The organism is Arenibacter sp. 6A1, assembly GCF_012272855.1.
Classification (GTDB): Bacteria; Bacteroidota; Bacteroidia; order Flavobacteriales; family Flavobacteriaceae; genus Arenibacter.
The window spans coordinates 115,344-173,014 of sequence record NZ_JAAXCQ010000001.1 but is presented as its reverse complement, the minus strand read 5'-3'; the positions used below and the strand labels follow the sequence as shown (position 1 = coordinate 173,014).

Annotated in this window: 51 protein-coding genes (2 of these 51 cut by a window edge); 23 read left to right on the top strand and 28 right to left on the bottom strand. The window is 38.3% G+C overall.

The genetic code is table 11. The annotated features are described in order from the left end of the window. From HCG49_RS00750 to HCG49_RS00740, 3 genes are all read left to right on the top strand, one after another. Positions 1–1,720, top strand: partial view of a S9 family peptidase gene (locus tag HCG49_RS00750; protein WP_168467659.1) — the 3' portion only. The gene continues 341 nt to the left of window position 1, outside the view; only the last 1,720 of its 2,061 coding nucleotides appear in the window; its start codon lies beyond the left edge, outside the window; the stop codon is at positions 1,718–1,720. Between the two features lie 82 nt (positions 1,721–1,802). Further along, entirely contained in the window at positions 1,803–2,843 is a 1,041-nt protein-coding gene (locus HCG49_RS00745; RefSeq protein WP_168467658.1) for a PLP-dependent cysteine synthase family protein, read from the top strand. Between the two features lie 126 nt (positions 2,844–2,969). After that, positions 2,970–4,229, top strand: a complete 1,260-nt coding sequence (locus HCG49_RS00740; RefSeq protein ID WP_168467657.1) for an aminotransferase class I/II-fold pyridoxal phosphate-dependent enzyme — start codon at positions 2,970–2,972, stop codon at positions 4,227–4,229. An 85-nt stretch (positions 4,230–4,314) separates the two neighbouring features. Here HCG49_RS00740 and HCG49_RS00735 read toward each other — a convergent pair whose 3' ends face one another. Further along, positions 4,315–5,433 (bottom strand): GTP cyclohydrolase, encoded by a 1,119-nt coding sequence (locus HCG49_RS00735; RefSeq protein ID WP_168467656.1) that lies wholly within the window; start codon positions 5,431–5,433, stop codon positions 4,315–4,317. A gap of 97 nt (positions 5,434–5,530) precedes the next feature. Then, positions 5,531–6,541, bottom strand: a complete 1,011-nt coding sequence (locus HCG49_RS00730) for a transporter (protein WP_168467655.1) — start codon at positions 6,539–6,541, stop codon at positions 5,531–5,533. Positions 6,542–6,627: 86 nt separating this feature from the next. Here HCG49_RS00730 and HCG49_RS00725 point away from each other — a divergent pair, with 86 nt between their 5' ends. The 4 genes from HCG49_RS00725 to HCG49_RS00710 are packed head-to-tail and all read left to right on the top strand — an operon-like array spanning position 6,628 to position 12,085. Then, positions 6,628–6,891, top strand: a complete 264-nt coding sequence (locus HCG49_RS00725) for a DUF4834 family protein (protein ID WP_168467654.1) — start codon at positions 6,628–6,630, stop codon at positions 6,889–6,891. Positions 6,892–6,912: 21 nt separating this feature from the next. After that, the gene (locus HCG49_RS00720; protein ID WP_168467653.1) at positions 6,913–9,345 is read left to right on the top strand and encodes a YfhO family protein; all 2,433 of its coding nucleotides are present in this window, start codon (positions 6,913–6,915) and stop codon (positions 9,343–9,345) included. Next, positions 9,345–10,625, top strand: coding sequence for a glycosyltransferase family 4 protein (locus tag HCG49_RS00715; protein WP_168467652.1), 1,281 nt, complete (start codon positions 9,345–9,347; stop codon positions 10,623–10,625). The genes HCG49_RS00720 and HCG49_RS00715 overlap by 1 nt, the downstream gene beginning before the upstream one ends. Next, the gene (locus HCG49_RS00710) at positions 10,616–12,085 is read left to right on the top strand and encodes a polysaccharide biosynthesis C-terminal domain-containing protein (RefSeq protein WP_168467651.1); all 1,470 of its coding nucleotides are present in this window, start codon (positions 10,616–10,618) and stop codon (positions 12,083–12,085) included. The genes HCG49_RS00715 and HCG49_RS00710 overlap by 10 nt, the downstream gene beginning before the upstream one ends. Positions 12,086–12,251: 166 nt before the next feature. Here the strand turns inward: HCG49_RS00710 and HCG49_RS00705 are convergent, their stop codons facing one another. Further along, positions 12,252–13,511, bottom strand: coding sequence for a hypothetical protein (locus HCG49_RS00705; RefSeq protein ID WP_168467650.1), 1,260 nt, complete (start codon positions 13,509–13,511; stop codon positions 12,252–12,254). Positions 13,512–13,874: 363 nt separating this feature from the next. Beyond that, positions 13,875–16,658 (bottom strand): excinuclease ABC subunit UvrA, encoded by a 2,784-nt coding sequence (gene uvrA, locus HCG49_RS00700; RefSeq protein WP_168467649.1) that lies wholly within the window; start codon positions 16,656–16,658, stop codon positions 13,875–13,877. A 251-nt stretch (positions 16,659–16,909) separates the two neighbouring features. Here uvrA and HCG49_RS00695 point away from each other — a divergent pair, with 251 nt between their 5' ends. Both HCG49_RS00695 and HCG49_RS00690 read left to right on the top strand, forming a co-directional pair. Further along, positions 16,910–17,491 (top strand): RNA polymerase sigma factor, encoded by a 582-nt coding sequence (locus tag HCG49_RS00695; protein WP_168467648.1) that lies wholly within the window; start codon positions 16,910–16,912, stop codon positions 17,489–17,491. 752 nt (positions 17,492–18,243) lie between these two features. Beyond that, positions 18,244–18,825 carry an RNA polymerase sigma factor gene (locus HCG49_RS00690; protein ID WP_168467647.1) on the top strand — a complete coding sequence of 194 codons (582 nt, stop codon included), beginning with the start codon at positions 18,244–18,246 and terminating at the stop codon, positions 18,823–18,825. 236 nt (positions 18,826–19,061) lie between these two features. Here HCG49_RS00690 and HCG49_RS00685 read toward each other — a convergent pair whose 3' ends face one another. Further along, positions 19,062–19,724, bottom strand: coding sequence for an endonuclease III domain-containing protein (locus HCG49_RS00685; RefSeq protein ID WP_168467646.1), 663 nt, complete (start codon positions 19,722–19,724; stop codon positions 19,062–19,064). Positions 19,725–19,778: 54 nt separating this feature from the next. Here HCG49_RS00685 and bcp point away from each other — a divergent pair, with 54 nt between their 5' ends. Next, complete coding sequence (gene bcp / locus HCG49_RS00680) at positions 19,779–20,237, top strand: thioredoxin-dependent thiol peroxidase (RefSeq protein WP_168467645.1); 459 nt, start codon at positions 19,779–19,781, stop codon at positions 20,235–20,237. 44 nt (positions 20,238–20,281) lie between these two features. Here the strand turns inward: bcp and HCG49_RS00675 are convergent, their stop codons facing one another. Continuing rightward, positions 20,282–21,739 carry a nicotinate-nucleotide adenylyltransferase gene (locus HCG49_RS00675; protein ID WP_072763479.1) on the bottom strand — a complete coding sequence of 486 codons (1,458 nt, stop codon included), beginning with the start codon at positions 21,737–21,739 and terminating at the stop codon, positions 20,282–20,284. Between the two features lie 91 nt (positions 21,740–21,830). Between HCG49_RS00675 and HCG49_RS00670 the strand changes: the two genes are divergently transcribed. Further along, positions 21,831–22,595, top strand: a complete 765-nt coding sequence (locus tag HCG49_RS00670; protein ID WP_168467644.1) for an MBL fold metallo-hydrolase — start codon at positions 21,831–21,833, stop codon at positions 22,593–22,595. A 12-nt stretch (positions 22,596–22,607) separates the two neighbouring features. Continuing rightward, positions 22,608–23,102, top strand: a complete 495-nt coding sequence (locus HCG49_RS00665; RefSeq protein ID WP_168467643.1) for a hydrolase — start codon at positions 22,608–22,610, stop codon at positions 23,100–23,102. On the opposite strand, the gene HCG49_RS00660 is transcribed toward HCG49_RS00665, so the two are convergent. The 12 genes from HCG49_RS00660 to HCG49_RS00605 all read right to left on the bottom strand — a co-directional run bounded on the left by HCG49_RS00660 (position 23,099) and on the right by HCG49_RS00605 (position 33,915). Beyond that, the gene (locus HCG49_RS00660) at positions 23,099–23,758 is read right to left on the bottom strand and encodes an alpha/beta hydrolase (RefSeq protein ID WP_168467642.1); all 660 of its coding nucleotides are present in this window, start codon (positions 23,756–23,758) and stop codon (positions 23,099–23,101) included. The two genes, HCG49_RS00665 and HCG49_RS00660, sit on opposite strands and share 4 nt — an antisense overlap. A 1-nt stretch (position 23,759) precedes the next feature. Further along, positions 23,760–24,083: a hypothetical protein gene (locus tag HCG49_RS00655; protein ID WP_072763475.1), complete on the bottom strand. Its 324-nt coding sequence runs from the start codon at positions 24,081–24,083 to the stop codon at positions 23,760–23,762. 84 nt (positions 24,084–24,167) lie between these two features. Then, positions 24,168–24,485, bottom strand: coding sequence for a DUF4870 domain-containing protein (locus tag HCG49_RS00650; protein WP_168467641.1), 318 nt, complete (start codon positions 24,483–24,485; stop codon positions 24,168–24,170). Between the two features lie 23 nt (positions 24,486–24,508). Further along, positions 24,509–25,762, bottom strand: coding sequence for a dihydroorotase (locus tag HCG49_RS00645; RefSeq protein ID WP_168467640.1), 1,254 nt, complete (start codon positions 25,760–25,762; stop codon positions 24,509–24,511). Next, positions 25,759–27,681: a BatA domain-containing protein gene (locus HCG49_RS00640; RefSeq protein ID WP_168467803.1), complete on the bottom strand. Its 1,923-nt coding sequence runs from the start codon at positions 27,679–27,681 to the stop codon at positions 25,759–25,761. The genes HCG49_RS00645 and HCG49_RS00640 overlap by 4 nt, the downstream gene beginning before the upstream one ends. A gap of 139 nt (positions 27,682–27,820) precedes the next feature. Next, positions 27,821–28,828, bottom strand: a complete 1,008-nt coding sequence (locus HCG49_RS00635) for a glycosyltransferase family 2 protein (protein WP_168467639.1) — start codon at positions 28,826–28,828, stop codon at positions 27,821–27,823. A 214-nt stretch (positions 28,829–29,042) separates the two neighbouring features. Then, positions 29,043–29,681 carry an SGNH/GDSL hydrolase family protein gene (locus HCG49_RS00630; protein ID WP_240938599.1) on the bottom strand — a complete coding sequence of 213 codons (639 nt, stop codon included), beginning with the start codon at positions 29,679–29,681 and terminating at the stop codon, positions 29,043–29,045. 103 nt (positions 29,682–29,784) lie between these two features. Next, positions 29,785–30,234, bottom strand: a complete 450-nt coding sequence (locus tag HCG49_RS00625; protein ID WP_168467637.1) for a hypothetical protein — start codon at positions 30,232–30,234, stop codon at positions 29,785–29,787. A 50-nt stretch (positions 30,235–30,284) separates the two neighbouring features. Beyond that, positions 30,285–31,778, bottom strand: coding sequence for a S10 family peptidase (locus HCG49_RS00620; protein WP_168467636.1), 1,494 nt, complete (start codon positions 31,776–31,778; stop codon positions 30,285–30,287). Between the two features lie 153 nt (positions 31,779–31,931). After that, positions 31,932–32,696 carry a TIGR02757 family protein gene (locus HCG49_RS00615; RefSeq protein ID WP_168467635.1) on the bottom strand — a complete coding sequence of 255 codons (765 nt, stop codon included), beginning with the start codon at positions 32,694–32,696 and terminating at the stop codon, positions 31,932–31,934. Next, entirely contained in the window at positions 32,693–33,256 is a 564-nt protein-coding gene (locus tag HCG49_RS00610; protein ID WP_168467634.1) for a CPBP family intramembrane glutamic endopeptidase, read from the bottom strand. The genes HCG49_RS00615 and HCG49_RS00610 overlap by 4 nt, the downstream gene beginning before the upstream one ends. Next, positions 33,256–33,915 (bottom strand): ABC transporter ATP-binding protein, encoded by a 660-nt coding sequence (locus HCG49_RS00605; RefSeq protein ID WP_168467633.1) that lies wholly within the window; start codon positions 33,913–33,915, stop codon positions 33,256–33,258. Before HCG49_RS00605 ends, HCG49_RS00610 begins: the two co-directional genes overlap by 1 nt. A 268-nt stretch (positions 33,916–34,183) precedes the next feature. On the opposite strand from HCG49_RS00605, the gene folE reads away from it, so the two are divergent. From folE to HCG49_RS00580, 5 genes are all read left to right on the top strand, one after another. Continuing rightward, the gene (folE, locus tag HCG49_RS00600; RefSeq protein WP_168467632.1) at positions 34,184–34,783 is read left to right on the top strand and encodes a GTP cyclohydrolase I FolE; all 600 of its coding nucleotides are present in this window, start codon (positions 34,184–34,186) and stop codon (positions 34,781–34,783) included. Between the two features lie 172 nt (positions 34,784–34,955). Next, on the top strand, positions 34,956–35,255 hold the full coding sequence (locus HCG49_RS00595) for a hypothetical protein (RefSeq protein ID WP_168467631.1): 300 nt from the start codon (positions 34,956–34,958) through the stop codon (positions 35,253–35,255). Between the two features lie 109 nt (positions 35,256–35,364). Beyond that, positions 35,365–36,585: a sulfite oxidase gene (locus HCG49_RS00590; RefSeq protein WP_168467630.1), complete on the top strand. Its 1,221-nt coding sequence runs from the start codon at positions 35,365–35,367 to the stop codon at positions 36,583–36,585. After that, positions 36,586–37,068, top strand: coding sequence for a monoheme cytochrome C (locus tag HCG49_RS00585; protein WP_168467629.1), 483 nt, complete (start codon positions 36,586–36,588; stop codon positions 37,066–37,068). It abuts the gene before it with no gap. A 22-nt stretch (positions 37,069–37,090) separates the two neighbouring features. Next, entirely contained in the window at positions 37,091–37,966 is an 876-nt protein-coding gene (locus tag HCG49_RS00580; protein WP_168467628.1) for a sterol desaturase family protein, read from the top strand. A 24-nt stretch (positions 37,967–37,990) separates the two neighbouring features. Here the strand turns inward: HCG49_RS00580 and HCG49_RS00575 are convergent, their stop codons facing one another. The 8 genes from HCG49_RS00575 to HCG49_RS00540 form a co-directional block, all read right to left on the bottom strand. After that, positions 37,991–40,303 carry a TonB-dependent receptor gene (locus HCG49_RS00575; RefSeq protein ID WP_168467627.1) on the bottom strand — a complete coding sequence of 771 codons (2,313 nt, stop codon included), beginning with the start codon at positions 40,301–40,303 and terminating at the stop codon, positions 37,991–37,993. Positions 40,304–40,347: 44 nt separating this feature from the next. Beyond that, on the bottom strand, positions 40,348–40,680 hold the full coding sequence (locus HCG49_RS00570) for a hypothetical protein (RefSeq protein ID WP_168467626.1): 333 nt from the start codon (positions 40,678–40,680) through the stop codon (positions 40,348–40,350). A 48-nt stretch (positions 40,681–40,728) separates the two neighbouring features. After that, complete coding sequence (locus tag HCG49_RS00565) at positions 40,729–41,049, bottom strand: DUF6787 family protein (RefSeq protein WP_168467625.1); 321 nt, start codon at positions 41,047–41,049, stop codon at positions 40,729–40,731. 32 nt (positions 41,050–41,081) lie between these two features. After that, positions 41,082–41,540 (bottom strand): DUF6146 family protein, encoded by a 459-nt coding sequence (locus HCG49_RS00560; protein ID WP_168467624.1) that lies wholly within the window; start codon positions 41,538–41,540, stop codon positions 41,082–41,084. Between the two features lie 70 nt (positions 41,541–41,610). Then, positions 41,611–42,243: a DUF937 domain-containing protein gene (locus tag HCG49_RS00555; RefSeq protein WP_168467623.1), complete on the bottom strand. Its 633-nt coding sequence runs from the start codon at positions 42,241–42,243 to the stop codon at positions 41,611–41,613. A gap of 55 nt (positions 42,244–42,298) precedes the next feature. Further along, on the bottom strand, positions 42,299–43,249 hold the full coding sequence (locus HCG49_RS00550) for a D-2-hydroxyacid dehydrogenase (protein WP_168467622.1): 951 nt from the start codon (positions 43,247–43,249) through the stop codon (positions 42,299–42,301). 108 nt (positions 43,250–43,357) lie between these two features. Next, on the bottom strand, positions 43,358–44,422 hold the full coding sequence (gene serC, locus HCG49_RS00545; protein WP_168467621.1) for a 3-phosphoserine/phosphohydroxythreonine transaminase: 1,065 nt from the start codon (positions 44,420–44,422) through the stop codon (positions 43,358–43,360). Positions 44,423–44,693: 271 nt separating this feature from the next. Beyond that, positions 44,694–45,755 carry an acyl-CoA reductase gene (locus tag HCG49_RS00540; RefSeq protein ID WP_168467620.1) on the bottom strand — a complete coding sequence of 354 codons (1,062 nt, stop codon included), beginning with the start codon at positions 45,753–45,755 and terminating at the stop codon, positions 44,694–44,696. A gap of 66 nt (positions 45,756–45,821) precedes the next feature. Between HCG49_RS00540 and HCG49_RS00535 the strand changes: the two genes are divergently transcribed. Continuing rightward, a complete protein-coding gene (locus HCG49_RS00535) occupies positions 45,822–46,172 on the top strand; it encodes a 4Fe-4S dicluster domain-containing protein (RefSeq protein ID WP_168467619.1) in 351 nt (116 codons plus the stop codon). 82 nt (positions 46,173–46,254) lie between these two features. On the opposite strand, the gene HCG49_RS00530 is transcribed toward HCG49_RS00535, so the two are convergent. Beyond that, positions 46,255–48,963 (bottom strand): TonB-dependent receptor, encoded by a 2,709-nt coding sequence (locus tag HCG49_RS00530; RefSeq protein WP_168467618.1) that lies wholly within the window; start codon positions 48,961–48,963, stop codon positions 46,255–46,257. A gap of 171 nt (positions 48,964–49,134) precedes the next feature. On the opposite strand from HCG49_RS00530, the gene ychF reads away from it, so the two are divergent. The 5 genes from ychF (at position 49,135) to HCG49_RS00505 (ending at position 56,720) form a co-directional block, all read left to right on the top strand. Next, the gene (gene ychF, locus HCG49_RS00525; protein WP_168467617.1) at positions 49,135–50,229 is read left to right on the top strand and encodes a redox-regulated ATPase YchF; all 1,095 of its coding nucleotides are present in this window, start codon (positions 49,135–49,137) and stop codon (positions 50,227–50,229) included. A gap of 340 nt (positions 50,230–50,569) precedes the next feature. Then, positions 50,570–52,426, top strand: a complete 1,857-nt coding sequence (locus tag HCG49_RS00520; protein WP_168467616.1) for a DNA topoisomerase IV subunit B — start codon at positions 50,570–50,572, stop codon at positions 52,424–52,426. A gap of 31 nt (positions 52,427–52,457) precedes the next feature. Then, positions 52,458–55,148, top strand: coding sequence for a DNA gyrase/topoisomerase IV subunit A (locus HCG49_RS00515; RefSeq protein ID WP_168467615.1), 2,691 nt, complete (start codon positions 52,458–52,460; stop codon positions 55,146–55,148). A 100-nt stretch (positions 55,149–55,248) separates the two neighbouring features. Beyond that, on the top strand, positions 55,249–55,680 hold the full coding sequence (mscL, locus tag HCG49_RS00510) for a large-conductance mechanosensitive channel protein MscL (protein WP_168467614.1): 432 nt from the start codon (positions 55,249–55,251) through the stop codon (positions 55,678–55,680). 83 nt (positions 55,681–55,763) lie between these two features. Next, entirely contained in the window at positions 55,764–56,720 is a 957-nt protein-coding gene (locus tag HCG49_RS00505; RefSeq protein WP_168467613.1) for a sterol desaturase family protein, read from the top strand. Between the two features lie 663 nt (positions 56,721–57,383). On the opposite strand, the gene HCG49_RS00500 is transcribed toward HCG49_RS00505, so the two are convergent. After that, positions 57,384–57,671 carry the 3' portion of a DNA topoisomerase IV gene (locus tag HCG49_RS00500; protein ID WP_168467612.1) on the bottom strand. The gene runs 93 nt beyond the window's last position, so the window shows 288 of its 381 coding nt (coding positions 94–381); its start codon lies off the right edge, out of view — the gene reads right to left on this strand; its stop codon occupies positions 57,384–57,386.

Below are 57,671 nucleotides of genomic sequence, written 5' to 3'. Positions count from 1 at the left end.
AATCTTCAACTGTAATGAAATGGCAAAAGGTTTTGATTATTTCAAATTAGGGGGACTGTCTATTAGTCCTAATAATCAACTAGCAGCCTTTGGAGTAGATACCGTTTCTAGACGACAATATGTCCTACAGTTCAAAAACCTTCTGACGGGAGAAGTGTTTGGCGATAAAATAGAAAATACCACTGGGAGCGCTGTATGGGCCGATGATAATAAAACAGTGTTTTACTGTAAAAAGGACCCTGTAACATTGCGTTCCGATAAAATTTACAAACATATTCTAGGAACCTCTAGCGAGGAAGATGTATTGGTGTTTTGTGAAAAAGACGATACGTACTCGACTTTTGTCTATAAAACAAAGTCTAAAAAATATATCGTTATCGGTTCTTCAAGTACCCTGACATCCGAGTATCAAATTTTAAGATCGGACAAGCCTGAAGGGGCCTTTCAAATGTTTTCTAAAAGAGAACGAGGGGTAGAGTATTCCTTGGCCCATTACGAAGATAAGTTCTATATCCTGACCAATAAAGACGGAGCTACCAACTTTAAGGTCATGCGGGTAAATGAGCAACAGACGAGTTCGGAGCACTGGGAAGAATTTATTGCCCATAGGGAAGAAGTTCTCTTGGAAGATATTGAGATCTTTTCTGAACATTATGTGTTGTCCGAACGCGAAAATGGTCTTAATCAAATAAAAATTGTGCGTTGGGACGGGAAAGAGAGTTACTACCTGCCTTTCGACAACGAAACATATACCACCTATGTAGGGACTAATCCCGATTTTGAGACCAATATTCTTCGCTATGTGTATAACTCCTTGACAACCCCCAGCTCGGTGATCGATTTTAATATGGATACCAAAGCCAAGGAGGTTAAAAAGGAACAAGAAGTGCTAGGCGGAAAATTCGACAAGGAAAACTATACCTCTGAAAGGGTTTGGGCAACGGCCCAAGATGGAGTTAAAGTGCCTATATCGCTAGTGTACCACAAAGACACCCCTTTAGATGGCAGTAGTCCGTTGTTGCAGTACGCCTACGGGTCTTATGGGTATACTATTGACCCTTATTTTTCTACTGTGCGTTTAAGTCTTTTAGACCGCGGCTTTATTTATGCCATTGCCCATGTAAGGGGAGGGGAATACCTTGGTCGTAAATGGTATGAAGATGGGAAACTGTTGAAAAAGAAAAATACGTTTACCGATTTTATCGATTGTTCTAAATATTTGATCGCGGAAAAATATACAAGTCCAGCACATTTGTATGCTTCAGGAGGATCTGCAGGTGGGTTATTGATGGGGGCCGTAGTAAATATGGCTCCAGAATTATATAACGGAATTATAGCAGCCGTTCCCTTTGTAGATGTGGTTACAACGATGTTAGACGATTCTATTCCATTGACTACAGGAGAATACGACGAATGGGGAAATCCTAATACAAAAGAATATTATGATTATATGATGTCGTATTCGCCCTATGATAACGTGAAGGCGCAAAAGTACCCTCATATGTTGGTGACCACAGGCTTACACGATTCTCAAGTGCAGTATTTTGAGCCGGCAAAGTGGGTGGCGCGATTAAGAGAGCTAAAAACTGATAAAAATTTATTGTTGTTCAATATTAACATGGAAGCGGGGCATGGCGGTGCTTCAGGACGATTTGAGTCATTAAAAGAAGAGGCCAAAGAATATGCATTTTTATTAGAATTGGAGCATAAAATTCAATAATTAAAAAAAAAGACTAATTTTGTCCTAGCTATATTGAAGTTTATGTAAAACTCAAGAAGCACAAAAAACCTAGTAATTGTTTATGGAAAATAAGATAGATGCCTATAATAACCTCCTGGAACTTGTAGGAAACACTCCACTTATTAAGCTAAATAAAATCGCTTCAGCCTTTAAAGGTAATTTCTTCGCCAAGGTAGAGGCATTTAATCCCGGACACTCCTCTAAAGATAGAATAGCCCTTCATATTATTGAAGAGGCAGAACGTAGGGGAATTCTAAAAGAAGGAAGTACCATTATAGAAACGACCTCGGGGAATACTGGTTTTAGTATTGCCATGATTAGTATCATAAAAGGGTACGACTGTATTTTGGCCGTCAGTTCAAAATCATCAAAGGACAAAATAGATATGTTAAGATCTATGGGGGCGCAAGTGTATGTTTGCCCTGCCCATGTCAGTGCAGATGATCCTAGGTCGTATTATGAGGTAGCGAAGAGACTTCATCAAGAAACAGAAGGTTCTATTTATATCAACCAGTATTTTAACGACTTAAATACCGATGCCCATTATAAGAGTACCGGTCCGGAAATTTGGAAACAAACCAATGGCCATATTACCCATTTGATTGCTTGTAGCGGTACTGGGGGTACTATTTCGGGAACAGCAAAATATTTAAAAGAACAAAATCCAGATGTTAGGGTTATTGGCGTTGATGCTTTTGGTTCGGTATTGAAAAAATATCACGAAACAAAAGAGCTCGATCCTAATGAAATTTATCCCTACCGTATAGAAGGCTTAGGGAAAAATTTAATTCCAACCGCGACCATTTTCGAGGTAATTGACGAGTTTGTTAAGGTGACCGATGAAGAAAGTGCCCATATGGCAAGAAACATATCGCGAACCGAAGGCATATTTGCCGGGTACACAAGTGGTGCCGTAATGCAAGCAGTAAAGCAACTTGACGCATTAGGCGAGTTTGATGAAAATAGCAATGTAGTTGTTATATTCCCCGATCATGGTTCCCGATATATGAGTAAGATATACAGCGACCAGTGGATGGGCGATCAAGGTTTTTTTGACAGTAAAAATGTTGAAGAGCCTAAAAAGATAGAATTTGTAAAGTGAAAAGTTTAAAAGCATTCTAAAGCTGTAAAAGCAACGGTTTAATATACCGTTGCTTTTATGTATTAAATAAGTTGTGAATGCTTATTAAAAATATATACTTTTGTAATCATAACCAATGTAGGCTAGATGAGAGATTTATTTGAAAGAATTATTGAAAATAAAGGTCCATTAGGAAAATGGGCATCCCAAGCAGAAGGGTATTTTGTATTCCCTAAATTAGAAGGTCCGATTTCTAATAGGATGAAGTTCCAAGGAAAAGAAGTTATTACTTGGAGTATTAATGATTATTTAGGACTTGCCAATTTGCCAGAAGTGAAAAAGGTAGATGGCGACGCGGCCCTAGAGTACGGTGCTGCCTTCCCAATGGGAGCAAGGATGATGAGTGGTCATACAGAATTCCATGAGCAATTGGAGCAAGAATTGGCCGATTTCGTTCAGAAAGAATCAGCATATTTGTTAAACTTTGGATATCAAGGAATGGTTTCTGCCATTGATGCTTTGGTTTCTAAAGACGATATCATCGTATACGATGTAGATTCTCATGCTTGTATTATTGATGGTGTGCGTTTGCATATGGGGAAACGTTTTACCTTTAAGCACAATGACATTGAAAGCCTTGAGAAAAACCTAGAACGTGCCGTTAAAATGGCCGAGCAGACCGGAGGTGGTATCTTGGTGATCTCCGAAGGGGTTTTTGGAATGAGAGGAGAGCAAGGTAAACTAAAAGAGATTGTTGCTCTAAAAGAAAAATACAACTTCAGATTATTTGTAGATGACGCTCATGGTTTTGGTACCTTAGGGGCTACAGGAGCAGGTGCAGGTGAAGAGCAGGGTATTCAGGACGGTATCGATGTATACTTCGCTACCTTTGCTAAATCTATGGCCGGAATCGGTGCTTTTTTAGCTGCTGATAAGGAAATTATAGATTACCTGAAATATAACTTGCGTTCTCAGATGTTTGCTAAGTCATTACCAATGATTTATGTAAAAGGAGCATTAAAGCGTTTGGATATGTTACGTACACAGCCAGAGCTTAAAGCTAAACTTTGGGAAAATGTAAATGCCCTGCAAAACGGACTTAAAGAAAGAGGTTTTGATATCGGAACGACCTCTAGTTGTGTTACGCCTGTTTATCTTAACGGTAGTATTCCAGAAGCAATGGCCTTGGTAAAAGACCTAAGGGAAAACTTTGGTATATTCTGCTCTATTGTAGTATATCCTGTTATTCCAAAAGGATTGATCTTGCTTAGAATGATTCCTACTGCAACGCATACCTTGGTAGATGTTTCGGAAACATTGGAGGCTTTCTCTGTGATTAGAGAGCGTTTGCAAAATGGAACTTATAAAAGATTATCTGCCGCAGTAAGTGCTGCAATGGGAGAATAAACTTTTATAGTACAATAGTTAAAAGCCCACTCATGAATCCATGAGTGGGCTTTTTAGATTTAAATGGTCTGTATTGGGTTTGTGATTACAAATCCTTGCGATAAGTACTTCTTCTTTTATATATTTTTGGATCAAAATGCTTCCATAATTGACGAATTGCTACATTGTCGGCCAATTCTGGGGTTCTAATACAGGTTTCAATTCCTTTTTTTGAAAAAGTTTCATGGTACTGGTTGAAAATAACAGCGGTAACCCCCTTGTTTTGGTATTCTGGGTGTACCCCAATTAAATAGAAAAGTACTTCCTTGCTTTTTTTCTTCGCCCATAGTAGGTGAAAAAGACCAAAGGGGAACAATTTTCCCTTGGCTTTTTGCAGGGCAGTAGAAAAGGAAGGCATCACAATTCCAAAGGCGATCAGCTTATCGTCCTTGTCAACAACAAATTTTATGTATTCTGGATTAATAAAACTGATGTACTTCTTTTTAAAGTACTCTTTCTGGATATCGGTGATCGGAACAAAGGAAGATAGTTTGGCGTAGCTCTCGTTGAAAAGATCGAACATTTCATCGGCCATGGTCATAACTTCTTCCGTTTTGGTGAAATTAAGCTCTTTAACGCCGTATCTTTTCTTTACCAACAGATTGGCCTTTTCAAAGAAAATAGGATCGGCATTGGCAAAAGGAAATTTGTTTTCTACATATTCTTTTTCCACGGTAAAACCAAGACGCTCTATATGCTGTACGTAATAAGGGTAGTTGTACCAGGTAATCATAGAGCCAATATGGTCGTACCCTTCGGTTAGGACACCAACCTTGTCCATGTTGGAGAATCCAACCGGACCTTCCATATAGCTGAGCTGGTGTTTTTGCCCAATCTCGGAGACCTTTTGTAAAAGGGCCTCGCTAACTTCTGTGTCATCTATAAAATCGAACCAGCCAAAACGCATCTTTTTAACCTTTTGTTGGTTAATCTCTATATGGTTCACAATGGCGGCAACCCTTCCTACAATTTTATTGTTTTTATAGGCTAAAAAGAACCACGCATCGGCATCTTTGAAAACCGGATTTTTATCCTTGTCAAAGGATGCTAATTCGTCAGCGATGATTGGGGGAACCCAATAAGGGGAATCTTTATAGAGGGAAAATGGAAATTTTACGAATTCTTTTAATTCTGATTTTGTTGTAGCTTCTTTTAAGGTAACCATACGATTGTGTTTGTATGGTTCAATATTAGGGATATTAATTTATAGAAAAAACAGAAAAGTTATTTTGTTCCTGCAAAAGGCTTAAATTTTGGTGTCATTAGAAGTCAATTTCCCCCTTGTTTTTCTTGGTGTTTTTTTTATCGTTTTTCTGCTGCTTTTTGCCCTTCTTTTTCATGCTGTTCTTCTTTATAGGGCCGCCCTCTACATCGGAGATCGGAGTTTCTTTATATTGGTGCATATCTAACCTGTAAGACATTCCCAAGGCCCCGAATATTCTGCTAGGAGTGCTTTTAAAACTAGCGCCAAAATTAATATCGGCCTGTAGGTTGTTTGTAATTAAATGGGCGACACCGCTCCTGAATAAAATATCGGAATACAGCTCTCCCTTGATTCCTTGGTTTTCTATGAATACACTCCATTTAGGGTCTCTGAAAGAATGGGACAAGGATACGGAATAATTCCATTCCTCAAAATCGGTCCCTATTTTATCATAGGCAATATTGGAAATTAGAACAAACCTAGGCGTTATTCTGCTTTGGGTGGCGATCATAACTCTTGGCGATGCGATGGGGGCGTTTTTATAGTAAGGGTTATCGCCAAATACAAAATTAGCGCCGGCATAAATACTGATCGCTGGAAGTAGGTTCTTTAACTTAAATTTATTGTTGGCTTTCCAGCTGAAAAGGTTGGGCTTGTTCCTTTCTTCGTTTTTAAAGGGGTCGTAGAGTAAATATTTTAACCCAAACCTGTTTCTGTAAAAGTCGGTATTCTTATTGGTGACACCAGTGTTTATATCTAGCTTGTCCTGATTGTTAAAGATGCCTTCGTAGTTAATTTCTAGGCGTTCCCAAAGCAGCCCATAACGTAGGGATAGGTCTACTCCGAAAATATCCGATTCTGTAAGTAGTCGAGAATGATCTTGCTGCTCAAAAGAAAGTCCCGCTTCGGCCTGTAAAACATTTCTTCCAATAGCATAGGCACTCACCGATTCGCCTGGGCGATTAGAATTGATGACATCGGTATATTGGGAAAAGCTTAGCGTATAGGAAAAAATAAATCCCAAGAGAACGATCCTTTTAAAGTATTTAATTTTAGAAAGGTATGCCATGGATGCTATTTTATTATTATTTTATGACTTTAGCACCAAAAATACAACGATAGAATTGTATTTTTGGGTTTAAATTTATTAATAATATGGGTTTCTTAAGAACGATATTAATTATACTATTAGTATACTATTTGCTTAAAATTCTAGCAAAATGGCTTGGGCCAATACTATTGCGATATGCTGCTAAAAAAACACAGGATCATTTTAATAAAAAATTTGGAGGTTATACTCAACAAAATAACTATACCGAAGAACAAAATGGAGAGATCATCATAGAGAAAAAGAACTCCAAAAAAACGAAGCCCTCAAAAAAAGTCGGAGAATATATAGATTTTGAGGAAATTGAATAACCCTTTACCATAAAACCAGCCATGAGGAACGGTCTTAAAGCCTTTTTTACCCATTTTTTTGTTCTTGTATTTTTTATAATTGCCGCACTAGCTTATTTTTATCCTGTTTTACAGGGGAAGGTCATTCAGCAGTCTGATATTGTTCAGTTTACCGGAATGGCCAAAGAGCAGATAGACTTCCGGAAAGCTACCGGAGAGGAACCCTATTGGACGAATAGTGCCTTTGGGGGTATGCCTACCTATCAATTAGGGGCCTATTATCCGCACGACTACGTTAAAAAACTCGATAGGGTCATCCGTTTTTTACCACGCCCGGCAGATTACCTATTTTTATATTTTATAGGTTTCTACATTTTGCTTTGTTGTTTAAAAGTAGACTACAAACTAGCAGTATTGGGAGCCCTTACCTTTGGTTTTTCTACCTATTTGATTATTATTTTAGGAGTAGGGCATAATGCGAAGGCACATGCTATTGGGTATTTCCCAATGTTGCTGGGAGGAATCGTACTTGTTTTTAGAAAAAAATATTTATGGGGGTTTATTCTTACGGCCGTAGCCATGGCATTGGAAGTAGGTGCCAACCATTATCAAATGACATTTTATTTTATGTTGTTGGTGCTGATTTTGGGAGCGGTATACCTTGTCGATGCTATTAAAAAACAGACTCTTAAACATTTTGGAATCGCTGTTGGGATATTAGTAGGAGCGGTCATTTTAGGAGTGGCGGCAAACGCCACCAGTTTAATGGCTACCAAGGAATATGCCGATTGGAGTACCAGAGGTGCCTCTGAATTAACCATAACCCCCAACGGAACACCCAAAGAAAATAAATCGGGACTAGACAGGGAATATATTACTCAGTACAGTTACGGGATTTCGGAATCCTTGAATTTGTTCGTTCCGAGACTTTTTGGTGGGTCTGGGAATGAGAATTTAGGGGCAGATTCTAAGACCTATGCTTTTTTGACCGAAAATGGGATCCCAAGAACAAAAGCCTTGGAATTTGCCAGTGGCTTACCGCTGTATTGGGGAGAGCAGCCTATTGTTGCTGCTCCTGCATATATAGGAGCTATTGTAATTTTCCTTTTTGTACTCGGGTTGTTTTTGGTGCAAGGAAAATCTAAATGGTGGCTCGTAGGAGGAACAGTAATGTCCCTTGTACTGTCTTGGGGGAAGAACTTTGGAGCACTGACCGATTTTATGATCGATTATTTTCCGCTATACAATAAATTTAGAGCTGTTTCTTCCATTCAAGTAATATTAGAGTTGTGTGTGCCAATTATGGCCATGTTAACCTTAGTGGCGTTATTTAATACCGCTATTGCAACTTCTAAAAAAATAAAGGACTTAAAAATCGCCCTTATTATAACCTTAGGAGTGGGCGGGCTGTTATTGCTTGTCAAGGGAATGTTTAATTTTGAAGGGCCCAGCGACGAGATGTACCGACAATATTACGGAGACGATATAGTGTCCTTGATAAAGGCCGATCGTAAGGCGGTATACTCCCAGGACATTTTTAGATCGATCACCTATGTGGCTTTGGCGGCCTTGGTTATTTGGTTCTTTATAAAAGATAAGATCAAACAACATTGGGCCATTTTGGCCATAGGGGTTTTAATCGTTTTTGATTTGGTAGGCGTTGCCAAGAGATATGTAGACAAGGACGATTTTGTTGCCCAAAGAAGAATGACAGCACCTTTTCAAGAGACTGCTTTGGAAAAGGAATTGAGTAAGGACACTACCGTTTTTAGGGTGTTTGATCCTTCCGAGGGGTTAAATGGGGCAAGAACCTCTTATTTTAATCAATCTATTGGAGGCTATCATGCGGCAAAACCAGCCGGAATCCAAGACCTGTTCGATTATCAGATCGCAAAAAATAATATTGGGATCCTAAACATGCTTAATGTAAAATATGTCATCCAGGAAGAAGAAGGACAAAAGTATCCGGCACTGAATCCAGATGCCAATGGCAATGCTTGGTTTGTAAAGGAACTTGTACCCGTAAAATCTGCCGATGAAGAAATATCCACTTTGGGTGGGTTGGACCTCAAAGAAAAGGCTGTGGTAAATACCCAAAAGTTCGAGCAGCTTACGACCTTTACTTATAAAAAAGATTCTACAGCGAGTATTGAACTCGTAGAATATAAGCCCAATTATCTTAAATATATCGCTAATAACGAACATGAGGGAATCGCTGTGTTTTCGGAGATGTACTATGCCAATGGATGGAATGCCTATATAGATGGGGAACTAAAAGATCATTTTGAGGTAAATTATGTACTTAGAGCCCTGGCAATACCCGCCGGAAAACACCTCGTAGAATTTAAATTTGAACCTGAAGTCGTAAAAACAGGAGGAAAGATTACCATGGCCGTGTCCATATTGATTGGACTTATCATACTAATGGGGTTAGGGTATAGCTATAAGAAGCGCCAGAACAAAACAGTGTCTTAATGCAGAAGGTTCTCATAATTACCTATTATTGGCCCCCAGCAGGAGGACCAGGGGTTCAGCGATGGTTAAAATTTGTAAAGTATCTTAGGGATTTTAATATAGAACCGGTATTGTATGTGCCTAAAAATCCCCATTACCCCATGACCGATGAATCTTTTGTAGACGAGGTACCAGAGGGAATAAAAATGTATCGCCATCCAATATTTGAACCCTATGGGCTTGCTAGTATTTTTTCATCAAAAAAGACGGCCCAAATCAGTGCCGGAATCATAACGACAAAAAATCAGACCCTCCTAGAAAAAGCCTTGTTGTGGGTGCGGGGCAATTTATTTATTCCGGATGCCAGAAAATTTTGGGTAAAACCTTCTGTGAAGTTTTTAGCAGAAGTGCTTCAAAAAGAAAACATCGAAACCATTATTACTACGGGCCCACCACACAGTGTACACCTTATTGGGCATGGCTTAAAAAAACGTCATTCTATAAATTGGCTGGCCGATTTTAGAGACCCTTGGACATCTATAGGGTATCACGAAAAGTTAAAACTCAGTCGCGTTTCAAGAAAAAAACACGAATATCTAGAGAATTTGGTATTGAACGGGGCCGATAAAATTTTGGTTACTAGCCATACGACCAAAAACGAATTTTCGGTCATTACCAATAAACCCATTGAAGTCATTACTAACGGTTTTGATACCAAGGAGGATGTACCGGTACCCTTAGACGAATCTTTTACCATTTCGCATATAGGCTCCTTGCTTTCTGGCCGTAATCCGGCTAGTTTATGGAAGGCCCTGGCCGAACTGATTGATGAGAATGGAAGTTTTAAAGAAAGCTTTACATTGCAATTGGCAGGGGTTGTCAGTGAAGATGTCCTAGAGAGTGTATATGGTGCTGGTCTAAAGCCTTATACCGAGCTCTTAGGGTATGTTTCTCATGAAGAAGCTTTGCGTTTTCAAAAAAAATCGCAAGTACTGTTATTGGTCGAGATCGATTCTGAGGAAACAAAAGGAATTATTCCCGGCAAGGTTTTCGAATATATGGCGGCCAAAAGGCCTATCTTGGGAATTGGTCCTAAGGGATGGGAAGTAGGACAGATCGTAGCCAATACCCATACCGGTAAAACCTTTGAATATCAAGAAAAAGAGCTTATAAAAAAACAGCTGTTAGAATGGTTTATGGCCTATAAAACGAAGGAGCTAATACTGCCATCGGCCAATATAGGACAATACCATAGAAGGGAGTTGACCAGAAAATTGTCCAAATATTTACAATGGGAATAGTTTTAAAGCAATCCTTGAGCAATACCCTGATCACCTACTTTGGATTTGCCATTGGGGGAATAAATCTACTGTTTCTATATACGCGTTTTTTAAGCGATGAATACTTTGGATTGGTCAACGTTATTTTATCGGCTTCAGCAGTGATAATGCCTGTGCTGGCATTTGGGGTTCCCAATGCCTTGGTGAAATACTATGCTGGATTCCAAGCCCGTCAAAAAACCGACGGTTTTTTAAGCTTAATGCTACTATTGCCACTTTTATTAGTAGTGCCTATTGGTGTGCTATCCTATATTGCCAATGAGGCTATAGGGCTGTTTTTGTCCAGGGAGAATCCGATCGTAAAAGGGTACGTTTGGCATATATTTATCGTGGGGGTGGCTATGGCTTATTTTGAAGTCTACTATGCCTGGGCCAAAGTGCGTATGAAATCTGTTTTTGGCAATTTCATGAAAGAGGTTTTTAGTAGGATAGGGGTGACGGTGCTTTTGATGTTGGTGTATTGGAACCTTATTTCTGTGCCTCAATTTCTAAATGCCTTGGTTGGTCTTTATGTGCTACGGACCGTGGTTATGAAGCTGTACGCGCTTCGACTGCAACAGCTACGACTAAATTTTAATTTCCCTAAAAACACCCCTGAAATCATTAGCTATAGTGCCTTGATTATATTGGGAGGATCGGCAGCCATCGTCCTGTTGGAGGTAGATAAGGTGATGATCAATCAGTTCATTGCCATAGAAAATGTAGCTTATTATAGTGTGGCAGGGTATATTGCCACGGTGATAGCTGTTCCGTCTAGGTCCATGCACAATATAACCTATCCGTTGACCGCAGAAATTCTACATAAACAAGACCACCAAGCCTTAAAAAGTTTATATAGGAAAAGCTCACTGACACTTTTTATAGTATCGGGACTTTTGTTTCTATTAATAATTTTAAACCTAGATAATTTATTCGATTTACTGCCCGATAGTTATAGAGGGGGCTATATTATTGTTGTCATTATAGGCCTGGCCAAAGTATATGATGCCTTGCTGGGAAACAACAATGCCATTCTGTATAATTCCGATTTTTACAGAACCCTGTTGCTTTTAGGGGTGCTTTTGGCCGTACTCACTATATTGTTGAACCTTTGGTTAATCCCTAAATATGGGTTGGATGGCGCTGCAATTGCTAGTTTTATGGCGTTTTTCATTTATAATAGCATAAAACTGATTTATGTGAAATCTAAATTCCATATTCAGCCTATAACTATAGATACCTTTAAAGTTGTACTGCTTTTAATTGTGGTAGGGGGGCTTTTTCATTTTATACGGCTTCCTTTTCATCCGGTAATTAATATCGCGCTTAAGAGCGCCTTAATAGTGCTCGTGTACGTTATAGCCCTGTACCGGTTTAAAATATCGGAAGATGTGTATAGGATACTGGCCAAGTATATAGAAAAATTAAGGACAAGAATGTAACCTCTTTTCAAGGTAAACCTTTTTCTGCCTTTAAGAGCTCCAGAACAATAAAGTTAGTAGTTTCATTATCCGAATTTATGTAAAGGAACTTTTTGGAATCAAAAAAAATAGCCCTGTTGCAAAAATTTCACAACAGGGCTATACAACCAACTAACCTAAAACTAACTTAATTTCCTCTTACATTTCCAGTTCTTGATGTATTTGAACCGGATACATTACTTCTTACCCTTCCAGACGATTCCCTATCAGAAGACCTTCTCGAAGCAGTTCTTGAGCTCGCTTTTGATCTTTCAGAAGGAGCGTCCTTACGGATTTTTTCATGTCTATTTTTTGTAGCACTAGTATTCCTAGTTACATTTCTTTGCGGCTGATTATAAACCTCCTTTTTAGTCGATGTTCTAGTACTGACCCTGGTAGAGCGCGAAGCCCTAGAGCTGTTGTTGCGATCTTGGTAACCTGGATCTGTACCTTTACTTCTTGTAGTGGTCACTTCCTTTTTGGTTACCGATCTATGGGTTCTAGACCTGTCCCCAGCATCCCTATAGTTTCTATGACCATTATTGTTTTTGTACGAATCCCTGTCTTTAGAGTCTCTATTTCTATCATGGTTCACCTGAACAGCATTAGATCTCGAAGAAGAGTTTCTATAATGATTCCGATCGTTATATTGCTGTACAGTCCTGTTAGACCTCGACGCAGGGGTGGTTCTATACCCATGGTCCCTAACAGCTACTCTTTTGTCATTTCTATAAATTTTTTCTTTTTTGTGTTTTTTAGGGTGGTATTTATAATGCTTGCCAACATGCACATGTGCTCTCCTTGGGTTATAGTGGTATGGTCTGTAATAGCTGTATCTTACCGGCTCGTAGTACCTTCTATAAGGTCTATTGTATACCATGTGGAAACCTACCGCTGGGCGTGCAAAATAATTGTGGAACGGTCTGTAAACATAATGCCTGTTATACACATTTATATAGCCTCTGTGGTGACTAAAATATCCTCTATGGTCGTAGTAAACATGTAGCCCACCAACTCTAGAAACCCTAGAATTTCTGTATCGGATATCGACATTCCCTATTTGGGATACCCTACCGTAATAATCGTAGTAAATAGGTACGTTTTCAATTTGTAAAATCGCCCCGTAATCGTCGTATTGAACATAGGGGTCATAGTTGTAACCACTGTTGAAGGTAATGTTCGTACGTCCAAAGTTTACATTGGCATTTATACCACCAACACGGTCATCTATATAAAAATCGAACTCCCCATCAGGGTATACGGAAAAAGTAATGCCGCTTTCAACAAATATAAAAGAGTTTTGATTTCTATATGCATCGCTTATCGTTGCCTTATCTTCAGGAGAAGTCGCAAAGGTAGGGGCAGTACCTAAAATTAGCGCAGTAACAAGTAGTAGTAAATTTCTCATATCATAAGGTTTTAATTCAGAATGCTACTATTGACATTCGATTAGAACTATACAAACAACATGCCAAAAACGGTACTAAACAAAAAAGCGCTGATACAAAAGAGGGGGATTTAAAGAGTATTGGATTGCGAAAACAATGGTGTTATTCTTGTAAGTAATTGTAGTGCAGTTTTTTATGGCTTGGGCGTTCCCTCCTTCGTCGGTCGGGCACTTGGCTGTATCCCTTGCTGCGCTGCGGGGATGCCGCCGCGGTCCCTAACGCAAAAAAACAGGGTAGTAGTGAAGTTTATTGTTTTTTCACCATGTTTATAGCCGAGGAACACCTAGGTTTTAGCGGATCAAAGAAGCAAACAGGCCTAAAGCCTAAGCTTTTAGCTTTGGCCTTAGGTAGGTTGCTGTATAGGAGGTTTTATTTTTGGCGACTTCTTCCGGAGTTCCCTGTGCAATAAGATCGCCCCCTTTATCCCCGCCTTGCAATCCGAGATCGATAATATAATCGGCACATTTTATAAGATCTATATTGTGTTCTATAACGGTTATGGAATGGCCTTTTTCTATGAGGGCGTTAAAGGATTTTAGTAATTTTTTAATATCGTGGAAATGTAAGCCCGTGGTAGGTTCGTCAAAAATAAACAAGGCTTTATCGGCCGTATTCCCTTTTACCAAAAAGGAAGCTAGCTTTATACGTTGTGCTTCGCCACCGGAAAGGGTAGAAGAGGACTGTCCTAGGGTAACATAGCCCAGGCCAACATCTTGTAGGGGTTTTAATTTGCCTACTATTTTGTTCTGTTTGTTTTTTTCAAAAAATTCAACGGCATCGTCTATGGTCATAGAAAGGACATCGTCTATGTTGGCTTCATGGAATTTTACTTCAAGGACTTCTTTTTTGAATCGTTTTCCTGAACAGGTCTCGCATTCCAAGTACACATCGGCCATGAACTGCATCTCCACGGTGATTTCACCATCGCCCTTACATTTCTCGCAGCGGCCCCCGTCTACATTAAAAGAAAAGTGTTTTGGTTGATAGCCTCTTAATTGACTTAATTTTTGGTTGGCGAAAAGATTCCTAATATCATCATAGGCCTTTATATAGGTAACCGGATTAGATCGAGAGGACCTGCCTATTGGGTTTTGGTCTACAAACTCTATATGTTTTATATCCTTATAATTACCTTCTACGGAAGTGAACTGACCTGATTTTTCGCCATATCCGCCAATTTCCTTCAGGATAATCGGGTATAATAGTTTTTTCACCAGGGTACTTTTACCGCTCCCCGACACGCCGGTAATAACCGTTAGCGCATTGAGAGGGAAGGTGACATCGATATTCTTGAGGTTATTTTCCCTGGCTCCCCTTATGGTGATATAATTCTTATAGGCCCTTCTTTGTTTGGGCACCTCAATTTTCTTGCTACCATTTAAATAGGCAGCTGTGAGGGAGTTCGATTGTAGGATTTGATCCATGGTACCATGCGCGACTACTTCCCCGCCATGGGTACCGGCTTTGGGCCCTATATCGATGACTTCATCGGCAGCCCTCATAATGTCTTCATCGTGCTCTACTACAATAACCGTATTGCCTAAATCGCGGAGCGATTTTAGTACTACGATCAAATTTTCGGTATCTTTTGGATGAAGGCCAATACTGGGCTCATCCAAGATATACATAGAACCTACAAGGCTGCTGCCTAGGGAGGTGGCTAAATTAATACGCTGACTCTCGCCTCCGGATAGGGAGTTCGATTTTCTGTTCAAGGTTAAATAGCTTAGGCCTACATTGTTAAGGAACCCTAGTCTACTGTTTATTTCTTGCAGTAGGCGATGGGCTATTTTTTGATCATTTTCATTCAGTTGTATCTCCTTAAAAAATGGAATCAGGTTTTCGATAGGCATTTCAACGAGGTCCGAAATAGATTTTTCACAAACTCTAACATAATCTGTTTCCTTTCGCAACCGTTTTCCCTTACAGCTATTACACTTGGTCTTTCCACGGTAACGAGATAGCATCACCCTGTTTTGGATTTTATAGTTTTTTTCCTCTAAAATCTCAAAAAACTCGGTTAAGCCCGTAAAATGGCTGTTGCCGTCCCACACTAATTGTCTTTGGGCTTCGCTTAGTTGGTACCAAGGTTTGTGAATGGGGAAGTCAAATTTATAGGCCGCATTAACCAGTTGATCCCTATAGGCGCCCATACTTTCTCCTTTCCAGGGGAAAATAGCATTTTCATATACGGACAAGGCTGTATTGGGAACCACCAAATCTTCGTCTATACCTACGATATCCCCATAGCCTTCACAGTTAGGGCAGGCTCCGTAGGGATTGTTAAAGCTAAACAAATGAACATTGGGCTCTAAGAACTGCATGCCGTCCAATTCAAATTTATTGCTAAAATGGGTGTTGTTTCCCGAAGCTAATTCCTGAATGATGCATTCGCCCTTGCCTTCGAAAAAGGCCGTGTCAATAGCATTGGCCAGACGATTGAAAAAATCTTCATCGTTTTTGAAGATAATCCTGTCTATGACCAACTGAAACTCACGATCTATTTCTTCAATATCATCATCTATTCGGAGAACCTCGCCCTTGTAAAATATTCTGGCATATCCTTGTTTGGAGAATAGTTGAAGGGATTTTATTGGGTCTCTGTCTTTACTGATAGTTATAGGGGCAAGCAATAATAACTTGGTGCCTTCCTCAAAGGACTTAATGTGCTCTACAACATCGGTAACCGTATGTTTTTTTACTTCTTCTCCGGATACGGGCGAAATGGTGCGCCCGATACGGGCAAAGAGCAATTTTAAATAATCATATATTTCCGTAGTGGTGCCTACGGTAGATCTAGGGTTGGTAGAATTTACCTTTTGTTCTATGGCTATGGCCGGGGCTATTCCCTTAATATAATCGACCTTGGGCTTGTCTAGTTTGCCTAAAAACTGTCGCGCATAGGAAGATAAACTCTCTACATATCTTCTCTGTCCCTCTGCATATAAGGTGTCAAAGGCCAAACTCGATTTTCCAGATCCCGACAAACCAGTGATCACCACTAATTTGTTTCTAGGAATTACGACATCTATATTTTTTAAATTATGGAGCTTTGCTCCTTTAATTATAATGTTTTCCCTTGGATTTATATCTTTAATTGAAGCCATATGCCTATTTAAGAAAGCAAAGATACAATATGTGTTTTTATAAAATGCCAGCAGTCATAATACAATTAAAATGCTATTGTTTATGACAATCTTTTAGGGGAAACCCGAATTTTTTATATATTTGGGTCAAATCCTAGTACCAACGACCTATAGACCTGAAATTACTTTTTTAAAAAATAATGGAATTGCCAAATAGCTTTTTTTTTACAAAAAAGAGAAGCTTGCTATTAGGCTCCTAAAAAGTAATTTATATGGAACTATTAATTGAAGACTCAGTACTGGTAAGCAATTATATCAATGGAGACGAAAAGTCTCTGGAAATATTGATAAACCGTCACAATCAACGCCTTAGTAGCTTTATTTACTCCAAAGTTCAAGACAGGGTCGTTACCGAAGACATATTTCAGGATACTTTTATAAAGGTGATTAAAACCTTAAAAAAGGGAATGTATGTTGAAGAAGGGAAATTTTTGCCCTGGGTAATGCGGATATCCCATAATCTAATCATAGACTATTTTAGAAAAAACAATAGAATGCCCAAGTTTGAGGTGTCTAAGAATTTTAATATTTTCTCTGTTATGGGAGACGACCATTTAAACGCGGAAAGGAGACTCATAAAAGACCAGATAGATATAGAGCTAGCGCTAATGGTAAAGGAATTGCCAGCAGACCAAAGAGAGGTGGTAGAAATGCGCATTTATAGGGATATGAGTTTTAAGGAAATATCGGAAAATACAGGAGTGAGTATCAATACTGCTTTGGGAAGAATGCGATATGCCTTGATAAATCTTCGAAAAATGGTAGAGAAGCATCAACTTACGCTGACGAATTAATAGCTACTAAGGAATCGCAATAAAGAATGAAAAGGGAGATTTTATAAATTGTTCGTGTAATAACTTCACCAATAGCCCCCTATAGAAGCAAAACAAATGCTTTTATAGGGGGCTATTGTTATATAGGGTAAACTTCCTGTGCTACCACCTAGTAGGGGTCTGGTGTGAATTCTGGTTGGTGCTACTTTTTTAGATGATCTGCGTTAGGGACCGCGGCGGCATCCCCGCAGCGGAGCAAGGGATACAGCCAAGTGCCCGACCGACGTAGGAGGGAACGCCCAAATATTTATACTTCTATATATACCTTATAAAAGCAATCGGTATTTAGGACAGATCTACCAGATTTAAAGCTTTTTGGGCTTCCAAGGATAGAGTTAAGACCACCCTGTTCACGAGAAAATACTGGGGTAATTCCAATAAATTAAAATAAGGGTATTCTATTTATCTGATATTAAAGGCGTTGTGTAGGGTGTTTTTTAACCTTAAGCATGTTTGCTATAAATGGCTTTCTTTTCTATCTAACTGCGATATTGGACTATTATTATAGTAAAGAAATATAAAATTGGCATTTGACATCACAATAAAGGCGTTTTACAACATACTTTTTACCATACTTCATGTTTTCTATACTTTTATGATGTAAGAAAATAACAACATTTATTAAAGCTGCAGCACTTTAGTAAACTTTGACAAAAATGAAGTCCGACCCGTATAGGCAAGGCATCTAGTTTAATCCTTAAAACAAAATTTGTATGGAACTGCAGATAGACGATTCAGTATTAGTAAAAGACTATATAAAAGGTAACGAAAAGGCTCTGGAGGTATTAATTAACCGTCACAACCAACGTATTAGTAGCTTTATTTACTCGAAAGTATTGGACAAAGATATTACCCAAGATATTTTTCAGGATACATTTATAAAGGTAATCAACACCCTAAAAAGAGGGAAATACAGTGAAGAAGGTAAATTTTTACCTTGGGTAATGAGAATTTCACATAACCTGGTCATCGATCATTTTAGAAGAAATAAAAGGATGCCTAAGTTTGAAGGAACCGATGATTTTAATATTTTTTCTGTCATTGGGGATCAAAAGTTAAATGTAGAGAAACAGATGATCAAAGATCAGATAGATTCTGATTTAAATGTAATGATAGAGGAGCTTCCAGAAGATCAGAAAGAAGTGCTGGTAATGCGCATTTACAAGGATATGAGCTTTAAGGAAATCTCCGAAAACACTGGTGTCAGCATTAATACAGCTTTGGGAAGAATGCGTTATGCCCTTATTAATCTTCGAAAAATCATAGATAAAAACAATATCGTTTTAACGAATTAATCACAACTTACAATCTACAGAGCAATATATTCAAGTAAGTGGCGTTATCTTATCATAACAATACTTTTATACTATGGAAAAAATTTACTCTGAAAATCAAAGCAAGTGTAAACTTACCAAGGCTAATTCGGAAACTATAGCGTTTTTGATGAGTTATTCCAAATCCTTACAAATTGTTGAATGCAACAATATGCAGTTCGAAAGTAATTTAAACTAGACCTAAAAAAGACCAATGATCAATTGGTCTTTTTTAGTTTATAATATTGGTCTAGCACTGTTTTTCTACCGATGGTTTTGGTAATAATGTCTTTTTCTAAATCCCAGCCTCTGGCCGGCGAGTATTCCCTGCCGTACCAAATGATCTGTAGGTGAAGGTCGTTCCATAGCTCTTTTGGAAATAAGCGTTTGGCATCTTTTTCGGTTTGTACTACATTTTTGCCATTGGTAAATCCCCATCGATACATAAGTCTATGAATATGGGTATCGACCGGAAAGGCAGGTATACCAAAGGCTTGGGCTACAACGACACCAGCTGTTTTATGGCCTACCGCAGGAAACTCTTCTAACAAGGCCATATCCTGTGGGACTACGCCATCGTATTTTTCTATGAGCATTTTTGATAGCCCATGGATTCCTTTCGCCTTCATAGGGGAGAGTCCGACCGGCTTAATGATTTCCCTAATTTCATCGACACTTAATTTTACCATATCGTATGGATTGTCGGCTACTTTGAACAGTAGCGGGGTAATCATATTTACCCGAACATCGGTGCTTTGTGCCGATAACAAAACTGCAATTAACAGTGTATAAGGGTCTTTGTGGTTTAAAGGTACGGGGATACTAGGGTAAAGCTTTTGCAGGGTTTGTATCGTAAATTCAACTTTTTCGGCTTTTGTCATTTATTACGTAGTTTTATGGTAATTTTAATCTATAAATTTACTTAAATTTAAACTATGGACACATTAAAAGTAGGGGATAAGGTTCCTTCATTTTCGGCAATAGATCAAGACAACAATACTATTAATCTTTCTGATTACCAAGGGAAAAAATTAGTGGTGTTTTTCTATCCAAAAGCGAGCACCCCAGGATGTACTGCCGAAGCTTGCAACCTGCGCGATAATTATGCAGAATTGCAGGCCCAAGGGTATGAGTTGCTAGGAGTAAGTGCAGATTCTGCTAAAAGACAATCTAATTTTAGAAATAAATACGAATTTCCTTTTCCGTTATTGGCCGATGAAGACCGCACGGTGATAGAAGCCTTTGGTGTTTGGGGGCCAAAGAGTTTTATGGGAAAAAAATATGACGGTATTCACAGAATGACCTTTATAATTAATGGAGAAGGCGTAGTAGAGAAGGTGATCGAAAAGGTAAAAACGAAAGATCATGCTGCCCAGATATTGGAGGGCGTATAAAAAGAAGCTATAAAAAAAGCCCCAATTTAATGGGGCTTTTTATTTTATTCGATTTTTGCTATTTCATTCGTGGGATTATATCCAAAAAGATGTTTCTTTTTGATGATTTCTGCAATTCCTTCCGGTAGTACAGTTTCCCAGCCCTCTTCACCATTAGATATTTGTTTAAGAACATCCCTAGAGAAAACATGTAATATTTCTGGGTCGTAATCAATAATGTCCATTACCTTACCGTTGTATTTGAAGAATTTGTACAATTCTTTCATTCTAGGGTGAACCTTCACGGTATTACTGGTCATTATTTGCCCTGTTTCGTCATTCCTCATAGGGTATAGGTACACTTTAAGGTCTTTAAAGAACAGTTTTCCAAAGGCTTCAAGAATACCACCACTTAGGTGTCTATAGTATTTTTCATCAAAGATATCGACCAGGTTGTTAACTCCCATGGTGAGTCCAATCCTTGCTTTGGTATAGTTGCTAAAGTATTCTACCAATTTAAAGTACTCCTGGAATTTAGATATCATTACCGTATGGCCCAAGGAGCACAAAAGTTCTGCCCGGTCCATAAAATCGCGTTCATCAATTTCGCCGGAAGCCCTTAGGTTAGAGAGGGTAATTTCAAAAATAACGACGGTGTTTTCTTCTTCAACACTGTTTTCGCGGATAAATATTTCATATGATTTTTGAAACATATCCATATTTACCTTGGTCACCGGTCTAAAACTTCCGCGTAACGCCAAGAGGTTCTTTTTGTATAAGATAGCGGCCGGCAACAGGTTGTTGCCATCTGGGCCAAACATCACCGCATCGGTCATATCATTTTTAACCAGCTGTAGACTCATTAATCTGTTGTCTACTTCGCTAAAGTTAGGGCCAGAAAAATTGATCATATCAATTTCTATGGTATCCTTATCAATATGGTCGTATAGGTATTTTAATAATTTTCTAGGCTTGTCGTGTTTATAGAAAGCACCATAGATTAAGTTAACCCCTAATATACCCAAAGTTTCTTGTTGCAATCGCGCCTCGTTTTGTTTAAAACGCAGGTGGAGGATAATTTCGTTAAGTTCGGTTTGGTTAGGATCTAGTTGGTAACGTATTCCAACCCAGCCATGGCCTTTATAGCGTTTTGAAAAATCAATCGTGGCCACGGTATTGGCATAGGAGAAAAATAATCTGTCGGGGTGTTTTTCTCGACTTATTCTTTCGTCCATATGAGCCATTTCGTGACTCAACATTTTTTTCAGCCTCGATTGAGTGACATATCTGCCATCTTCTTCAATGCCATATATAGCATCACTAAAATCTTTATCATAGGCACTCATTGCTTTGGCGATAGTTCCCGAAGCTCCTCCCGATTTAAAAAAATGACCAGAAGTTTCTTGCCCGGCTCCTATTTCGGAAAAGGTTCCATAGATATCCGGATTTAAATTTATCCGTAAGGTTTTTGCTTTTGTTGATGGTACGTTAGTAAAAGCAATTTCTTTTTTAAAAATAGACATGTAGTGGTTTTTGCTTGTGGCAAAGTTAAAAAGATTGCGTTATCAATTTAAGTAAATAAGTTATAAATTTGGATTAAATAGATATATCGCAGTGAAAATAACATTTTTAGGAACCGGAACATCACAAGGAATCCCAGTTATAGGTAGTAAACACCCTGTTTGCTTAAGTAAAAACCCGAAGGATAAACGGCTTAGAGTGTCGGTAATGGTCGAGTGGGACAACTATAACTACATCATTGATTGTGGACCCGATTTTAGGCAGCAGATGCTTGTTAATCAGGTTACAAAAATAGATGGCATATTGTTTACCCATGAGCATTCGGACCATACTGCTGGGATAGACGATATTAGGCCTTTTTTCTTTAGACAAGGGGATATTCCGGTTTTTGCCCATGAGAGAGTCATTAATTCCATAAAGACTAGGTTCGATTATATATTTTCGGATGTCAACCGATATCCCGGGGCCCCAGCGGTGGAAATTAATATAGTGGAAAATAACGTACCCTTTAAAATAGGGAATACGAAAGCTATCCCCATTGATGCAGAACATAACAGGATTCAAGTTTTTGGGTATCGAATTCAGGATTTCGCCTATTTAACGGATGTAAAGCGAATTGTTTCAGAAGAAATAGAAAAAATTAAAGGGGTAAAAGTATTGGTAATTAATGCCTTGCGATTAGAGCCGCATCATTCGCATTTTAATTTAGAGGAAGCTTTGACCTTTATTAAAGAGGTGAAACCCGATAAAGCCTATTTGACCCATATAAGTCATCACCTAGGTTTTCATGATGAAATGGAAAAACAATTGCCAAAAAATGTACATTTGGCCTACGATAATTTAAGTTTATACATTTAAGAAAAGTATTGAATGAAGAAAAAGATTTATTTCTACCTATTTATTTTTGTGTCAATGATTACCCTTTACCAATTTGTAAGTACCAGTAATATGGTGCAGGCAAAAAATAAGGCTATAGAAGCAAAACAAGCACGAATAGAGCAATTAGAAGATTCGGTTCAAAAATTACAATTAAAAGTTCTAGGGTTGCAGTACTTTTCTTTGGAAAACAATGATGACGCCCTTGCTTATTACGACCATCTTGATATAAAAGATGTCAGTCTTTATATTTCCGATAAATTATTGGAAACCAATGAAAATAAGGGCGATAACCCCTTGATTCCTTATGAAGGAATGGAAAACGATTTTAAGATCAATAAAATAAAGGTGCTGAACCACAAATGGATCTTAGCGGATTTCTCTGATGGAAAATATTGGGGGGAGTTATTGATCAAATATGAATTAAAAGATGATCTGGGAATCGATTTTTCCTTAACAGATCATCTTTTATATACAAGAAGTCATTAGATTTTTTGGCTTAGCCACTCTTTAAAGGCGTAAAAGTTTTGAGGCGCAACACCATGGCCGACCGGGAATTCTTGATAAAGGTGATCTATATCTAAACTTTTCAAGAATTCTGGGGCCTTTTGCGCCCAAGAGACTGGAATAACTTGGTCTACGTTACCATGGGAGGCATAAATACTTAGGTGGCTATAGTTATTCTCTTTATAATTATCGAGGATAATATTTTCGTTAATGTAACCGCTTAAAGCAATAACATTTTTAATTTTTTCTGGGTAAGACAAGGCTACGGCATAGCTAAGGATGGTGCCTTGGCTAAACCCTAACAAACTTACGTTGGTCTGGTCCAGGCCATAAGTGCTACAAGCTTCATCGATAAAGTTTTTTATTTTATCCCGAGATAGGGCCGCCTGTTCCTCATCGTTCCATTTGCCTTTATCGGCTTCAAAATTAATCGCATACCAGGCATTGCCATAGGGTTGCATAGGGTAGGGGGCGCGGACAGAAATAATACAAAGCTCTTTTGGCAATTCCTCGGCAAAAGAAAATAAATCTTCTTCATTACTACCATACCCGTGGAACATAAAGAGTACCGGGGGTTTAGAGGAAGTAATGGAAGATGGTCTTATGATGTGCTCTAGTGAAAGTGGTGCTGTTGTCATCTTATTGAATAAAAGTAAACCATTTTTGAAAATAATTACCGACTAAGGGAACGCTTATTTTTTTCTCGTTTAGGGCTCCCAGAAATCCGTAAAACCATAGGACGATATAAAATACATATAGGCCATACCATGCATATTCGTTGTACCAATTACTTAAAAATATGGCAAAACCAAGAAAAACAAGGTGTAATCCAAATGCTTGTCTTGTATGAAAGCGTGCAAAATCGTTCTTAGCATCTGAATTCATTGAAATGGCAATTAGAGCACCTACCATAGTTAGGTAAGCGACAATTGCAGTAGTTTTTCCTTCTTTAATAGTGTTCATGAAATCTAAGTTAGCTCAAGTTTAAAGTATGCACAATTAAAAGAGGTCTTTGTGACCTCTTTTGATTGTTGAAAGTGTTAGTTTTTATTCACCAATAGTTCCAATAAAAGGCAATTTTGTCAATTTTCCATTATAGGCATTTACGGCGCCCATAATTGCAAAAATGAAGGGAAGCCAACGAAGTGCTTCTAGGAAATAAATACCTAATAATGAATTCAATAATCCCAAACTGATAGAGATAACGATAGAAAGGATCCACACTCGAATCGATTGTCCGATATGGAACTTTGTGTATTGATTTTGCTTGCTATTATTGGCGATATAGGCAATGAGGAGTCCAATTACTGTTACGTAACTGATGACGGCCATAGTTTTGCCTTCGGTGATAGTTGTCTGATTCATTTTTTAAGGATTATATGTTATGTTTAGTAAATTAATTGTTTTTTAGCAATGCTGCCATATACTTTTCCCTTTAGGGTGCTCCCAATAAAACAGCTGTTTTTAGAAGCCGAAAGGATGTTTTCCGTGTCAAAAGTAAATTCTGGTTCAGGATTAAAAAGGGTTAAGGTTGCGGTTTCGCCCACTTGTAGTTTTGGAGTAGGAATACCATAGCGTTCCCGTCCTTTGGTCAACAAGGAAATTAAGGTTTCCAAATCAAATAGTTGATTTAAAACACCAAAGGCGCTTTCCAAGCCTAGGGTCCCGTCTTCGGCATTGTCGAATTCTACTCTTTTAAGCTCTATATCCATAGGTCTATGGTCTGTGGTAACATAATCTATGGTACCGTCTTTTAAACCTGCTATTAAGGCTTTGCTATCTTCTTTGGTACGCAGAGGAGGCATAAGCTTAAAATGAGAATCGAAACCTTCCAAAGACGCATCGGTAAAATATAAATTGTGAATAGCAACACTACAGCTGACGTCCAATCCTTTTTTCTTGGCTTCTGCAATGAGTTTTACTCCCTTGGCAGTAGATATGGTGGGAATATGTAATTTTCCACCGGTATATTCCAAAATATAAAGATCTCTTGCTATAAACAGTTCTTCTGCTAGGTGGGGGATACCTTTTAGCCCTAGTTTGGTAGACATTTCTCCTTCGCTGACAATTCCTTTTCCTGAAATTTGCTTGTCTAGAGGAAAGGAATGCACAAGGCCATTGAAGTTTTGGTTGTATTGCAAGGCAATCTTTAATAGATTGGCGTTCTTTAAAGGGTGTTTGTAATCATAGAACCCTACCGCTCCGGCATTTTTCATGTCGTAAAGTTCTGCAAGGGCTTCTCCTTCCGCTCCAACAGTAAGGGCTCCTAAAGGATATAAGCTTGTGGCACTTTCCTTGGCTGCATTTTTTAAAAATACAATGTCCGAACTACTGTCCGGAATAGGGTTGGTATTAGGGTTGAGCACAATATCTGTATAACCGCTTTTTGCTGCTACGAATAGCCCGTGTTTAATGGTCTCTCTTTCTTCATATCCAGGTTCTCCAAAACTAACGCTACTGTCAAACCAACCTGTGGAAACATGTAGGTTGTCCCTTTCAAGGATTTCAATATTTTCCCCTGCTTGGATATTAGTACCGATTTCTGCAATTATTCCGTCCTTAATAAGAATATCGTGCTTTTTTAAATGGTATTCTTTGTTAGAAGGGTCTACTATCTGTGCTTTTTTTATAAGTATGTTCATTTCAGGTATTTTTGGATAAGAACTTCGATAAGGATAAATGCTAAGGCTAAAATAACAAACCATTTCCAAAGCTCCTCGATGCTATTCTCTTTTTCTAATTGATCGAAGAAGCTAGCTATGGCGTTATTTTTAGTAGTAGCAGTAAGGTTTTTGAGGTCTATATAATTAAGTTGACTTTCTTTTCTAGAGGGATTAAAACTGATGTTTTGAATAGGGGTTTTATCATTTAGAATGCTATAAATACCGGCTGTGGCCAGGTCCTTATCAAAAAAGAGCGTAGTTTTATTAGCAAAGGCCTGTTGCCTAGGAATATACTGTATTTGGTTGTTCGCTACCGATAAGATATTATCCTTGGTCAATACTATGGGAATATCAATTGCGGTGTTTTGCCCTAAAGCCTCATAAATAGAAGGCAATTTTAGACTGTTAACCCCTATTTTATAGAAGGTAGGTACAATTAAAGGCGATTTAGTTATATTGGAATATTGATCGGAAAGGGGTGATGTAAACAGGTAGGTACCCTCTATTCCGCATAAAAAAGGTTCTTTGTTGGCATACGAAAGTATATTCGGCAGTTCTGATGTAAGCTTATAATATTGCTGTACAGATGGGTATTGGAAATTGTTGACTTCCTTGTCGAATACATTGCGATATAAGGGGTGGGAAAAATTAATATTGCTTATGATACGGTTTTCCGAAACAAGAGAAGTAAAGGACGATTCCATTACCTGATTCAAGAAATTATTATAATCTTTAAATTCGGTCTTGGAGGCAGGCACAAAAACCAGACTTCCACCATTGTTTTTATAAGTGATCAAAGCCGATTGAAGGGCTTCGGGAAGGTCTTGGAGTTCATTGATTATAATAAGGTTTTGCGCTCCCAAAACACTATAGTTTAATGTCCTTAGACTACTGTTTGTATAATCAAATTCTCCTTTAGAGAAGATACGTCCAAGATAATTACTGTTGTGATCTCCTATAGATAATACCTTTATTTTTTCCTTTTTATTGATGGTAAAATAGAGTTCGTTATCATAGTGAAGGACAGGGTCCGAAACCTCTATGAGGCCATTTATGGTTTCGTTTTGGGGCAGGGTAAAAGTCACCAAGGCCTTATTGTCAGCATCAAAAATAGCGGCTGTTTTCGCAATAAGTTGTATCTCGTTAAATAGGGATACTGGGGTGCTTTTTATTTGACCATTACTCGATAAATGTCCTGTCAAGGTTATATTTTCGGAAGATGTGTTAGAAATATAAGCGGTGTCTATAGCGACATTAATATTGTTGTCGGGAGTAATTTGTATCAGGTGGGTTTGGATGTTCCCAGGGTAATCTTGGCGTTCAGAAACCATGTTTTTTTGAAAATCCGAAATCAGAATCAGATCGTTCACAGTCTCTAAATGGTGCCTGAAAAAGGTATTTGCCTTTAAATAAACCTCCTCCAGGGATAATTGATTGGTCGAATAGGAAAGGGATAGCAGCTTGTTTTTAATATCTTTTATAAAAACTTCCTTAAACACTCTATCATTGGTAAAGAGAGAAAATTTTTGATCCTCAGGAACGTGCTTTATAATTTCTTGTACTGCATTCTCCAATAAAGTTCCGTTGCTAAACTTTGCTTGCATGCTAAAGGAGTTGTCCAAGTAAATGACCCTTTCTTTTTTCTTTAGTGCAGCATTTCCTGCAAAAAAAGGTTGGGAAAATGCAAAAACCAAGGCGGTTATTAACAACATTCTAGTTATTAATAAGAGCCATTTTTTTATGGATTTACTTCGTCTAGACTCCGAAATTATTTCTTGTAATAATTTTACGTTGGTAAAAGGAGTTTTCTTAAATCTACGTAACTGAACAAGGTGGATAAATATAGGAATTAGTAGCAGAAATAAGGCCCAAAGAAGTTCCGGATGTTTAAATAGCATTCCCATATTTAATTTCACAAATATAAGAAAAGTATTTAGGAAAAGGAATCAAAAAACAAAATGGATTTTCGTCTAAAAAACAATGGCAAGAAGCTTAGATTAGCGTGTTTAACGCCAGTAGCTTAGGGTTTGTTTGCTCTTAGCAAAATAAAAAATAGTCCTCTGCCAAAAGCATATTCATTCCTCCTAGATACTCCTTTATAAACTCTTGAGCTTCTTTATTGGCTACGGTAACGATTACTTGTGGACGCTTGAGCTGGGGCAAATGTTTGTAGGATAACATGTTTTGGCCATAAATGTTTTTCCCTATTTTTTGCTGATTATTGCACAACCAGAAAAATGGGACTCCTTGTTCTATTAAGATTTTAGCAATGTTTTTTCCTTTTTTTCCTGCACCCCAAAGGACTAATGGTCTATTTTTATCATGATCGAGTTTTAAAAAGTAGTGCATTTTCAGGTCCAAAAAATAATTTTGAGCGTAATGTTCGCTCGTTCGGGAGGTCCTGTCTTGGTAATCGCGCCAATAATGAAGAACACTTTCTGATGGGATACACTTAAATTGTTTTTCATAAAACCGAAAAGCAAGGTCATAGTCTTCAGGATATTGGTCGGGAATAAAGGCTTTTGCCTTATCCAAATCGCTTCTGTGCACCATCCAACAGGGAGAGGGAATTACGCATTCTTTATATATTTCTGAAAAATTCGTTCCTTTTTCACTTAGGCGGTTCAGCCACTTTTCATAACTTTTATAGCCATTAGAGACCCCTCCTTTAGAGAAATAAAAAACTTTTCCCAAGGCTACATGCCCAAGACCGTTATTTAATAGGGCACTGGTCATAAGCTGTAGTTTGTTGGGAGTCATTATATCATCAGAATCCATACGGGTAATAAGGGAGCCGCTACTTTTACTATAGGCTGTTCTCAGCGCGTGAATAATCCCTTGACCTTCATTTTGTAAAACCGTAATTCTAGAATCTTGTTTGGCATAATCGTCCATTATTTGGCAACTATTGTCGTCGGAGCTGTCGTTGACTGCCAAAACTTCCCAGTTTTGATAGGTTTGATCTATAATAGAGGAGATACATTCTGGAAGGAACTCTTCTGTGTTTTTAAAAGGAATTAAGACGCTAACTTTCGGATTTTGCATACGTACAAAATTAACCAATGATAATTAAATACGGTCACTCTATATGAAGGGAATGTTGAAGGTGGAGGTTTTAATTTGTAATTGCTTTTAGGAAAGTGTTTTTATGGTCAAGACAGGCTATGGATTTCTGGCGGGAGGGATGGCTAGGGAAGTCAAAGCTCACTCTTTTATTTGCCTGGTTTTTGGTCGAATTAATTATCGGGGATTTTTTTCCTTATTGCGATAAGGCTTTGTCAATAGCCTCTTGAGCTAAGGGTGCCATTATTTTATAGCCTTCAATAGTAGGATGCACCCCGTCTTCCGAATATTTTTTTGGTAATCCGTTGCGAGCATCGGCCAGAGCAGAAAAATAATCGAGGTACACCATATTATTATCTTGGCTGTATTTTTTAAGGAAACTGTTTAATTTTACGATTTTTTCTGCCGGTTCAAGCCCGGGTTTCCAGGGGTAGTCAAAAACAGGTAATACGGACGAAAGCACCACTTTAATCCCGTTAGCCCTGGCCAATTCGGCCATAGAGACAATATTGTCCTGTATCATTTCTACAGTAGCCGGACCGGTATTTCCGGCTATATCATTGGTGCCGGCCAATATCACCACAACCGCAGGGTGAAGGTTGATAACATCCTGCCTAAATCTCACCAACATCTGAGGTGTGGTTTGTCCGCTGATACCTCTATTGATATAAGGAGTGTCTTGGAAAAAATCGGGCTGCATTTGCAACCAGCCTATGGTAATAGAATTCCCCATAAAAACCACTCTGTTTTCGCCCTCCTTTGGAAGCCCGATTTTTGCATTGTCTTCTTTAAAATGTTGCAGTGCCGGCCAATCTTGAGCCATTATTACTTGCATATTTAATAAAATAAAAAGGAGGGCACATAGATTGATCGTATTAAACTTCATACCTTTATTTGTGTTGGATATTGATGTGTTGGCTTCTATTTAAAACAAGTGTTTAAGGGAGTGTTTCTTCATCTTTCATAAACAATTCTTCGTAATCTCTATTTAATTTCAAATCGCTCATTACTTTTTTCTTAGTAGGTCTTTGGGACCATAAATATAAAAGAAGCAATACAGATATTACAAGGTAAAAAACGTTGTTTATCCTCGAAAAAGCGATGATACTAATAATAGCGGCCCCCTCAATAAATGCGTATTTTACGATGGAGGCCGAAAAATAACGACTTAATATTGACTTTAATGACGCTTTCGGATCAATGGCATCCAATTGTTTTTTAAATATTAAATTACCACCAAAATAACCAATCATAGCTACTAGGGGGATTATAATCCTGTAAATATCTTCGGTGTCTTGAAATCCTATAACGAGGGCATCGCTACCAGCGTAGACCGCTACAAGGACGATGAAAACTCCCGTTGTCAATACAGCATGTAATACAGTCATAGTGCGCATAAAGCTTTTGGGGGTCTGGGGTTTATTAGCGTCTGAATTCATTAGTATTTTGCTGGTTTTCCGTTTGTTAAGGTGTTTTTAATAAAGATTCTAATATCGTCATTTGCTTGTTTTAAATCTTCTTTTCGCAAGTACATCATGTGTCCGCTTCGGTACCCTTTAAAACTAAATCGATCTTTAAGTCTACCGCTGGGGTCTACCTGCCACATGCTGTACTTACTATTAAAATAGGTTGTAGCCCCGTCATAATACCCCGCCTGATACAAGACATGTAAATAAGGGTTCTGTGCCATGGCTTGACGTAAATTGTCCAAGGTATTGTCATTTTCATTGTTCCAGGGATGTACATTTCCGAACATATTGTATTTAACGTCGGTTCTAAATTTCAATTCTTCCTGTAAATAATAATTAATGGCAGGGGTAAAGGAATGAAGCCAAGAGGTAAGCTCAGCACTATAATCGGGCGAATTCCCGGCAAGTTGTCTGTCGATCCCTAGGTAACGAGAGTCTAAGCGGCCAATGTTATAGCCTCCTTTATCTCTAAGGAGTGCTTTCCAGAAATATTTTGTCGGTACTGATAAATTGTGGTCTAAAATTTCCTTTTTACTCAATCCTGAAAAATGAGCCATTTTAGTAGCTACGTCGTTCTTTTCTGCTTCCGAAATAAAGCCTCCTTTTGCAAGAGCTGGGATTAGGGTATTAATGGTATAGGCTTCAGATTCTGGTAAAATCTCAGACAAATCCTTTTCTTGGAGGTCAGGGTTTAATGCCTTGTGATACCAGGCTGCGGCAGTATAGTAAGGTAAATTTAGCGCTTCGGAAACAGGTCCGCCGGTACGGAGTACCTTATAGTCTGCCGGAGATACCATAATCACCCCATTTAAATACATCCATTGCTGGTTTTGTAAGGCAAGGGCAAGACCGGCTACGCGGGTACCGCCATAACTTTCGCCAACGATATATTTAGGCGATTGCCATCGGTTGTTTCTGGTAACAAAAGTATTAAGCCATTCTGCCAAATACTTTATGTCGGCATTAATGCCAAAAAATTTGCTGCGGTCTACATCTTTCCCGCTTTCCGGAATGGTTCTAGAGTAGCCAGTGTTTACGGGATTCACATAGACAATATCTGCGATGTCCAGGATGGTATAAGGGTTTTCTTTTACGCCGTATGGCTGAACCGGGTACCCTTCATCGTCAATATTCAAAATCCTGGGGCCTGTATAAGCCAACTGCATCCATACAGAAGCAGAGCCTGGCCCGCCATTAAAAGAAATCAACAATGGTCTTTCTGCTCGGTTCTTTATGTTGTCTCGGGTGTAATAGGTGTAGTTTAAGGTCGCTATAGGAGCACCCAACTCGTCCCAAAGCGGTAGCATTCCTGTTTGGGCGGTGTAGGAAAAAGAAGTTCCGTTGGCGGTAACGCTATGTTTGGTGACTACGATAGTGTCTGTTGGGATTTTGCGTTCCTGGGCCTCAGCAGCTCCGAATAGCATTAAAAAAACAAGTAGTAATAGGGAGTTCTTTTTAATCATTATTTATCTAGGTTAGTGTCCGTTTAAAAATAGGAAATTTATTTAGGTTTTAAACTTTATGTCTGTTTTAAGTAGTGATATATTAATGGCGGGTTGTTTTTTTAGAAGCTATCGTTTTGCGCGAGTTGTGTTCACAACGACGGAAAAACGCTGTTAGAATTTCTCAAATACTCCCAATCCGAATAAGGCAAAATCGTATTTTACAGGATCCATGGGATCTAATTTCCGAAGATTTGTGTCCAATTCTGCCAAGGCCTTGGCATCGTTCTGTTTTCTTTTAATCAGGCCTAATTTACGGGCCACATTCCCAGAATGAACATCCAAAGGACAGGACAATTGGGAGGGGGCAAGCTTTTTCCAAATACCAAAATCTACACCAGTCGTATTATCTCGGACCATCCATCTTAAAAACATGTTGATGCGTTTTGCTGCGGAGCCTTTTGAAGGGTCCGAAATGTGTTTGGTAGTTCTGGGAGGATGGGGGATTTCAAAAAATACAGATTTAAAATTAGAAATTGCGGCTTGCAATGGCAAGGTGTCCGTTGCCTTGGAAAAAACATCTTCCAAGCCATGGTGATGCTTGTATATGTTGTTTAAGCTGCGGACAAAAAAGGTCAGGTCATCTCCATTAAAGGTGCGATGGACAAAGCCTTGCAGTTTTTCCAAATCACTGGTCTGATGGTTCATTACAAAATCATAGGGAGATGAATCCATCAACTCCATCATTTTGTTGGCATTGGTAATAATACTTTTTCGATTACCCCAAGCAATGGTGGCCGTTAAAAATCCGCTTATCTCTATGTCCTCCTTAAGAGAAAACAGGTGGGGGATTTGAATAGGATCCGATTCTAAAAATTCGGGGAGATTATATTGAATTACCTTGGCGTCTAAAAATTCTTTTAACTCTTTTTTGGTCATTCCAAAGAAATATTAAATAGTTTTAAAATAATTATAGGTCCTAAAAAGATAGCATTATAGCTGGCATGCAGTAGTATGGCCCATAATAAGCCTAGTTTTATTCGGATGTACGCTAAGAAAATCCCTAATATTATTTGTGGAGCAGAAAGCAATGGTCCAAGGATTAGAATTTCCTTCGAAAATTGAAAGTTAAATAAATGCACGGCTCCAAATAAAATTACGGAAACATATAGGGAATGCCTAAAATATTTTTTGTCTTTAAATAATATAAGAGGACCTCTAAATATAGCTTCTTCTAAGACAGGGGCTACAATGGCAACGGAAAAAAATATTCCCATGGCCGATGTTTTGGCGATAAACAGATCGCTTGCATGTGCCCCCAGGTCAATATTTAACAGTTTGAGCAGGGATTGATTGAAAAAACCAATCGCAACACCAAAAACAACACCTAGTATCAGTAAGTTAGTGAATAGATGCCCTTTAGTGGAACTAGAAGGCTGCTCTAGTTTGATATAAGCAGGAGACCGTACAAAATTCCAAACTTTATAGAGTACCTTCATTATTGCATCACACCATCTACCATGGTAAGCTTTCTATCGGCCATATTCGCTAATTCCTCATTGTGGGTGACGATAACAAAGGTTTGACCAAATTTATCCCTTAAATCAAAAAACAATTTATGTAGCTTGTCTGCGCTTTCAGAATCTAAATTACCACTGGGTTCATCGGCAAAAACAACGGCCGGATTATTAACCAAGGCCCGAGCAACGGCAACCCTTTGTTGTTCTCCACCTGAAAGCTCGGTAGGTTTGTGATTAATTCGGTGCGATAATCCTAAAAACCCCAATAATTCTGTAGCTCTGGCTTCGGCATTATTTTTAGGGGTTCCCTTAATGAAGGCAGGGATGCACACGTTTTCCAAGGCCGTAAATTCTGGTAATAATTGATGAAATTGAAAAATAAATCCAATGTTTTTATTTCTAAATTTGGCCAGCTCCTTCTCTGATAGACTGGTTACGTCTTCTCCATTGATTTTTAATTCTCCATCATCCTTATTCGTCAATCCATCCAACGTGCCTAGTATTTGCAGGAGGGTTGTTTTTCCAGCACCGGAAGGGCCAACAATAGAGACGACCTCCCCTTTTTGAATATGCACGTCGACCCCTTTTAAAACTTGAAGGTTTCCGTAGAATTTTCTAATATTATTTGCCTTGATCATTCATCAATATTTATGGGCTGAAAGTAAACATTACCATCAAGAATTCAAAATAAGAAGGGGGGTATGGAAAAAAAAGTTTGGATAAGGACAGAATTTAGAAAACGAATTAAAAACACTGCTTTTTGGGGTGTTTTCTTATTAATTTACCAAGTATTTAACACAGTTGGCGGTTAAAAACTGCCAACGGGTTAAAATTAAATATTAATTTAGATTTTTTAAATAAAAGTGTTCGATTAAAGCGGCACAAAAACAAAATACACATAAGTTTATGGCACCATACAAGAGTTTGGAAGAGTATAATTTAGAAATTACGGACGAAGTTAAAAACCGTTACTCCTCCATAATTAATGAAATAGGAGAAGACGTATCGAGGGAGGGCCTTCAAAAAACGCCAGAAAGGGCAGCCAAGGCAATGTTGTTTTTAACCCAAGGATACAAACAAGATGCAGTAGAAATATTGGAAGGAGCCTTGTTTAAGGAATCCTATGATGATATGGTTATTATAAAGGATATAGAACTTTATTCGCTCTGTGAGCATCATATGTTGCCTTTTTTTGGAAAAGCTCATATTGCTTATATTCCTGATGGTCAAATTGTTGGTTTAAGTAAGATACCGCGAGTAGTCGATGTTTTCGCAAGAAGGTTGCAGGTGCAGGAAAGGTTAACTCACGACATCTTAGAGTGCTTAAACAATACCTTGAAACCTAAAGGAGTAGCTGTAGTGATAGAAGCCTCCCATATGTGTATGATGATGAGAGGGGTGCAGAAACAAAATTCTGTTACTACAACATCTGGTTTTCGTGGACAATTTGAAAAGATTGAAACAAGAAACGAATTTTTAAAATTAATTAGTGCCAAGCTTTCCTAAAACAAAGCTTGATTAACACATTTTAAAAATATAAAAAGGTTACAGGAGGGGAGAGGTTTTAACGAATGATATAAAAGCAGCATCAAAAAAAATAGCATAAAACCATATTGTACAAGGGGTTATGTTTATTATATCACAATAAGGGGATTCCGAGAATTTTAAATTATCAATCATGGCAATAGAAAGGGATAAAAAATTTAGAAACTTATTTTTAGGCCTTCTTTTTGACGGAATAGGAATGCTTTCTTTTGTTATACCTGGAATAGGAGAGTTTTCGGATATTATATGGGCTCCTGTTTCGGCCTGGTTGATGACTCGTCTTTATAAGGGTAAAATTGGTAAGGTTGCAGGAGTTATCAATTTTATAGAGGAAATTGTTCCTGGTTTAGATATTATACCGTCGTTTACCTTAATGTGGTTATATACCTACGTGTTTAGTCCTTCCGAAGAAAAATCAATGGCTCCCAAATAAAAAAAGACTTTAGTTTGGTGGATGTATATATGTTTTATCGTCAATAGCGCCTTAGGTGCGCAATAATCCCTCATGGTTTTACGGGATAGTTTAATTTTATGATCAATTAATGAAAAGAAGAAATTTTGTAAAGAGCTCTGTTTTAGGGTCTCTTGCCAGTATTTTAGGTACCGAAATTGTTTATGGTGCAACAATGCCAGAAGATTATATCCCCCTAGGGATGCAAGAGCCAGATCCGTTTGCTTTGTTTAATAAGGATAAGGAAATGCTGGTTTTAAATAGTAAGCCATGGAATATGGAATCCCTGGCGCATCTACTAGATGATAAAATCACCCCCAATAAATATATGTTTGTCAGAAACAACGGGTTGGTTCCGGAAAACATAAATACTAAAGAATGGACGTTAACTATTGATGGGGAATCTGCAAAACAAAAAAAAACGTTTACACTCCAAGAGTTAAAAAACAACTTTAAACACTATACCTATCAACTCACTTTGGAGTGTGGTGGTAATGGCCGAAAAGAATTCGATCCTCCTGCCAAAGGAAATCAATGGGACGTTGGTGCTGTTGCTTGTCCATCATGGACAGGAGTGCGTTTAAAGGATGTTCTTAATGTAGTGGGTGTTAAGGCTGATGCGGTCTATATTGGATACCATGCCATAGACGAGCATTTGAGTAGGGATCCTTCAAAAAAACCTATTTCAAGGGGGGTACCAATTAGCAAGGCTATGCAAGAAGAGACCTTGTTGGCTTTTAAAATGAATGGCGAAGACATTCCCTTGGTACATGGATATCCTTTGCGTTTGGTTTGTGGGGGATGGCCAGCTTCTACCTCGGGAAAATGGATACAAGGGATAAGTGTAAGAAATATTGTCCATGATGGAGAAAAAATGACCGGGTCTTCCTATAAGGTTCCTAAAAATCCGGTGGCACCTGGAGAAAATGTAAAGGAAGAAGATATGCGTATCATAGAATCTATGCCAGTTAAGTCGCTCATTACTTATCCAAAATCGGGTGCGGTACTACCTTTAAACAAGAAATTAAATATTAGAGGCCATGCTTGGGCAGGAGAATTGGAAGTTTCCAAAATGTCCTATTCAATAGATTTTGGTGCCACTTGGTCCGAATGTGACTTAGAAAAACCAGTAAACAGATTGGCCTGGCAACATTTTAAGGCCAGTATTTCTTTTCCAAAATCTGGTTATTACGAAGTATGGGCAAAGGCAACCGATGCTAACGGAGTCAGTCAGCCTATGTTATTGCCTGGATGGAATCCAAAAGGATATCTAAACAATGCTTGCCACCGCATAGCCGTAAAAATTAGCTAAATGGAAAAGGAACGGAGTTTTAAAAACAATGTAAAAGAGCTTTATAAGCAGCTCTTGGTTTTATGCGGTATCGTTTTCTTGTTCGCATTAATTGGGATTACCTATATGGTGTCTCCTGAGTCTTTTTTATTGGCAAGCGATACTCCCAATATGGAAATCACAAGCATAGACTCGGAAGAGGACGATTGGGATAAGGTAGAGAATGGGATTCATTTACGAACCGGTTTGAAGGTGGCAGAAGGTTATATGGCAGTCGTGAATAACTGTACTAATTGTCATTCGGCGCAATTGGTCATACAAAACAGGATGAATGAAGAAAGGTGGATTGCTACCATCCGATGGATGCAGGAAACCCAAAATTTATGGGATTTAGGTAAAAATGAAGCTGTAATCGTCAACTATTTGGTAACTAATTATCCTGTTGTTAGTAAAGGGAGGAGAGAAGCTTTATCTAATATAGAATGGTACGACTTAAAGGAGTAATAATAAAAAATCATTTAAAATTTTGGAGAAGTATTTACAGGCGTTTTCGAGTGCCTTTATGGGAACTGTAAATTGGACTGGGAAGTCTATCGTTTTTGAGGTTCCTTGGTATTCAAATTATTTCTGGGGCCTAATCATCATATCTTTAATAGTATGGGGCTTGGAAATTTTGTTTCCTTGGCGAAAAGAACAATCTATTTTTCGGAAAGATTTTTGGTTAGATGGCTTCTATATGTTTTTTAATTTTTTCCTTTTTGCCATTGCGATCAGTGGATTTTATAAGGTAATAGGGCTGCTTTTTAACGATTTAGGGATTGATAAAAGCAGTCTAACTCTTTTTAACCTCTCGGAACTCCCTAATTGGGGACAATTGTTAGTGTTTTTTTTGGTCTTAGATTTTGTGCAATGGTTTACTCATGTGCTTTTGCATACCTATCCTGTTTTGTGGAAATTTCATCAAATTCACCACAGTGTCAAGGAAATGGGCTTTGCTGCACATTTGCGATATCATTGGATGGAAAATATTTTTTATAAACCGTTAAAAACGTTTGGGGTCATGATTTTAGGAGGGTTTGAACCCGAACAGGCTTTTATGGTTCACTTTTTTGCGATTACCATCGGCCATTTAAACCACGCCAACATTAAAATAACCTGGGGCCCATTAAAGTATTTGCTCAACAATCCAGTCATGCATTTGTATCATCATGCCTATGAACTGCCAAAAGGAAAAAATGGGGTTAATTACGGTATTAGTCTTAGTCTGTGGGACTATATTTTTAAAACCAATTATATTCCTGAAGATAGTGGAAGGTTACAATTGGGATTCGAAGGTGATGACAAAATTCCGAAGTCTTTTTTTAAACAAATAACCTATGGCTTAAGCAAGCTTAAGCCATAGGTATTGCTTTGTTTTTATTAAATTTTATAAAAGAATATTTACTCCTATAGTAACCGATCTTCCCATATTAGGGATACCATCGGGTTTTAGGCGAGAAAGATGGGCGATATAGCGTTTGTCTAAAATATTATTTGCGCTGATATTGATATTCATAGATTTTTTAAGGAATTTCACTTCGCTTCCAAACCCGGCATTTAAAAGGGAGTATCCGGGACTAACTGTTTCATTAACGTTTACTTTTCCTTGTTTAAATGTCGTGTTTAACGTAACAAATGCCTTGGTGCTTAACCACCAAGGGTGATCGTTAATAAATTCGACCCTAAAGGTGTTGGTTAAATTGTTGGCAGGAATTAAAGGCAAGGACTCTCCATTGTTTAGTTCGCCATATACCGTTTGGTAGCTACTTTCTATATGCAGCCAATCGTAGGGATGTGGGTGTAAATGAAAACCGATTTCCCCTCCGTAGAGCTTGGCATTATCCTGTAGGTAGTTATATACTACATTTTCGTTTATAAAAGTCCCATCGGGAGCGATGAAGATATAATTCTTGATGGTATTGTGAAATCCATTTAGAAAAAATTCGAAATGTTCATTCTTAAATTCTAAGGCCAAATCGAATTGTATATTTTGTTCATTTTTTAAATCCGGATTTCCAATTTCAAATCTATTGGCGCCTTCATGGCTACCGTAAGAGGTTAGCTCCGCTAAATTAGGAGCTCTAAATCCTGTAGCGATATTGAAACGGGTGGTGAATTGTTTCGAAATATTATTTTTATAACCAAAAGCGCCATTAAAGCTACTGAAGCTACGGTTCAATGCGGGGATATGTCCTTCTTCTCCCAATTCCCCATAGGCCTTTCCGGCTATATTTCTGTGGTCGTAGCGGAAGCCTAATTGAAAATCGTTGTTTTCGTTAAGATGAAAATGCGTTGTACCTAAAACACCAATATCATTAGTAATAGCATCTGGAATTAATATTTCTTCTCCATAATTGGTATTGGATTGGTGTATTCCTTGAGCGCCAATAATGGTTTCAAACTTATTCCATTTTGGTAGGTGGTATTGTATATCGTAAGTAAAAGTGTTGAGTTTCATGTGTAAAGCAGCCTCCATATGTTCCTCTTCGTCATGGTTGTCGGTTGTAGCGTGCTCTTCATGGTGGTCATGGTCATGCTCATCCTCATGTTCCTCATGATGGTCATGATGATGGTGATCTTCAAACTCTTTCCGGTCATTGCCTACATATCCTAGTGTTACGTCTAAATTTGAGTCTTTAAAGAATATCTTGGTTTTAGAGCTTAAAATATGGTTATTTATTTTTTGATACGGCAGTTCTGGTGTTCTAGAGGTGGTTTGTGTGCTAATAGTCTCGGGAATTCCTAAGTTAGACTGGTTATAGTTATATCTGATTTCACTTTTAAAGGAAGTGGCTTGATAGCCAAGACCCATTTTTAGATCTTTTTCATTAAACCTAGAGTTGGTAACTCTATTCCCGTCTCCAGCTTTATAATCTACATGGTTGACGGTTGCTGCTCGAGCCAAGAACTTAAATTTATCTCCAGACGATTTTACCCCCACATTGCTCGTTATTCCTTGAGTATTGGTGTTGTAGTCCAAGTTTACATCACCTTCGGTAGTATTTGAAGTTGCAAACTTTTCTGGATTTAAATAAAGTACACCTCCCATGGCATCGGAGCCATAGAGTAGGGAAGCGGGACCTTTTATAACCTCTACGCTTTCTATTCCGGCTTCATTAACGCCCAGACCGTGTTCTGCACCAAATTGTTGGTTTTCTAATCGTATTCCCTGGGTGTAGACTAAAACCCTGTTAGAAGTTAATCCTCTTACAACGGGTTTTCCGATCCCAATACCCGTAGAAACCATATCTACGCCAGGAATCGTTCCGATACCTTCGATTAAGGTAGGGGCTCCCTTTGATTTTAGAGCTGCTATTTTTGCAAATTCTACCTTCATAACGTTTTCACTCTGAAGTTTGTGGAAGGGGGTAGATACAATGACCTCCTCCATTTCAATAGCACTTGGAAGTAAAGTAAAATCTAAGGTATTCTTTCCTTTCTTTATAGTGATGGTTTTAGAAAATGTCTGGAAACCAATATAAGAGGCTACGATATTATAAGTGCCTTCCGGTAAATTATTGATTCGGTAGGTTCCGTTTTCATTGGAAATACCGCCTTGTTCTAATTGGGGAAAATAAATGGCAACCTGCTCTAGAGGTTCATTTGTGGTCTTATCTAGGGCTGTTCCTTCTAAAAAATTTTGTGCATACGTTGCCACGGTTGTCAAAATGCAAAGCACCGACAAGAATGATTTTTTCATAACTTGAAACTTAAAATAAATGTAAATAATTGTAAGTACTGGTGTTATAAAAAAGAAGGAGGGCCTCTTCTAGAGAAATGTAATTTTTGGTATTTACTTAGAAATTGATAGAAATTAATGATTTTGGTAGTTTTTTCAACAGCCGAATAACTAGTGAATTCCTGAAAAGGCCAGAAATAGTAATGGGTAATGGTTAAAGTGTCAAAATCACATTCAAATTCTATCTCATGAACATGTAAACTTCCTTTTTCCTTGCAAACAAAATTCTGATGTTCATATAAAGCATGCTGTATCTTTAGTATTGTAGGCACACTGATAGCGGCCAACAATAAGATAGCAAGAATTGAAAAAATATATTTTTTTAATTTAAAATTCACGTGAAAATATAACAGCCCAAATGCATAATTTTAAAGGCGAGAGAGTATTTATTTTAAAAGAAAGCCAAGTCCTAATCTTGCCAGCATCTTTTTTTCGAAGGCCCAAAAGAATTTAAACTGCCCAAAAAACCATCCGTAAATCACTAAAAGGATCTGGTATATTGGAAAAATCAACAATATCCTAAAGGTTAGATAAAGGAGTCCTCCCCAAATAAAATCGGGCGAAAAATTATGACGGTCTAATCCAATCCATGTAAGAAAAGGTTTCGCTGCAAACACAGCTGAAGAACCGGTAATTGAAAACACCATAAAGATAACGGCCAATTGCAAATTAGAGGTAACGCCCCATCGCTCTTTTAATTTCTTCATAAATCTTATAAAATCGGTAGCAAATATAAGTTTTATATGCGAGGAACAAAAGGACCTAGGCGTTGATTGTACTTTCGCTGAAAGTAAATGAAGTAATTATAGAGCTTATAATTTACTTCATAGCCATAATCTATTTGTGGATTATAATCGATTTGCATCTCGTAAAGGTTAGGATCGTATCTAAAAGGCTGTAAAACTCTTGAATTCCATTCGATCACATATAAATGATTTCGGTTTTCCAAAAATGATTGGGAATAATAACCTTCGGGTTTGGCGATACTTTGTAGCCAAAAATCAAATCCCGGTTCTATGATAAGTATTTCATAGGAAGTCTTCTCGTCTGCTATTGCAATGGTATCACCCTCGGTTTGGGAAAAGGCAACTTTCTCTTCGTCCGTAACGGCAATCGCTTGTTTTGTGCTATTACAGCTGGCGAGAGATAAAATCATCGTTAATACAAAAATACCGCTTACTTTTATCCAGATTTTCATAAAGATAAGATACAAAAAAAATGCCATTTGGGAAACAAATGGCATTTCTAAAATATCGTTAAAATAGCTCTTATTTTTTAAAAAGCCCTCCCATTAATCCGCCTAACCCACCTTTCTTTTTCTTAGAGCCTAGCACCATTCCGGCTACATCGTCCAAAACACTACCATCTCCATCGGCATCCAATAAGGTTGTGATCAGGCTTTGGTTTTTGGTAGATTGTCCGCCGAGGAGTTGTCCGAGCAATCCGGAAAGGCCGTTGGCGTCATTGATATTAGACTGTTTCTTGTTCTTAGCCAAGTAAGCCATCAATAAAGGAGCGGCTATTTTAAGGATTTCTGCAATGGTGCTGGTGTCCATTCCCGATTGTTTGCTAAGGGCATTTTCGACCGTACTCTGTTTGTTGCCAAAAACATGTCCCAGTATGCCGGCTCCATCTTTCTTTAGCGAATCATTGACCCCGCCACTGAATACTTGGCCTATATTGTCCCATTGGCTCCCGTCATGGTTCGTGTTTAAGGCACTCATTAAACTTTGTGCTCCACTAGGAGAGCTTGCGTTTTTTTTCATGGCACCCATGATCAACGGAAGTGCCATGGCTAGAACCTCTGCGGTTTTGCTTTCGGGTTGCCCTGTTTGTGAGGCAACTCCACTGACCAGCTGCTGGCCAGTGGAACTGCTTAGTAAATCTAATAATCCTGACATAATATGTGGAATTAATGTTTTTTACAAGTTACAAAAAAGAGCCTTTCCGTGATCATTAATTAAAAATAGTAATGATCTGGGAAGCAAGTTCTAACCCAATTCTATCCTGGGCTTCTGCTGTAGATGCACCAATATGAGGGGTTAAGGAAATATCTGGGTGCATTAGGATCCTTATTTCTGGATTGGGTTCTGTTTCAAAAACATCCAAACCGGCAAAGGCAACCTTTCCGCTTTCTAGGGCGTCTACAAGGGCAACTTCATCCAAAACCCCACCACGGGCAGCATTTACAATACCTACACCTGGCTTCATCAAGTCAAATTCTTTTTTGCCGATTAAATAGCTGTTTTGGGCAGGAACATGGAGGCTTATAAAATCGGATGATTTTAAGAGCTCCTCTAAGGAAGTGCTTTTTAAATTAAAAGAAACAGATTGACCATCAAAAAATGGAACCGTTACGGTTGTTTCTTGTAAAACAGGATCAACAAATTGTACTTTCATGCCTATCCCTAAGGCTATTTTTGCGGTTTCGCTTCCAATTCTTCCAAAGCCAATGATGCCTAAAGTTTTCCCTCTTAATTCGGCTCCTTTTGCGTAGGCTTGTTTTAGTTTTTTAAAATTACTATCTCCTTCTAGAGGCATATTTCTATTGGCATCGTGTAAAAAACGAACTCCGCTAAACAGATGCGCAAAAACTAATTCTGCTACAGAAGATGAGGAAGCTGCAGGGGTATTGATGACATGTAGGCCTTTAGACCTGGCATATTCTACTTCTATATTATCCATACCAACGCCACCACGACCAATAATCTTAAGTGTCGGACAGTTGTCCAAAACCTCTTTTGTGACTTTTGTGGCACTACGTACCAATAAAACTGAAACTTGTTGGTCGTTGATGTATTTGGCTAATTGCTCTTGGGCAACATTTACTTCTAAGACTTCAAAACCTGCCTTGTTAAGGGCTTCTTGTCCACTTTTAGATATTCCGTCGTTTGCTAATACTTTCATAAGTCGTGGCCTTTTTGTTTCTTCAATGTAACTTGAAAAAAGGCGTTTTTATTATTATTTATGTTACTTTTTAAAGCTAGTTCAAGCTGTGGTAAAAGGATGAAAAAATTATCCTTTTCGCTCTAACTCGCTCATGATATCTACCAAAACACCAACACTATCTAAGGATAGGGCATTGTACATAGAAGCTCTATAGCCACCTACAGATCTATGTCCGTTTAAACCGTTTATGCCTCCTTCTTTACACATGCTGTCGAATTCTTCTTTTAGCTTGTCGTTTGTTAGATTAAAGGTTGCGTTCATAATGGAGCGGTCTTCTTTTTTCGCGTAGCCCTTAAACATTGGGTTTAGGTCTATTTCTGAATATAATAACTGTGCTTTTTTGTTGTTTATTTTTTCTATAGCCGCTATGCCGCCTAAGTTTTGCAACCACTCTAGGGTTAGCATTGAGACATAAACAGGGAAAACAGCAGGTGTGTTAAACATGCTTTCTTTTTCTATCTGCAATTGGTAATTTAGGATAGAAGGTATTTTTCTGGTCACCTTTCCTAAGATATCTTCTTTAACGACCACTAAAGTGGTACCAGCGGGCCCCATATTTTTTTGTGCTCCTGCATAGATTAAATCGAATTGTGAGAAATCTAATTGTCTTGAAAAGATATCCGAACTCATATCACATATTAAAGGCATATTTCCCTTAGGGAATGACTTCATCTGTGTACCATAAATAGTGTTGTTGGAAGTTATGTGTAGATAATCCAAGTCATTTGGCACCGAAAAACCCTTCGGAATATAATTATACCCCTTGTCCTTGGAAGATGCAACTTCTATTACATCGCCAAAAAGCTTTGCTTCTTTAATAGCGTTATTGCTCCATGTTCCTGTATTTAAGTAACCAGCTTTTTTCTCCAACAAATTATAAGCAACCATTAAAAATTGCATGCTGGCACCTCCTTGTAGGAATAACGCTTGGTATCCTTTTCCTTTTAGCCCTAGATGATCTAAAGCTAGTGATCTTGCGTTTTCCATGACAGCCACAAAATCCTTGCTTCTGTGTGAAATTTCTATTAAGGAAAGTCCAGAACCATTAAAATCTAAAACGGCTTCAGAAGCTTTCATCATTACTTCTTGTGGTAAAATGCAGGGTCCTGCGCTAAAATTATGCTTTTTCATTACTTGCTGTTTATTATTAAAAATAACTCCTTAGTGTATATCGGTGTTCTATAGTGGTTAAGCCTTAAAATGCTATTATGTCACCCTGTCACTATTTGAGTTTTTGTTATTCGTTCTGTTTATTGTTTTCTGGCGAAAGAATTTTTTTGCACCTCTAAAGGATTTTGGCCTTTTTAAGAATGTTGTATTCGGTGAATACCGTTATAATCTTTCTAGAAATTAAGGTGATAAATTTATAAGGATGTGGCTAAATAAAAAAGGTATTTTTAAATTAAGTTTTTATTAAAAAATCCACGGTGTCTATGTTGTCTGCATAGTCCTTTAAAGAAGGCTTTTGTGTGTGGCCAAATTTAACTTCTTCTTTTAAAACACCGTCTGCTACGATACATTGCAATCTTTCACTATGAGCTGATAGTGTGTTTTTTAGTTCTTCCAAAGAATCGTAGTATTCATAAAATAAAGTAGCTATAGGGGAGGCGTAATTAGCGTCTTCCTTAAGCATTAAAAAACCGTTGTCCAGAATTTTGTATTCGCTCATTAAATAGACAGCTTTATTGTAGTCGTAATTATTGGAGAATTTGGCCTGGTCTAAAATGTCCTTATAACTATAAATGGCCTCATAAAGTTGATCAAAATTATAATTTCTAGGAACAAATATTTTGGAAATACTTCTGCAGCCTAAACCATAGTATCTGAAAATATCCTCTCCTAAGGCAGTCAGTTGTTCTTTGGTCTCCTTATTGGTAAGGACCGCAACAGAATTCCTGCTTTTACGGATAAGGTTGGGTTTTTTGCTAAAGTAGTGTTCAAAATAACGCGATGTGTTATTGCTTCCAGTAGCTATGACCGCGTCAAAAGAGTCTAATTTTCCGTCTGCAAAATCAATTTTCTCCCTCAGGGATGGTTCTAACTCGATCAAGTATTGGGCTACACAGGGCAATAATACAGTGTCATTGGACGACAATTTTATTAATACTCTGTTCCCAGTAATTAAGGTGCTCAAAAAGTCATGAAAACCTACCAAAGGAATATTTCCAGCCATTATAATAGCAACGGTTTTTGGTTGATTTTTCTCGATCTCATAGGCAGAAAGCCATTCTTCCAGATTTTCAGCCGTCAGTTGCTCGGCCCAACTTTTAAGACTATAAAGAATATTCTCTTTAGTAAACCAGCCGTTTTTATGTCCGGACAAGGTTATAGCTTCGTCAAATTTTTGAAACCATAATTGTTGATTACTGTTTATTTCGGCATTATTCTTTGAATATTCGTAATATTCATGAAAAAAACTTCCAAGTTTAACAAAAGAGTTTGATATATGTGTAAGGTCTGTCATTATATTTGTAAAAGATTTTATTAGGCTTTACCTTTGTGCAAAAGTAAGCATTAGAAATAAAAAAATATGGCAATTATAATAACAGATGAGTGTATAAATTGTGGAGCATGTGAACCTGAGTGTCCAAATACTGCAATTTATGAAGGTGCAGATGATTGGCGTTATAGTGATGGTACATCACTAAAAGGCAAGGTAGTCTTACCTGATGGCAAAGAAGTCGATGCCGATGAGTCGCAAGAGCCAGTTAGTGATGAAATTTACTACATAGTACCAGACAAATGTACAGAATGTCAAGGTTTTCACGAGGAGCCACAGTGTGCTGCGGTATGTCCGGTAGACTGTTGTGTGCCCGATGATAGCAACGTAGAGACCGAAGAGGTTCTTTTAGGAAAGCAGCGTTTTATGCATCCGGAATAAGTATAGATTTATTTCCTATCCTAGTAAATAAAAAAATAAAACCCGCAAACTGCGGGTTTTATTTTTTTTGAAAACATATGTTTTAGAAGTTAAAATTCAATCTCCCAAAGACATAGGTGCCGTCCGATCCCATTTGAACAGAGTCGGCCAGACCTCCTTGATCTGTCCAGCCATCAAATTGAGAAGTAGGGTAAATGTTGAATAGGTTATTGGCACCTACTGTAAACTTGAGGTTGCTATTGAGCTTGTATCCCACGCTGGCGTCGGTTACCATTTTAGCTTTGTAAATATCCGTGGCAACAGGGAATAAGGCGTCTGCCTCAGCTTGGGTGGTAGCTGGTGTTTCTACCCATTGAAAATCTTGTAGGGTAACTTCACTAAATTGTGTTAGACTTAGGTTGGCATCGAATTTTTCCGAAGAATACCCCATGTTTAAACCAAATTTATAATCCGGTGCGGCGGCTTTTAAATAAGCTTGGGAAAAGGGGCCAAAAAAGGTGAACTGGTTGAGGTTGCCATTGTTGATCTCTTTTATTTTTAGATCGTTTATGTTTCCGATAAGTCCTACTTTTATTTTTCCAGCTTCGCCTACCCAAGTTTCATAAGAAAATACCATATCGAGACCAGATGTTCTTGTGTCTACCCCATTGGCGAAAAATTGGGCAGCGTCTACCTTTAGAGGGTCTAAAACAGTTTGGTCAGTAAAGTTGTCAGTTAAAATAATCCTGTCCTTAACAGTAATCGAGTAGGCGTCTATGGTAGCGGTAAAGCCCTTTTTTTTATAAGTAAAGCCTAAGCTAGCATTGAAAGCTTTCTCCTCGTTTAATTGGCCTATGCCAAAAGCCTTAGTCACCGTACTATTGTTGGCAGATAGTAAGGAAGGGACAGACTCCCCTGCTACAATGTTATTGAAAATTAGGTTGTAATATAGCTGTGCTAAAGAAGGGGCTCTAAAACCAGTAGAAATGGAGCCTCTTAAGGATAAGTCGTTGTTGATTTTATATCTACTGGCCAATTTGAAGTTAAAGGTGTTGCCAAAATCACTATAATCTTCAAAGCGCAAGGCTCCTGCAACCATAAAGTCGTCCGTAATATTTAATTCTGAGTCCACATATATCCCGTAATTAGATCTGCTTCTATCTACTTCGTTATCTGGGCTATAGCCTGGAAATCCTTGGGAGCCTCCAGGTAGGTCTTGACCATTTCCGTCGGTGGCCACAGTTTGTGAAGCGGGGTTGCTAATAGGAGTTCCGTTGTTGTCATATAGGGCGTAAGAGGATTCTTCTCCGGCAAAAATTCCGAAATTTTCAGTTCTATACTCCAAGCCATAAGCGATATTAAGTCCAGAAGCAATATCCTCAAAATATTTGTTGAATTCCAATCCGGTAGTGTTCATTGCTAAAAAGTGGCCTCCAGCATCAAAATCCGTAGGAGATGCTTCCTTCATAGAAGCATTGTTGCTTTCCTTGATGTAATAGTGAAAATTGTTTTTACCGTAAGTATTGTTGAAATCTACATTCCATCCGTTTGCCATTTCATGTCGGATCCCTGCCGAAACAGATACATCGGTAATCAGGGAAGTGATTCTAGGTGTAAATCCATTTGGGTACAGGCTAGGGACTGTTCTATTGTCCGAGGCATCGGCATCACCTTGAACATAAGCGTCCCTAGAAAAGGCATTGGCATCTGTATCTCTAAAGTTTCTTCCTCCAAAGGCATATATTTCTGTATTCTCTCCCACGGGAACGGCAGAGTTGATCATGAAATTAAATCCGTCAACGGCTGCACTTCCGTATCCTTTTCGCCATGAGAATCCTGGTCTCAAGGTTTTTTCTTTGGAAAGCAATTCTGTTGTAATATTTACAAAGCCACCGTTTTGTCCTAAGGCCATACCGTAATTAGCGTCTATTTTGGTTGTGATACCATCGAAATTTCTATTTTTTCCGTCCAACCTATTTTTGCCTTCTACGTTGTACAGGGTTTCTCCTGATTCTTCGGCCCAGCCTTTGCCAATTGCCGTGCTGTTTCCGCCATAGGTAATGCCGCCAGTGAATCCTTGGCTATTATCTTTAAGGACAATATTGATAACTCCAGCAATAGCATCGGACCCGTATTGTGCCGAAGCTCCATCGCGCAAAACTTCTATTCTTTTAATAGCAGAGGAGGGGATGGCATTTAGATCTGTCCCAGAATTTCCACGACCTCGAGTACCAAAAATATTCACTAAGGAAGATTGGTGGCGTCTTTTTCCGTTAATAAGCACTAAGGTCTGGTCTGGTCCTAGTCCTCTTAAGGAAGCCGGAACGATATGATCTGCGCCGTCCGATCCTGATTGTTTGCTAGCATTGAAGGAAGGGGCGGCATATTGAAGAATGTCATTTACTTCGACTTTACCGGTGGTAGTGGCTATTTCGGCAACATCGAGCACGTCGATTGGGACAGCAGTGTCCGTAGCTGTTCTTTTAGGGCTTCTGGAGCCGACGACCTGTACTTCGGACAATAGCATTCCCTCTTCAAGGGTAATATTGATTATCGCGTTTCCGTCGACAATTTTTTCCGTGGTATTGTAGCCGATGTAGCTGAAAATAAGGGTGGCATTTTGAGCGACAGAAATTTGATAATTGCCATCAAAATCAGTAGCGGTACCATTGGAGGTGCCTTTTTCTACAATATTAACACCTGCTAGCGCCTGTCCGCTATCATCTACAACTGTCCCTGTTACTGTAAGCTGACCCAGTAGTATATTGAGGTGAAATACAAATGCTAGAGTTAAAAAAAATGATAGTCTCATAATTAGTGGTTTAGGTTTTGGTTTCTTTAAATTTACGCAAATAATCTTTTAAAAAATTTATCATAATTAATTTGTATTAGAAAATGGACTTAAATAGTATCTTTGTGGCTGTTTTAAACAGCCAGAGCACGGGAATATTTTAAATAATTCTGGCGTATAATTATATTGATAATGAAAGCAGGTATCGTAGGATTGCCCAATGTAGGTAAATCAACACTTTTTAATTGTTTGTCTAATGCAAAAGCGCAAAGTGCCAATTTTCCTTTTTGCACCATAGAACCTAATATCGGCGTAGTAAATGTGCCGGATACAAGATTGCAGAAACTAGAGGAACTGGTTAATCCGGAGCGGGTTTTGCCAGCAACCGTAGAAATCGTGGATATTGCAGGTTTGGTAAAAGGAGCAAGTAAAGGAGAAGGATTAGGGAATCAGTTTTTGGGGAACATCCGTGAAACCGATGCTATTTTGCATGTGCTTCGTTGTTTTGACAATGATAATATTGTGCACGTTGACGGTTCGGTAAATCCTATCAGGGATAAAGAGACCATTGATATGGAATTGCAGTTGAAAGATTTGGAAACCGTTGATAAGAAGCTGGAAAAAGTAAAGCGTGCGGCCAAAACAGGAAATAAAGAGGCACAAAAAGAAGAGGCGGTACTTTTAAAATTAAAACAAGGCCTGGAAGCTGGGATTTCTGTTAGAGCTATTGAGTTCAGTGAAGATGAGCATGCAGAATTTGTACACCCATTGCAATTTATCACCGATAAGCCGGTAATGTATGTTTGTAATGTCGATGAAGATGCCGCTACTACCGGAAATGTTTATGTAGAGCAGGTAAGAGAAGCTGTAGCCAAGGAAAATGCCGAAGTAATCTTTTTGGCTGTGGGTACAGAGGCAGATATTACGGAGTTGGAAAGCTATGAGGAGCGTCAAATGTTCTTAGAAGACCTAGGTTTAACGGAGCCAGGATCGGCAAAATTAATCAGGGGGGCCTATAAGTTGTTGAATTTAGAAACTTATTTTACTGCAGGAGTAAAAGAAGTAAGGGCATGGACGATACCGGTAGGTGCTACGGCGCCTCAAGCAGCTGGAGTGATCCATACCGATTTTGAAAAAGGTTTTATACGGGCAGAAGTTATTGCTTATTCTGATTTTGTAAATTTCGGAAGCGAAGCTAAAGTTAAGGAAGCTGGAAAAATGCGCGTAGAAGGCAAGGAGTATATTGTTAAGGATGGCGATGTGATGCATTTTAGATTTAATGTGTAGTTTTTCTTGTTTTGTTCTTTCTTTATTTAAAGGAAGAAAGTATAGTGTATCTTTATAGAATTTTATATTAAACGTTTTACAGTTTTTATTATACTGTAAGGCGTTTAATTTTTTTTTCATAGATTGTAATTAGAGCAACTTGTAGATTTAAGAGTATTGTTTTTTTTGATAACAGTACGGATTGTTGCAGCTGTTGCTTCTCAATTTGTGATTTTGTCCTTAATGGTGAAGACTATCAACAATTGTTAAATTTTTATTGTTGATTACTTTATCGCTTAAGGGTTTTATCTTTTTACAACACTTGCTATATTAGCAACGCTTTCGTTTAAAACCCTAATTAATGTTAGAAAACACCCAGTATACTGAAGATAATATTAGATCGTTAGATTGGAAGGAGCATATTAGAATGCGCCCGGGAATGTATATAGGTAAATTAGGAGATGGCTCCTCGGCAGACGACGGTATTTATATTCTTCTTAAAGAAGTTATAGATAACTGTATAGACGAATTTGTCATGGGGGCTGGCAAGACCATCGAAATCGGGATTAAGGATAAAGAGGTAAACGTGCGCGATTATGGGCGAGGGATTCCTTTGGGTAAGGTTGTAGATGTAGTTTCTAAGATGAATACCGGAGGAAAGTACGATTCCCGTGCCTTTAAAAAATCGGTAGGTCTTAACGGGGTAGGTACCAAAGCGGTAAATGCTTTGTCGAGCACCTTTAAAGTGCAGTCTTCTCGGGAAGGGATGCTAAAGACTGCCGAATTTGAACAAGGCAACCTTATTAGTGAAAATGGGCCCGAGGAAACCTCGAGACGGAAAGGAACAAAAGTCACCTTTTCTCCGGATGAAGCTATTTTTAAAAATTATAAGTTTAGGAATGAGTACGTAGAGCGCATGCTTAAAAACTACGTATACCTAAACCCTGGATTAACCATTGTTTTTAATGGGGAAAAATTTCATTCCGAAAACGGTTTAAAGGATCTTCTGGAAGATAATAATAGTGTGGAAGATATGGCTTACCCAATTATTCATTTAAAGGGAGAAGACATAGAGATAGCCATAACCCACAGTAAGACACAATACAGTGAAGAGTATCACTCCTTTGTCAACGGACAAAACACAACCCAAGGCGGGACGCATCAGGCGGCTTTTCGTGAGGCGATTGTGAAAACGGTGCGCGATTTTTACAATAAAAACTACGATCCTTCAGATGTAAGGAAGTCTATAGTCTCCGCGATCGCCATCAAGGTAATGGAGCCGGTTTTTGAGAGTCAGACTAAAACCAAATTAGGATCTACCGATATGGGGGGCGAATTGCCGACGGTAAGGACTTATATCAATGACTTTGTTGGTACCTACCTAGACAACTACCTGCATAAGAATCCAGAAACGGCCGAAAAGTTGCAACGGAAAATAATGCAGGCAGAACGGGAGCGAAAGGAATTGTCGGGTATTCGTAAATTAGCCAAGGACAGGGCTAAAAAAGCCAGCTTGCACAATAAAAAACTAAGAGACTGCCGAGTGCATTTAGGGGATACAAAAAACGAACGTAGTTTAGAGAGTACCTTGTTTATTACCGAGGGTGATTCTGCATCGGGGTCCATTACAAAATCTAGGGACGTAAATACACAAGCGGTATTTAGTTTAAAGGGAAAACCTTTGAATTCTTATGGGATGACCAAAAAGATTGTGTATGAAAATGAGGAGTTTAACCTGCTTCAGGCAGCATTGAATATAGAAGAGTCGATGGAAGATTTGCGATATAACAATATTGTAATCGCTACCGATGCCGATGTCGACGGAATGCATATCAGGTTGTTGTTGATTACTTTTTTTCTTCAATTTTTTCCAGAGTTGATTAAGGAGAACCATTTGTATATCCTACAAACACCTCTGTTTAGGGTTCGGAACAAAAAGGAAACGTTATATTGTTATAGTGAGGAGGAGAAAACGGCAGCTATTAAAAAGCTATCAGGAAAACCAGAAATCACAAGGTTTAAAGGTTTGGGGGAGATTTCACCTGATGAGTTTAGATACTTTATCGGTGACGATATACGCTTAGAACCTGTGATGTTGGATAAAGCAATGTCTATTGAAAATTTGTTGGAATTTTATATGGGGAAAAACACTCCCGAACGACAAAAATTTATCATAGAAAATCTTAAGGTGGAGCTGGATATAGTAGAAGATAAATAATTATAAACCAATACAATACGAATCTTTCTATATGGAGGAAAACGAGGAATTTAACGAAGAGTTGAATGAAGATATGACCGATATGTCAACCGAAAATATTGATGAGCCTCAAGATGCCCTTACCAAGGTTACGGGGATGTATAAGGACTGGTTTTTAGATTATGCTTCCTACGTTATATTGGAGCGTGCAGTGCCTGCTATCGAGGATGGTTTTAAGCCGGTGCAGCGAAGGATTATGCACGCTTTAAAGGAGCTCGATGATGGCCGCTACAATAAAGTGGCAAATGTGGTTGGGCATACTATGCAGTACCACCCGCATGGTGATGCGAGTATTGCAGATGCTATGGTTCAAATTGGGCAAAAAGATTTATTGATAGATACCCAAGGGAACTGGGGTAATATATTAACAGGGGACCGAGCGGCCGCATCTCGTTATATAGAAGCTCGTTTGACTAAGTTTGCGCTAGAAGTTGTTTTTAGTCCTAAAATCACGGAATGGCAATTGTCTTATGACGGTAGAAAAAAGGAGCCGGTGAACCTGCCGGTTAAATTCCCGTTATTATTGGCTCAAGGGGCCGAGGGTATTGCGGTAGGGCTCTCTACAAAGGTGCTTCCTCATAATTTTAATGAATTAATCGATGCGTCCATCAAACATTTAAAAGGACAGCGATTTAAGTTCTATCCAGATTTTCCAACCGGAGGTGTCATTGATGTAAGCAATTATAACGATGGACTGCGAGGAGGTAAAATACGGGTAAGAGCCAAAATAGCTCAGTTAGATAAAAGCACACTGATTATAAGTGAGATACCTCATGGAACCAATACCTCTACTTTAATAGATTCGATATTAAAGGCCAATGATAAAGGTAAAATAAAAATAAAAAAGATTGAGGATAATACGGCTGCTGAGGTTGAGATTTTAGTACATCTGCCAAGCGGTATTTCTCCTGATAAAACTATTGATGCCCTATATGCTTTTACGGCTTGTGAAAGTTCTATATCTCCATTAGGATGTATTATAGAGGATAATAAGCCATTGTTTATAGGGGTTACCGAAATGCTGGCCCGCTCTACGGATTATACGGTATCCTTACTGAAGGCAGAGTTGGAGATTCAGCTAAGGGAGTTGGAAGAGCAATGGCATTTTGCTTCTTTAGAACGAATCTTTATAGAGAATAGGATATATAGGGATATAGAAGAACAAGAAACTTGGGAGGGTGTTATAGCAGCCATAGACCAAGGGCTCGAGCCTTTTACAGCTCATTTAAAAAGACCGGTTGCAGAAGAAGACATTGTAAGGCTTACCGAAATAAGAATCAAGCGTATTTCTAAATTCGATTTGGACAAGGCGCAGGAGTATTTAGATAATTTAGAGGAGCGTATTGCTGAAGTAAGACATCATTTAGAGAATTTGGTCGATTTTGCCATTCAATATTTCAAATCTTTAAAAGAAAAATACGGAAAAGAAAAAGAGCGTAAATCGGAAATTAGGATTTTTGACGATATTGAAGCTACCAAGGTTGCTATTAGAAATACGAAGCTGTATGTAAATAGAGAGGAAGGTTTCGTGGGAACTTCCTTAAAACGCGATGAATATGTTACTGATTGTAGTGATATTGATGATGTTATAGTGTTTACAAAGGATGGCAAAATGATGGTTTCTAAGGTAGATTCAAAGATTTTTGTCGGGAAGAATATTATTCATGTAGCGGTGTTTAAGAAAAAGGACAAACGCACTATTTATAACATGATTTACAAGGACGGTAAGGGAGGTCCTAGTTATGTAAAGCGATTTAACGTTACCAGTATTACGCGAGACAAGTTGTATGACCTTACCAATGGAAAGGCTAATTCGGAAACGCTATATTTCTCGGCAAATCCCAACGGGGAGGCCGAGGTGGTGACCGTGTTGTTAAGACAAGCAGGGAGTGTTAAAAAACTGAAGTGGGATATAGATTTTGCAGACGTTCTTATTAAAGGAAGGGCTTCTAAAGGAAATATTGTAAGCAAGTATTCGGTTAAACGAATAGAATTAAAGGAAAAAGGGGTCTCTACTCTAAAGCCGAGAAAAATTTGGTTCGATGATATCGTTAGGCGATTAAATGTAGATGGTAGAGGAGAATTGTTGGGCGAGTTTAAAGGAGAAGATTTGTTATTGGTGGCTACTCAAAAAGGAGTTGTCAAAACTATAATTCCAGAATTGACAACTCATTTTGATGAAAATATGATTGTCTTGGAAAAATGGATTCCTAACAAGCCAATTTCGGTGATTCATTACGAAGGGGAGAAAGAGCGTTATTATTTAAAGCGTTTTTTGATTGAGAGCGAGAATAAGGAAGAGTTGGTGATTTCGGATCACCCTAAATCATTTTTAGAAATAATCTCTACTGATTGGAGGCCTGTAGTGGAAATAGAATTTGTAAAGCCTAGAGGAAAGGAAGTGAGGCCAAATCAGGTTGTTGATGTAGAGGATTTTATCGCTATTAAAGGGATAAAAGCGATTGGGAATCAGCTGACTGCAGACAAGGTTAAAAATATAAACGTACTAGAGTCGCTTCCTTATGAAGCGCCAGAAAATGAAGCGGTAAAGAAAGAGGATGCTGCTGAAATGGAAGTTATAGATGAAGAAAGTGTTGATCCTCAGGTCGCGGACAAGGCGAAAAAGGACGAAATGCCTGATGAAAAACAAGATAATGGCGAAGGACAGTCGAAACTTTTTTAATGGATAGTTGTTTGAAAGGGATATGACCGAAAACTGGTCAATAAAATGAAGAAAATATATCATTTATACATGACCGTGAAAAAACAATAAATAACTACATATGAAGAAGTTCTTTGATGAGTTTAAGAGTTTTGCCATTCAGGGAAACATGATTGATATGGCGGTAGGGATTATTATAGGAACTGCTTTTAATAAAGTAGTTAGTGTATTGGTCAATAAGGTGATTATGCCGCCTTTATCTCTTTTGACGAACGATGTCCATTTTTCCGATAAACAATACGTTTTAAGGGAGGCTCAGGGAGAAATAGAAGAAGTCGCTATAGGCTATGGCGCTCTTATTGAGGTTTTGGTGGATTTTTTAATTATTGCGTTTACTATATTTGTGGTTATAAAGTTTATGACCCGTTTTAGGACAAAAGCCGAAGACCCTAAAGATAAAGAGGTAAAAACTCCAAAAGACATTCAGTTGTTGGCCAGTTTGGAAAAACTTATGGAAGAACAAAACGAATTGCTTCGAGGTTTGAAAAAATAATCCCCGACCTTATTAGCAGTCTTTCTTTTATATTCTTTAAGAATCTTATTATATTGCTATATTTGAGAAAAATTGATTGATTTATGGATTTTACCAACCCTTTGGTATATGGAGTACCATGTTTTATTGCTTTTATCTTATTAGAACTTACCTACAGTAAAACCCACGGAGATGACGAGTTGTATAATTGGAAAGATTTAGCTGCTAGCGGATTTATGGGGGTGGGATCGGCTATTATCGCTCCTTTGATCAAAGTTGTTTCGGCTATTGTCATATTTGAATATACTTATGAATTTTTTAATCCGGTTACCGATGGTGTTAGGACCAATATTTTAGGGTATACTTCATTTGGCTATGTCTGGTATGTGTGGATTTTTTGTCAATTAGCGGATGATTTTACATATTATTGGTTTCATAGGGCCAATCATGAGATCAGAATACTATGGGCTGCACATATAGTGCATCATTCTTCTGATAATTTTAATTTAGGAACTGCTATTCGTAACGGTTGGTTTACTATTTTTTATAAACCATTGTTTTATATGTGGATGCCAGCTATTGGTTTTCCGCCAGAAATGGTAGTGGTGTGTCTAGGGATCGAGGCTTTATGGCAATTTCAGCTGCATTCGGTATATATTCCCAAGCTAGGTTTTCTCGAGAAAATCTTTAATACCCATACCATGCATCAGGTACATCATGCGCAAAATGTAGAATATTTAGATAAAAACCATGGTGGATTCTTAAATATTTTTGATAAAATGTTTGGCACTTGGAAAGAGTACGATGAAAATATAGATGTAAAGTACGGGGTGACCCACGCACCAGACACCTATAATCCCGTAGTGATACTGACCCATGAGTTTAGGGATATTTATTTGGATGTAAAACGTTCGAAAAAGTTGTCTCATGCTCTGATGTATATTTTTGGGCCTCCGGGATGGAGTCCTGACGGCAGTACGTTGACGGTGAAACAACAACAACGATTGTTAAAAGAAGAAAGTAAATCGACAGCAGAAGTGTCGTTTAGCCAACCAAACTAGTTTAGTTTGGCTTTTTTTATTGTGTCTATTAGACGGGGTAGTAGAAATGTTTTTCATGGTAGGGAGCGCTATCTTTATAAAGGGCAAGTTTTGAAGGTTTTCTTACGCGGTAATTTCCAAATCAACTTAGAGATGTGCGGTTTTGTGTTATTCTGCGTTAGGGACCGCGGCGGCATCCCCGCAGCGGAGCAAGGGATACAGCCAAGTGCCCGCCCGACGAAGGAGGGAACGCCCAAATTAGTGTTCTATAGAAATTGAATGTGCAGGATTACAGAGGGAGGATGTGAAGGATTTGCTGATGAAGCCTCTCTAGGTGTTCATTTAAAGTTATTTGATAGGCTTTTGAGTCCATATGTAATAGTAGGTGTATTTTTAACCGGAAACGCTTCTTGGGGACAAGAAAATTGAGTTTTGGTTTAGGGGTAAAAGACGCTAATGTTATTAAATCCTAATGAGCATAGCGACTACTATTTAGAGAGGGTAGTGTTGCCTTGCAATATGCAGGAAGAAGGTAAAGGATTGTTTTAATAGGTCTTCCTGGTGTGTTTCTGGGTGATAAGAAAAGGTCTTCAAGAAAAATGCCGCACTGTAATAAATTTACATCACCACAGCTAACCGTTGGGGCTATTTAAGCGGCCTGATTGTTAAGTAAGTTGAAAAGTATTATTGAATTTTGATAGCGGTACCTATCGATTTTTTAGCACTCCCTACAACGCTGTACTCAAAAGTGTAAGAATCTTCCGATGTAGATAGTATTTTCATGTGAATAGATTTTTCTTCGGCCATGTTTCTTGGATGTAATTTTTTGACGATATATTCGCAATCGTTAATCCATCTTACGGATGAGGTGTCTATTCTTCCTTCATACTCGTCAATTTCAATAGCGTCTTCACGAGTAAAAATGGTGGTCTTGGTTTCACCGTTTATTTCCGTAGAAAACGAAAACTTTCC

Excerpts from the sequence above, each read along its gene's own strand:
- HCG49_RS00595 (WP_168467631.1), top strand. The coding sequence starts at position 34,956 with ATGGCAATAGAAAGGGATAAAAAATTTAGAAACTTATTTTTAGGCCTT.
- HCG49_RS00605 (WP_168467633.1), bottom strand. The coding sequence starts at position 33,915 with ATGATCAAGGCAAATAATATTAGAAAATTCTACGGAAACCTTCAAGTT.
- HCG49_RS00585 (WP_168467629.1), top strand. The coding sequence starts at position 36,586 with ATGGAAAAGGAACGGAGTTTTAAAAACAATGTAAAAGAGCTTTATAAG.
- HCG49_RS00625 (WP_168467637.1), bottom strand. The coding sequence starts at position 30,234 with ATGACTGTATTACATGCTGTATTGACAACGGGAGTTTTCATCGTCCTT.
- HCG49_RS00635 (WP_168467639.1), bottom strand. The coding sequence starts at position 28,828 with ATGCAAAATCCGAAAGTTAGCGTCTTAATTCCTTTTAAAAACACAGAA.
- HCG49_RS00675 (WP_072763479.1), bottom strand. The coding sequence starts at position 21,739 with ATGTCTATTTTTAAAAAAGAAATTGCTTTTACTAACGTACCATCAACA.
- HCG49_RS00560 (WP_168467624.1), bottom strand. The coding sequence starts at position 41,540 with ATGAAAATCTGGATAAAAGTAAGCGGTATTTTTGTATTAACGATGATT.
- bcp (WP_168467645.1), top strand. The coding sequence starts at position 19,779 with ATGGACACATTAAAAGTAGGGGATAAGGTTCCTTCATTTTCGGCAATA.
- HCG49_RS00540 (WP_168467620.1), bottom strand. The coding sequence starts at position 45,755 with ATGACAGACCTTACACATATATCAAACTCTTTTGTTAAACTTGGAAGT.
- HCG49_RS00655 (WP_072763475.1), bottom strand. The coding sequence starts at position 24,083 with ATGAACACTATTAAAGAAGGAAAAACTACTGCAATTGTCGCTTACCTA.
- serC (WP_168467621.1), bottom strand. The coding sequence starts at position 44,422 with ATGAAAAAGCATAATTTTAGCGCAGGACCCTGCATTTTACCACAAGAA.
- HCG49_RS00575 (WP_168467627.1), bottom strand. The coding sequence starts at position 40,303 with ATGAAAAAATCATTCTTGTCGGTGCTTTGCATTTTGACAACCGTGGCA.
- HCG49_RS00685 (WP_168467646.1), bottom strand. The coding sequence starts at position 19,724 with ATGACAAAAGCCGAAAAAGTTGAATTTACGATACAAACCCTGCAAAAG.
- HCG49_RS00515 (WP_168467615.1), top strand. The coding sequence starts at position 52,458 with ATGGAGGAAAACGAGGAATTTAACGAAGAGTTGAATGAAGATATGACC.
- HCG49_RS00705 (WP_168467650.1), bottom strand. The coding sequence starts at position 13,511 with ATGAGAAATTTACTACTACTTGTTACTGCGCTAATTTTAGGTACTGCC.
- mscL (WP_168467614.1), top strand. The coding sequence starts at position 55,249 with ATGAAGAAGTTCTTTGATGAGTTTAAGAGTTTTGCCATTCAGGGAAAC.
- HCG49_RS00740 (WP_168467657.1), top strand. The coding sequence starts at position 2,970 with ATGAGAGATTTATTTGAAAGAATTATTGAAAATAAAGGTCCATTAGGA.
- HCG49_RS00745 (WP_168467658.1), top strand. The coding sequence starts at position 1,803 with ATGGAAAATAAGATAGATGCCTATAATAACCTCCTGGAACTTGTAGGA.
- HCG49_RS00550 (WP_168467622.1), bottom strand. The coding sequence starts at position 43,249 with ATGAAAGTATTAGCAAACGACGGAATATCTAAAAGTGGACAAGAAGCC.
- uvrA (WP_168467649.1), bottom strand. The coding sequence starts at position 16,658 with ATGGCTTCAATTAAAGATATAAATCCAAGGGAAAACATTATAATTAAA.
- HCG49_RS00695 (WP_168467648.1), top strand. The coding sequence starts at position 16,910 with ATGGAACTATTAATTGAAGACTCAGTACTGGTAAGCAATTATATCAAT.
- HCG49_RS00650 (WP_168467641.1), bottom strand. The coding sequence starts at position 24,485 with ATGAATCAGACAACTATCACCGAAGGCAAAACTATGGCCGTCATCAGT.
- folE (WP_168467632.1), top strand. The coding sequence starts at position 34,184 with ATGGCACCATACAAGAGTTTGGAAGAGTATAATTTAGAAATTACGGAC.
- ychF (WP_168467617.1), top strand. The coding sequence starts at position 49,135 with ATGAAAGCAGGTATCGTAGGATTGCCCAATGTAGGTAAATCAACACTT.
- HCG49_RS00690 (WP_168467647.1), top strand. The coding sequence starts at position 18,244 with ATGGAACTGCAGATAGACGATTCAGTATTAGTAAAAGACTATATAAAA.
- HCG49_RS00535 (WP_168467619.1), top strand. The coding sequence starts at position 45,822 with ATGGCAATTATAATAACAGATGAGTGTATAAATTGTGGAGCATGTGAA.
- HCG49_RS00730 (WP_168467655.1), bottom strand. The coding sequence starts at position 6,541 with ATGGCATACCTTTCTAAAATTAAATACTTTAAAAGGATCGTTCTCTTG.
- HCG49_RS00630 (WP_240938599.1), bottom strand. The coding sequence starts at position 29,681 with ATGCAAGTAATAATGGCTCAAGATTGGCCGGCACTGCAACATTTTAAA.
- HCG49_RS00555 (WP_168467623.1), bottom strand. The coding sequence starts at position 42,243 with ATGTCAGGATTATTAGATTTACTAAGCAGTTCCACTGGCCAGCAGCTG.
- HCG49_RS00530 (WP_168467618.1), bottom strand. The coding sequence starts at position 48,963 with ATGAGACTATCATTTTTTTTAACTCTAGCATTTGTATTTCACCTCAAT.
- HCG49_RS00565 (WP_168467625.1), bottom strand. The coding sequence starts at position 41,049 with ATGAAGAAATTAAAAGAGCGATGGGGCGTTACCTCTAATTTGCAATTG.
- HCG49_RS00720 (WP_168467653.1), top strand. The coding sequence starts at position 6,913 with ATGAGGAACGGTCTTAAAGCCTTTTTTACCCATTTTTTTGTTCTTGTA.
- HCG49_RS00640 (WP_168467803.1), bottom strand. The coding sequence starts at position 27,681 with ATGCTATTTAAACATCCGGAACTTCTTTGGGCCTTATTTCTGCTACTA.
- HCG49_RS00615 (WP_168467635.1), bottom strand. The coding sequence starts at position 32,696 with ATGACCAAAAAAGAGTTAAAAGAATTTTTAGACGCCAAGGTAATTCAA.
- HCG49_RS00710 (WP_168467651.1), top strand. The coding sequence starts at position 10,616 with ATGGGAATAGTTTTAAAGCAATCCTTGAGCAATACCCTGATCACCTAC.
- HCG49_RS00660 (WP_168467642.1), bottom strand. The coding sequence starts at position 23,758 with ATGACAACAGCACCACTTTCACTAGAGCACATCATAAGACCATCTTCC.
- HCG49_RS00715 (WP_168467652.1), top strand. The coding sequence starts at position 9,345 with ATGCAGAAGGTTCTCATAATTACCTATTATTGGCCCCCAGCAGGAGGA.
- HCG49_RS00610 (WP_168467634.1), bottom strand. The coding sequence starts at position 33,256 with ATGAAGGTACTCTATAAAGTTTGGAATTTTGTACGGTCTCCTGCTTAT.
- HCG49_RS00590 (WP_168467630.1), top strand. The coding sequence starts at position 35,365 with ATGAAAAGAAGAAATTTTGTAAAGAGCTCTGTTTTAGGGTCTCTTGCC.
- HCG49_RS00645 (WP_168467640.1), bottom strand. The coding sequence starts at position 25,762 with ATGAACATACTTATAAAAAAAGCACAGATAGTAGACCCTTCTAACAAA.
- HCG49_RS00735 (WP_168467656.1), bottom strand. The coding sequence starts at position 5,433 with ATGGTTACCTTAAAAGAAGCTACAACAAAATCAGAATTAAAAGAATTC.
- HCG49_RS00505 (WP_168467613.1), top strand. The coding sequence starts at position 55,764 with ATGGATTTTACCAACCCTTTGGTATATGGAGTACCATGTTTTATTGCT.
- HCG49_RS00665 (WP_168467643.1), top strand. The coding sequence starts at position 22,608 with ATGAAGAAAAAGATTTATTTCTACCTATTTATTTTTGTGTCAATGATT.
- HCG49_RS00520 (WP_168467616.1), top strand. The coding sequence starts at position 50,570 with ATGTTAGAAAACACCCAGTATACTGAAGATAATATTAGATCGTTAGAT.
- HCG49_RS00620 (WP_168467636.1), bottom strand. The coding sequence starts at position 31,778 with ATGATTAAAAAGAACTCCCTATTACTACTTGTTTTTTTAATGCTATTC.
- HCG49_RS00725 (WP_168467654.1), top strand. The coding sequence starts at position 6,628 with ATGGGTTTCTTAAGAACGATATTAATTATACTATTAGTATACTATTTG.